Source organism: uncultured Porphyromonas sp., from assembly GCF_938039215.1.
GTDB lineage: Bacteria > Bacteroidota > Bacteroidia > Bacteroidales > Porphyromonadaceae > Porphyromonas.
Map to the genome: position 1 here is coordinate 1 of NZ_CALHVI010000025.1, position 41,203 is coordinate 41,203.

Genomic DNA, 41,203 nt, shown 5'->3' on the forward strand with positions numbered 1-41,203 from the left:
CTTCTGGAAGCACTGCTGCACAGTGCGGTCCTGCGCTTCCTCTGCAAATGCCGTTGCACTGAGCATCAGACAGCCAAGTGCCATTGCCGCTGCGATTTTCTTCATCTTCATCACAATCCCACCCTTAAACAGAAAAGAACTGTACGGAAAGTATAAACTCCCTTATGAGGCATCACAAGGGAGTTCACTTTTACAAATAAGGTTTGATGGGCTGACGCCTTACATCATGCCGCCCATACCGCCCATGCCGGGAGCCATGGCGGGCATAGCAGGAGTATCTTCCTTCTTCTCGGCGATGACGCATTCGGTCGTGAGGAACATACCAGCGATAGAAGCAGCATTCTCGAGGGCAACACGAGTGACCTTCGCTGGGTCGATGACACCAGAGACATAGAGGTTCTCGAACTGATCCAGACGTGCGTTGTAGCCGAAGTCGCCTTCACCATCCTTCACACGCTGTACGATGACGGCACCTTCCTTGCCAGCGTTGGCCACGATCTGACGGAGAGGCTCTTCGACAGCACGGCGGATGATCTCGATACCGGTCGTCTCATCGTCGTTCTCACCGACAAGGCCATCGAGGGCACGGACAGCACGCAGGAGTGCCGTACCACCACCAGGGACGGTACCTTCTTCGACAGCAGCACGCGTAGCGCTGAGAGCGTCATCGACACGATCCTTCTTCTCCTTCATCTCTACTTCGCTAGGCGCACCTACGTAGAGGACGGCTACCCCGCCAGAGAGCTTCGCCAGGCGTTCCTGGAGCTTCTCACGATCGTAGTCTGAGGTGGTGTTGGCGATCTGAGCCTTGATCTGAGCGGCACGCTCACGGATGGCTTCCTTGTCGCCAGCACCGCCGACGATGGTCGTGTTGTCCTTGTCTACGGTGATCTTCTCAGCCTTACCAAGCATGTCGAGGGTCACAGCGTCGATCTTCAGACCCGTCTCTTCGCTGATGACGACCCCATCGGTGAGGATAGCGATGTCCTGCAGCATAGCCTTACGGCGATCACCGAAGCCTGGAGCCTTGACGGCGCAGACCTTCAGACCACCACGCAGGCGGTTGACGACGAGGGTAGCCAGAGCTTCGCTGTCGATGTCCTCGGCGATGATCAGAAGGGGACGGCCCGTCTGGACGGTCTGCTCGAGGATAGGAAGGATCTCCTTGAGGGTAGAGATCTTCTTGTCGTAGATGAGGATATAGGGGTTCTCCAGCTGTGCCTCCATCTTCTCCGAGTTGGTCACGAAGTAAGGAGAGATATAGCCACGGTCGAACTGCATCCCTTCGACGACTTCGACGGTCGTCTCGATGCCCTTAGCTTCTTCGACGGTGATCACACCTTCCTTATTGACCTTGCGCATAGCTTCGGCGATGAGCTGACCGATCTGTTCGTCACCATTGGCCGAGATCTTTGCTACGTGTTCGATCTTCTCGAAGTTGTCACCGATCTCCTGAGCCATGGAGCGGATCTCAGCGACGATCTTAGCGACAGCCTTGTCGATACCACGCTTGAGATCCATAGGGTTAGCCCCAGCGGTGACGTTCTTCAGACCGACACCGATGATGCTCTGAGCGAGGATCGTTGCGGTGGTCGTACCGTCACCTGCGTCGTCGTTGGTCTTGGAGGCTACCTCCTTGACGAGCTGAGCGCCCATGTTCTCGAAGGGGTCTTCGAGCTCGATCTCCTTAGCGACAGATACACCGTCCTTAGTGATGTGGGGTGCTCCGTAGGTCTTGCCGAGGATGACATTGCGCCCCTTAGGACCGAGGGTGACCTTGACGGCGTTGGCTAGTGCATCTACGCCACGCTTGAGGCTATCACGTGCCTCTATATCGAACTTGATTTCTTTTGCCATGATGGATATGCTGTGTTACTTTTTACTTGGTGAAGAAGGATTATTGGTGCGACTCCCGCCACTGGGATTACCAGTGCGAGAGGGCCATCCAGAAGCAGGGTTGGTCGCCCCTGGTTTAGGTTGCGTTGCCATGATCGTTACGGATGAAGCTAGAGTGTCGCGAGTACGTCAGACTGACGCATGATGAGGTACTTCTCGCCTTCGTGCTCGATCTCTGTGCCAGCGTACTTACCGTAGAGGACGACATCGCCTGCCTTGAGGACCATCTCTTCGTCCTTGGTACCACCACCGACGGCGATGACTTCGCCACGTAGGGGCTTTTCCTTAGCTGAATCGGGGATGATGATCCCGCTCACAGTCTTCTCTTCTTGGGCAGCGGGGCGTACGAGGACGCGGTCTGCTAGAGGCTTGATACTCATGATCTGAATGTTTATTCTGTTGTTGATATGATCTTGTTTGAGGGTGTACAAGCTTAGGCGCAGTGCGCCTAGCCGACGCTGTTCTTTCTGCAAGGAGTGTGCCAAGGAGCAGGGAGCAGGCTTTTGGGATAAGTTCTGTCATTCTGTCACGTGGCAAGGGGCTTTTTATCCCCCTTCTGGGGAAGGTGCTTGGGGCACCCTTCAGACGACCCCAAATAAAACCTACGGTAGGTCGTCGATGCGACCCACGGTAGGTCGGTCGGACGACCCACAGTAGGTTTTTTCGGCGACCTACCGTAGGTTTCTTTTTGCCCCCTCAAGAGGGCGCTTTCTATCAGGGCTAGTGAAGGGTGGGGAGAGTGCCAAAGATTAGTCCCTCAGTGAGGGGGTGAAATGGAGGTTTGGGGAGGGGGAAGAAGGAGGCCGTCTGACAGGGTGGCTTGGCGGGATGCGCTCTACCTTATTATATACTTGCTCGGCTCGTGGCTTGGCTTTCGCCCAGTCTCTCCCCCGCTTTTCGTATCTTTGTGGCTCATGGTCTAGATATAAAGAACTTAATCATATATGGCAAAAGAACTCAAGGAACTTACCCCTCGCCACGTCGACTATTCGCAGTGGTATCAGGATCTCGTCATCAAGGCCGATCTAGCCGAAAGCGCAGCGGTGCGTGGCTGTATGGTCATCAAGCCCTATGGCTATGCGATCTGGGAGCGCATGCAGCGTCAGCTCGATGATATGTTTAAGGAGACAGGGCACTACAATGCATACTTCCCCCTCTTCATCCCCAAGAGCTTCCTCAGCAAGGAGGCCGACCACGTAGAGGGCTTCGCTAAGGAATGTGCTGTCGTCACGCACTACCGTCTCAAGACGAGCCCCGATGGCGGTGTCGTCGTAGACCCCGAGGCTAAGCTTGAGGAAGAGCTCATCGTCCGCCCGACCTCCGAGACCATCATCTGGAATACCTACCGTGGCTGGATCCAGTCCTACCGAGATCTGCCTATCCTCTGCAATCAGTGGGCGAACGTGGTCCGCTGGGAGATGCGTACCCGCCTCTTCCTCCGCACGGCAGAGTTCCTCTGGCAGGAAGGTCATACGGCTCACGCTACCCGTGAGGAGGCCGAAGAAGAAGCCGTTCGCATGGTGCATGTCTATGAGGACTTCGCTCGCAACTATATGGCCGTACCCGTACATGTCGGTGTGAAGAGTGCCAACGAGCGCTTCGCCGGCGCCGTAGAGACCTATACCATCGAGGCGCTGATGCAGGATGGTAAGGCGCTACAGAGTGGTACGTCTCACTTCCTCGGGCAGAACTTTGCCAAGGCCTTTGATGTCCTCTTTACCAACAAGGAGGGTCAGCAGGAATATGTTTGGGCTTCCTCTTGGGGGGTATCGACCCGTCTGATGGGTGCCCTCATCATGAGCCACTCCGATGACAACGGGCTTGTCCTGCCTCCTAAGCTCGCTCCTCATCAGGTCGTCATCATCCCCATCTACAAGAGCCTCGAGCAGCGTGACGAGATCACCCGCCACGTAGAGCCTCTCATCGCTGAGCTGAAGAAGCGTGGCATCCGTGTGTGCTATGACGATGCGGACAACAAGAAGCCCGGATGGAAGTTCTCCGAGTACGAACTCAAGGGTGTACCCGTCCGCCTAGGTCTCGGTGGCCGTGACCTAGAGAATGGCACCGTCGAAGTGGCCCGCCGTGATACGCTGACCAAGGAGACCCGCCCCTTCGAAGGCATCTGCGACTACCTCGTCGAGCTCCTCGATGAGATCCAGCAGAACATCTACCAGAAGGCGCTCGACTACCGTGCGGCACATACCATCGAGGTAGATACCTACGAGGAATTCAAGGAGAAGATCGAAGAAGGTGGCTTCATCCTCGCTCACTGGGATGGTACTCCCGAGACCGAAGAGAAGATCAAGGCGGAGACGAAGGCTACGATCCGCTGTATCCCCCTCGACGGCGACAAGACTCCAGGCAAGTGCATGGTCACGGGCAAGCCCTCGGCACAGCGTGTACTCTTCGCCCGTGCTTACTAATCACCCCTAGCAATAGATAGATATACCTATGGCCAGCATACGTGACGGAGAGGGCGAACTCTCCCTCCTCGGATCGAAGACCACCCAGTACAGTCAGGACTACGCTCCTGAGGTGCTGGAGGCCTTCACCAACAAGCATCAGGGCAATGACTACTGGGTGCGCTTCCACTGCCCCGAGTTCACCAGCCTCTGCCCCATCACCGCACAGCCCGACTATGCGACGATCTACATCAACTATATCCCTGATGTGCGCATGGTCGAGAGCAAGAGTCTCAAGCTCTATCTCTTCAGCTTCCGCAATCATGGTGCCTTCCACGAAGACTGCGTGAATATCATCATGAAGGACCTCATCGCCCTCATGGATCCTCGCTATATCGAGGTCGTGGGTGACTTCACTCCTCGAGGGGGGATCAGTATCCTGCCCTACGCTAACTACGGCCGTCCCGGCACTAAGTACGAAGAGCTCGCTGCTCAGCGTCTAGCTAACCATCCCGTACGATGAGCAAGGTCCTAGCCATCATCAATCCCATCTCGGGGACAGGCTCGAAGAAGAGCATCCCTGATCTCCTAGCTCAAGCCTATGCGCCCCTAGAGCATGAACTGCTACTGACCTATACCAAGGCAGCGGGACATGCCGAGGAGCTGGCCCGTCGAGCTGCGGACCAAGGCTATGACCATGTCATCGCCGTGGGAGGTGATGGTACGGTCAATGAGATCGCCCGTGGACTCGTGGGCAGTGAGACGGCTCTAGCTATCATCCCCAAGGGGTCGGGCAATGGGCTGGCACGGGCGCTTGGCCTATCGATGTCTACCGACCGAGTGATCAAGCAGCTTGCCTCGGGGCGTAGGATCACCATCGACAGCTGCCTGATGAATGGTCAGCCCTTCTTCTGCACCTGTGGGATGGGCTTCGATGCAGCTGTGAGCCGCACCTTCGCAGAGGCTTCTACTCGAGGACCTATGACCTATCTGCGTACGATGATCGATGAGTATCGAGCCTTCAAGCCCGAGACTTATCGGATCGTACTAGATGAAGGCGAGCGAGTCATCGAGACCGAAGCCTTCGTCCTCGTCGTGGCCAATGCTTCGCAGTACGGCAATAACGCCTACATCGCTCCCGAAGCAGACCTATCGGATGCGCTGCTGGATCTAGCTATCATACGCCCCTTCCCCGTCCTCGATGCCGCTGTCGTCCTCGGGGATCTGATGCGTGGAAAGCTAGCTGGAAACAAGTATTACTACACCAAGCGAGTACGTCACGTGCGTATCGAGCGCACCTCATCGGGCTCCGTGCACCTCGATGGCGAACCGCTGGTGATGGATAAGACCATCGAGGTCTCGCTCCGTCCTCGCTCCCTGCAGGTCATCGTACCCTAATCCCTTTCGCCCACCTAGCTCCCATCCCCTCCGTCCCCTCCATGACCAAGAAGAAGGCAAGCCCTCCATCCTCCTCTCGTCTCAAGCGTACGCACAGCCTACGCTTGACGCTCAATGAGCGGGAGTACAAGGCTATCCTAGAGCACTGTGAGTCATGTCGGATAGGCAATCGGACGGGCTGGATGCGCTCAGTCATCATGGCGGAGGTCATCCGAGAGCATGAGCTTCACTCGCCCCTGCTCTTTGACGAAGAAGAGATGCGCTGATGGAGCTACAGCCCTATTCAGAGACCTACTTCATGCGCCAAGCCCTAGAGGAGGCGCAGCTAGCCTTCGAGGAGGGAGAGATCCCCATCGGAGCTGTCGTCGTCTGTCGGGGACAGATCATCGCTCGAGCACACAACGAGGTCGAGCGACTCAAGGACCCTACTGCGCATGCCGAGCTCCTTGCCATCACGGCTGCTACAGAATATATGGGGGGGAAGTTCCTCTCCGACTGTCAGCTCTACGTGACCGTAGAGCCGTGCGTGATGTGTGCTGGGGCACTCTTCTGGGCACGACTAGGAGAGATCATCTACGGGGCAGGAGAGGAGAAATTTGGTTACCGCCACTATGCTCCAGACCTCTTCCCCCGCAGGGCAAAAGTTCGAGGAGGGATCCTCGCTGAGGAGGCGGCCGAACTGATGCGTCGCTTCTTCGCTACTCGCCGATAGCGCTGTATTCCTAGCATCTGATACTACCCAATCGCACCTTTGTACAAATCTGGCGTACTTTATCTATCTTTAGCGCGTCTTGAGAGAGGTAGTAAGGAGCTTTGCTTTAAGCCTTGAGTTACCTCCCCTCCTCCAGACACGAGTAACCTGATCACTAGACCCCATTACGTGATGACGATCAAGACACCACGAGCGACTCGACTCGCTAAACGCCTCCTGATGGCAGCTGCCTTGGGAGGACTTTCCTACACCTCTCTCTCTGCCCAAGTCTCCACCCTGCGTACAGGGCGACTACCCAATGGCTTGACCTACTACATCAGTCGTGATGCGGGAGCCTCCGAGGGTACGGCACACTTCTTCCTCCTACAGAATGTCGGGGCTATCCTCGAGGATGACCATCAGAACGGTCTGGCTCACTACCTTGAGCACATGGCCTTCGAAGCCACCGAGCACTTCCCTGGTGGCGTGATGAACTTCCTGCGTGCTCGTGGTCTCTACAGCTTCGATGCTCGTACCGGGACCGACGATACCCGCTACAGCATCATGGATGTACCTACGGCGGAGAAGGGACTTACAGACTCCGTGCTCCTCATCCTCAAGGACTGGTGCAGTGGCATCTCCATCACCGAGAAGGATACGGAGAAGCAGCGCGGCATCATCATCGAAGAGTGGCGCCAGCGTGGCGGCATCGACAAGCGTCTCAGCGATAGCATCGCTGGCGTCATCTACAATGGCTCGCAGTATGCTCTGCGCAATGTCATCGGTAGCCTCGACGTGCTGAAGACCTTCAAGTATCCCGATATCCAAGCCTTCTACAAGACGTGGTACCGCCCCGACCTGCAGTGCGTGATGATCGTCGGGGATATCGACCCCGCCGCCTATGAGCAGAAGGTGCAGAAGCTCTTCGCTTCGCTCCCTGCTCCCCGCAATGCCAAGGCTCGTCCTGCCTACACTATCGACGATAATAATAGCCCCCTCTACTATCGCTTCACCGACAAGGAGAACCGCTCACACTCCTATGGGATCTACCAGCGTGTAGCTACCCCCACGAACCGTCCTACGGCTGAGGCTACTCGGGACTACCTCTTCGGACAGCTCTTCAACGAACTTGCTCCACAGTACTTCGCTCGTCTGCGTAACCGTGGCGAGGAAGCCTATATCGCTGCCTCCGTGAGCTACTCTCCGCTGGTGCGTGGCTATGCTCAGTTCGCTTGGGACTTCGTGCCCTATGCAGGACAAGATCAGAAGGCGCTCCAGCAGATCCTCCTCGCTCGAGCTCAGATGCCCTATGGTTTCTTCAGCGATGATGCCTTCGAGGCAGAGAAGCAGAAGCTCTACGAGGGTATGAAGGAAGTACTGAGCGACGACAAGGGACTCGGCACGCCACAGAACTTCATCGACATCTACCGTAACAACTACCTCTACGGTACACCGATGCGTGAGTTCCGTCAGCAGCTCGAGGACAACCTCGAAGCCCTTGTTGAGCTGGAGGCGGATGATCTCCGTGCTTGGCTCAAGGAGCGTGCGATGGGTGACCGTAACCTCGCTTTCGTGGCCTACACCAACAGCCCCTCCGTGCAGGCGATCTCGGATCAGGAGTTCCTCAAGGAACTGGCTGCCTATAACAGCCCAGTACTCGCTACGAATGCGAATGAGCCCGCAGCGATCACGAAGCTCATCGACTTCAAGCTCCCTGCAGGTCGCATCGCTCGTGAGAAGAAGATCCCTTCTCTTGGTGCAACCGAATGGACCCTCTCCAATGGCATGAAGGTCCTCTACAAGCATCTGCCCAAGGACCTCAAGGGCGAAGTGCTCTTCCTAGCTTCGGCTAAGGGAGGACAGTCCATCGTCAAGCCTCAGGACCTTGCCTCCTTCTCCGCCATGCAGAGCCTCATCATGGCTTCGGGACTCTATAAGTATGACCGCAACCAGCTCGCCCAGTGGCTACGCTCCCGCCCCATGGAGGTCAACCTCTCCATCACGGAGTACCTTGACGGGATGCAGGCTCGTAGCAAGACGGATGGTGTAGATGATCTCTTCTCCTATCTCTATCTTGTGCTGGGCAAGCAGCGCTTCGACCAGCAGATCTTCGATAAGTGGCTCCAGCGTAAGCGCTACATCTACGCTTCACAGCCTCAGCAGGGTCGTGAAGCCGTAGACCGTGAGATCCGTGAGCTCCTCAGCCCCATTACCGAAGCTAATCCTCGTGAGGATGAAGCCTTCTATGACAAGATGAAGTTGAGTGATCTGCCTCGACTCTATGCTGAGCACTTCGGCGATGCCTCGCAGATGGCAGGCTGTCTCGTCGGGGATATCAGCGAGGCTGAAGCTAAGCGCATCGTCACAACCTATCTGGCAGCTCTGCCTGGCAACCCCAAGGCACCTCGTCGCACCTACACGATCCGTGATCATAGCTCCCGTGAGCGTGTCATCGAGCGTACCTTCGAGGTCGACACCGAGGGGGATCTAGGGGAAGTAGAGCTTTCCTTCCTTGGCGACAAGAAGCTCACTGAGCGTGAGCGCCTTGCCCTAGGTCTTCTGGAGCCTCTACTTCAGAATCGCCTCTTCGACGAACTTCGTGAGAAGGAGCAGGGTACCTACAGCATCGCTGTCAAGACCAACTATACCGACGATCCCGTCGCTAACTCCAGCCTCTCCATTCACTTCATCACCTCTCGTGCTAAGGCTGATCACCTCAAGGCTCGCACCTATGAGATCCTCCGCTCCATCGCTGCAGGACAGATTGACCGAGATGAGTATAAGAAGGTGCACATCCCTCAGGTCCTCGACGAAGAGGCTGAGGAGAAGGCCGCTGGTGACGAGATCGGCCTCGGTGTCTGGATCGCCCTTCTGAACAGCTACGCTGAGACGGGTAAGGCTCCAGATCTCTCCAAGAAGAGCCCTGCTCAGCCTGAGGTCAAGATCTCAGCTGTCACAGCCCAGGATCTCTCGGCTCTGCTGAAGAATCTCCTCGAAGAGGGTAAGCGCCGTGATATCGTCGTCAAGAGCATTGCTCCCGAAGCAAAGAGCTGGGAGCACTAGGTTCGCTCACGCACCATACACACATATTATATATCTGCTTGTATAGCTAGATGCCTCCACTAAGACTCACGGGGTCTTCCCCCAAGTAGATCCCGTGAGTCCCCGAGGAGCACCCTTACTCCTCCTGTATAATTCACCGAAATAGATAAGTCATACCTATACCTATTCTCCATGCGACAACCATCCAGAAGAATACGCCGGCGCTTAGCCCTCGGGCTCTGCTTGTGTGCACTGGGATTATCCATGCCCACAGAGAGCTGGAGCCAGAGCCCTACGCCGACCGTTTCGATCTCCTTCAAGGATAAGGAGATCGCCTCTATCCTCGATTTTATCGCCCAGAGCTCAGGCTACAAGATCGACTATGAGCCCGAGCTCCGCACTGCGGGCTACAAGGCCACCGTCTCCTTCGATGAGGTGAGCCCCGAGAAGGCCGTCGAAGGTCTACTCAAGGGTACACCCTTTGTCTTCGCTGTCGAGGGCAAGACGATCCGTATCTTCCGCCCACAGCAGCAGACTGCTGCTAAGGGCCAAGTCACGGGTGTCGTCAAGGATGCCCGAGGCGAAGCTGTCATCGGCGCTAACGTACGCATCAAGGGCACGAAGCTAGGTGCCCAGACTGATGTCGAAGGGCGCTTCACCATCCATACTGATAAGGAAGTAGGTGAGGTCCAAGTGAGCTTCGTCGGCTACTACGACGGTAGCGCTTCCTTCACCGCAGGCCAGCCCGTGACCATCATCCTCAAGGAGAATGTCAAGTCCCTCGATGGGGTCACCGTCATCGCCTATGGCCGACGCAATACCCGTGAGCTCGTCGGAGCAGTCAGCTCGATCAAGGCCGATCAGCTCAAGGATGCTCCCGCTCCTAGCCTGCAGTCCCTCCTTCAGGGGCAGATGTCGGGTCTCTCGGTGACGAATCAGTCCGGCTCTCCTGGTGGTAGCGGCACACGCATCAATATCCGTGGGATCAGTTCGCTCAATGACCAAGGGATCAACGATGGCTCGCCACTCTTCGTTGTCGACGGAGTGCCCCTCTCCAAGGTCTCTGCCGAAGCCACTGGGGGGATCAATGCACTAGCAGGTCTTGACCCCTCGACCATCGAGTCGGTTGAAGTCCTGAAGGATGCTGCTTCGGCTTCGCTCTATGGCTCTCGTTCGGGTAATGGGGTCGTCCTCATCACCACGAAGAAGGGGAAGTCGGGTAAGGCTGAGTTCGGGCTGAACTTCTCTCAGTCCATCTCCTTCCTCCCTGCTACACCTCTGCAGATGCGTGGGCATGGGGAGCGTCTGGTGCACAATCTCCTAGCACGTCATCAGCGTATCGGTCACAACAATTATACTACCAACCGCTACATCCTGCCTCGTAGCTACGGGCAGTCCTACGGCTGGGAGCCCACTCTTGATGGTGCCTACGACTACTTCTGGGGTAACGGGAATGTCCTCTCCAAGGACAACCAGCCCCCTGCCTCTACTCAAGACTCACTCAATAGCTTCTACAACAACGATACGAACTGGTGGAAGTACATCTTCCAGATCGGTCGTGTGAGCTCGGGTGACCTCTATGCGTCGGGTGGTAATGACAACGTGCGCTACCTTGTCAGCACAGGTCTCTACGATGAACGTGGGATCCAGATCAACTCAGGCTTTAAGCGTCTGAGCTTCCTCTCCAACCTTGACCTGCGCCTCACTCCGAAGGTCAATGCCTTCACCCGCCTCAACCTCGCCTACAACAAGCAGGATGCTATCAGTGGCTCCAATATCCAAGGGCTCGATGTAGACCCCAAGGAGACTCCGTCTGTCTATCCTGGTCGAGGCTCGATCGCTGAGAAGCTCACGCTCCAGAAGATCCGTGATGTACGTGCTCGCAATGGTATGTTCAATGCCCGCCTCTCTGTAGGGCTCGACTACTCGCCTATCTCTGGACTGAAGTTCGCCACCTCTGCTTCAGGGGATGCTTACTTCTCCAACAACCACGTCTTCCGCCCATCTTACCTTAATAATAACAACCTCTCCTCTGTCGAAGCCTCTCGCTCGATGGTCGCCATGCTGCAGTGGGAGAATATCCTCTCCTATCGCTTCAACCTGCGTGATCGCCACAACTTCGATGTCATGGCGGGTATCACCACGACCTACGACCTGATGGAGAACATCAAGGGTAAGGCAGCAGGTGGCCCTACCAACAAGATCTATGAGATCGGTGATGGCTGGCCACAGGCTCGCTCTGTAGAGGGTCGTGATGAGTACCTCCAGCGTGTGACGACTGACCGCCAGGAGCAGATCATGCTCAGCTATCTGGGTCGTGTCGCTTACAACTTCGACAAGCGTTATATGCTTGAGGCTTCGCTCCGCTATGATGGGTCGTCCGTCTTCGGTCGTGATGTCCGCTGGGCAGCCTTCCCCTCACTCGGTGCTGCATGGGCCTTCTCGAAGGAGCAGTTCATGAGAGACTTCTGGTTCCTCAGCTTCGGTAAGCTCCGTGCTTCATGGGGTAAGAGCGGTCAGAAGTTCCAGGAAGCTTACCTAGCCCATGGGCTGATGGAAGAGTCTAACTCCTTCCTTGGTCAGCCCGGTCTTCAGCCCAGTGCTATGGCGAATAGCCACCTCACGTGGGAGAAGAGTGACCAGTATGACCTTGGTCTCGACCTTGATCTCTTCAACTACCGCTTCAAGGTCAAGCTCGACTACTACTACAAGTACTCCTATGACCTCCTGATGCAGGTGCCTACCCCAGGGAACTTCTTCATCTCGAAGACAACCTGGACCAATGCTTCGGCTATCTCCAACGAAGGGCTTGAGCTCGACCTCTCGGCAGATGTCATGCGTCGCAAGGACTTCGCTTGGACCCTACGATTCAATATCGCTCGCAACTGGAACCGCTTCCTCGCCTCTTACGATGGCAAGGACCTTGGGGACAAGGTGCTTGGCCGTCCTATCTATGGTATCTACACCTACAAGGATGAGGGCCTCGTACAGCGTGAGTCTGATATCCCTTACTACTACGACCAGACGGGTCAGCGTGTGCCCCTCTCCTTCGGTTCGCTTGCCTATCCTCTACGTGTAGGTGCTCGTAAGATCAAGGACCAGAATGGCGATGGCTATATCAACAGCGAAGACCTCTACTATGCAGGTAGCGCCCTTCCTAAGGCCTATGGGGGGATCACGAATACCTTCACCTACAAGCGTCTTGCTCTGAATGTCCTCTTGACCTATACGATCGACCAGAGGATGATGAACATGGTGAAGAACGGAGCCTTCCTCTTCAATAAGAAGTTCGGTGTCGTGATGAACGACTTCTCCCGTGCTACCTTCTGGCAGAAGCCTGGTGATGAGACGCAGTATCCTTCTCTAGAGTTTGCGGATGATGGCTACACGGGTCAGTTCGATGGCGATATTGACTCCAATATCGAACGTGTGAGCTACCTCCGCCTCAAGCAGCTGAGCCTCTCTTACTCTCTCCCCGATAGCTGGACCAAGCGCCTCCGCATCAAGGATGTGCGTGTCTACCTTGCTGGTGAGAACCTCTTCCTCCTGACGAACTACTCTGGCCTCGATCCCGAGATCGTCGACCCTGCTACGGGTAAGGATACTGGGCGCATGTACCCTCTCAATCGTAAGCTTACTCTTGGTCTCAATCTGAAGTTCTGATGAAACGCTATATCCTACCCGCCCTAGCGATCAGTCTACTAGCTTCCTCGTGTAAGCTAGACCTGACGCCCGAGAATGCTATCACGTACAGCAATGCATTCTCCACTGAGGCTGAGCTCAACACCACGACGAGCTCCATACATTTCTACCTCGACAACTGCATGGATGCCTTTACTCCTCTGACGAAGATCGGTCTCCTAGCCGACGAGACGCAGGACGATGGGCAGCTCCGTGAGGGTAACCCCCGCAGTGTCATCGAGGCTGCAGCTGACTGGGAATATGTCTACCGTATGATCTTCGAGGCCAATCTGCTCTTGGATAATATTGACAAGACGCAGGGACTCTCTGAGGAGCGCTATGCTTACCATGCAGGGCAGGCTCACTTTGCTCTTGGCTTTGGTTACTTCATGCTCTCCCGTGCCTATGGTCAGGCTGTCGTCACAGCTAACGCTAAGGATCTGAAGCTCTATGGGCTCTCCACCCAGCAGCAGGTCATTGACGCAGGTATCGAGCATGCCCTCAAGGCCTTTGAACTCCTGCCTACCTACGATAAGCTCCGCACCGCATCGGGTAGCCTCGCTACCTTCAAGCAGTACGGTAGTAAGGGTAATTCTGCCACACTCCTAGCTCACCTCTATGCCTGGAAGGGGAGTATGGCTGAGCTCTATGCTGATACCTCGGTAGATGCTACGGCAGCCTACCGCAAGAGTGTCGAGTATGCATCGAAGGTCATCAATGGAGAGACGGGAGCTTATAGCCTTGTCTCTACTCCTGAGCAGCTCTGTCAGCTACTCTCTGACCCCAATGCAACGAACCCCGAAGAGATCTTCTCGCTTGTCTATGATAAGAGCCGTGGCAATGAGTCGACCTCCAAGAATGAAGTTGCCAATCTCTTTGCTACTTGGCCGGTCAATAGTACGCTCACGATGGGGGATCTGGCTCAAGCTTCTTTCCGTCTGACTAAGGAGACCATCAAGGAGCTCTATCCTGATGCGAATGATGCCCGTCGTACGGCTTTCTTCTATGAGTTCGATACCGACCACGAAGTCTCGGGCGTGAACTATGCCGTACCTTACAAGTTCCGTAATGCGGTCTTCACTGTCGACCAAAGTGCCGAGTCGGGCAAGAGCTTCCTCAGCATCAATGCCAACTATGTCTACTGGCGTCTGGCAGATGTCTACCTGCTACGTGCAGAATGCTCTGCTAAGCTAGGGGATACCTCTACCGCTACCTCTGACCTGAATAAGATCCGTACGCGTGCTGGTGCCACTACCTATCCTGCCTCAGGGGAGAGTGACCTGAAGAAGGCAATCTTCCATGAGCGTGAGCGTGAGTTCATCCTTGAGAATGATAGTCGCTACTACGACATCCTCCGCAATGGCTATCACAAGACTGAGCTCAAGGGTAAGTTCCCCTCGCTCACCACGGCTGATATTGCTGGCGGTGCCCTGTGCCTACCCATTCCTTCAAGTGCCCAGCGTGACAAGGATGGTAAGGTCATCAATGGTCTCATCCTCCAGCGTCCTTACTGGTTCCGCTACATGTAGTACCTATCTAAGCTTTAGATATTATGCGAACGATCAAGCATCCACTATACTTACTCGCATTCTTCGTCCTCTCGCTCCTCTCCTCCTGTACCAAGTATGACTTTGTCGAGACGGGGAAGGCTAAGGGCTACCACGATACGACGATGTGGGAGTACTTCCAGACCGATAGCTACAACTGGAGCTATCTGGTCTACATGGCCAAGCGTGCTGGTCTCGAAGATCTCTTCCAAGGGAAGAGCACGGCATATGGACCTAATATCACCTTCCTTGGGATCACTAACCATAGCATCCGTCGCTATCTCTACCGTACCTACGGCTCTGATACGGCTGCCGATCCTATTGATCCCAGCAAGCTCACAGAAGAGCAGACGATGAAGCTCATCGACCGTATGAGTGTAGCGACTTGTCGCAGTCTCATCCTCGACTGCGTCATCCCTAAGGAGAAGCTCCTTCTCGAGGACTTCCCTGCAGGGCGTAAGTCTGCTGATGGGAGCGCTGTCGGTACAGGTGGTAAGACCTTTACAATGGCCTCGGGCAAGCAGCTCTGGCTCTATACCTTCCGTGACACCTATGCAGGTGTGGCAGGTGCCGGAGCTAACCGCTTACACATCGTCTCTCCCACGACCAGCATCTCTCGTGATATCGCTTCACACAACATCCAGACACGCACGGGTGTAGTCCACTCCCTCCAGTACGACTTCACACCTACGGACTTCTAAACATTCTCCTTTCCGATGAAAGCAAGATCCATCTATAGCCTGCTCCTCGTGACCCTCTTGGCGCTTGCTCTGCCCTCTTGCCACAAGGTAGCTGTGGGCTATCTTGACACGGCGCATGCGACCTTCTCCTCCAAGGAGCTCAATGTCTACCGTACGGTAGCTGACGATGACCCCCATAGTCTTAAGCAGGAGTATCCTGCACCTTGGTCTTCGCAGCGTATCCAAGGTGTATCAGGCACTAATCCGGTGAACTACGAGTTCCTCAGCGTCGATGTCTCCAATGGAGGCGATGCGACTAAGTTCGCTGCTGCAGTAAAGGAGGGCAAGGTAACCGTCAATGGTGGTACGATCAACCTCTTCCCCTCTGCAGTGCAGAACCTCCCCAACGGGCGCTACACCGTCAACCTTCGGGTTTACAACGAAGGCTACAGCCGTGAGCTTCGTGGCCTCTTTACCTTCATCATCCAAGACGAAGAATAATCCTCGCTCCCTATGAGATACATCAAGTATATGACCTCTGTGGTCGTAGCACTCCTAGCCTTCACCTTTGCCTCCGCTCAGGAGGCTGCGGGCATCCGCTTCTTCAAGGGCACTTTCGCCGAAGCTCAGGCAGAGGCACAGCGTCAAGGCAAGCCCCTCTTTGTGGACTTCTACGCTACGTGGTGCGTCCCCTGTAAGAAGATGGAGAAGACGATCTTCACTCAGCCTGAGATCGGAGCTTTCTTCAATGCTAAGTTCATCAACCTCCAGCTCGATGCTGAGGCTCCTGAGAACGTCGAGATCGCCAAGAAATATAAGGTCGAGGCTTTCCCTACGCTCGGGATTATTGGTGCTGATGGCAAGGCTATCCAGATCAACGTGGGCTTCATGAAGGCCGACGAACTTCTTGAGATGGGTAAGACCGCCGTAGGCGATGTCAAGGGCTTCGATGAGCTGTACAAGGAGTACCGAGCTCAGCCCAACGATCTGAAGATCCAGCAGGAGCTTCTGACTATGGCTCCACGCTTCCTCACCACGCAGGATGGCATGGATGCCGAGAAGTGGGTGGTACGTGTACGTAAGCTCTACAAGGAGTACCTTGCTAAGAAGATGGCAGACAACAGCCTTATCAATAAGAAGGACTACCTGATCATCAGCAACCTCGGAGGGGATGATCCCGATGAGGTGGCCCGTGTCGTCGAGTACATCAACTCCAACCTCGATGCTTGGATTGCTGCTGTCGGAGAGCCTGCAGCGTACTATGTCATTGAGAAGAACGATGAGCGCATGCTTGAGCTCGTCAAGAAGGGCGATGAGTCCTACAAGACCTACTTGGAGAAGATCCGTACGGACTACAAGAAGGCCTATGATGTGATCAAGTTCAAGAAGGTAACGCCCTATCAGAAGTCTGTCGACTACTATGGTGCTCTCTATGCGATCTACAAGAGCAAGGATGTAGCTCGCTACATTCAGCTCATGTCTAGCTACCTCAATGGTCTTGGCGAAGATGCCAATGCTGCTGACTTTGGTATCGCTGCTCAGTCGCTCTACAACGCTGCAGGCAACAAACTTACCCCTGCTGATCACAAGCAGGCCATCGCTTGGCTCCAGAAGGCTATCCCCAGCGAGTCCGTCCTGATGAATAAGATCAACTTCCTCGTCATGGTCGGAGACTCTTACCGTGAGCTGAAGGACTACAAGCAGGCTCGTGAGTACTACAACCAAGCCTATGGTGAGTCTCTCCAGATGGGAGATGCAGAGCAAGCTCAGCAGATGATCCAGGCTTCGGTCGTCTACAAGCTCTCCACTCTCGAACTCCTCGAGAAGTAGTCACCCGCTGACTCCTCCCGACTGTATAGAAAAACCCCGAGCGTCTACAGGTAGACGCTCGGGGTTTTTCTATGCATTTTGCCTCCTTCTTCCCGCTTTCCCCTCGGAGATTCATAGAGCCATGCTCTTCTTTTACTGCCAACGTGGGGGTAGAATAAGCCCCTTCGCTACAGGAGTAACGAAGGGGCTTGTCGTTAGAATTCCATCATCTGTCCGTCGTATGCTTGTACGAGGCGCTTGCGAGAATTGTTGTACTGGCTTGAGAAGAAGTCAAGACGAGGATCATAGTACTTAGTCTTGATGCCGAGGAGGCCACAGATCGAGTTGGAGAGTAGGTCGGTCATGATCTTCCTATCCTTAGCAGCGACGATCTCTGCATAGATCTCGGGACGCTCCTGACGAAGCACGGGCGAGACATATACCATCAGTGGGATCGTCACCCCTGGGCGAGAGACCTCGTGCTCACAGTAGTCAGGACGCTGAGGATTCTCGAAGACAGCCTGTCCATGATCTGAAAGGTAGACGAGGATAGTAGGTGTCGAGCTGTAGCGCTGTATGATCTGTGAGATGATCTGGTCATTATAGTGGATGGAGTTCACATAGTCACAGATGACTCCACGACGCTTATCGTCCGTAGGTGTAGGCATTCCATTGGGGAGGTTCTTCGGAAGATCCTTCGTGCTGAATGTTGCCTTCTCGTGGATGTAGCGCTCAGTGAAGGGGCTGTGTGACCCCATCAAATGGATGACTTCACAGAACTCCGAGCGATCACTTCTCTGAGGGATCGTTGTGCGGTCCAATAGAAGAGGGAGGATATCGCTATCTAGCGAGGTATCCCAGTCACTAGCAGTGCGGTTGCGTACAAAGCGAGTACTGTCTGCGGTAGCGGCTATCGTAGGTATCATTTGCACGCCAGAGCCTTGCTTCTCCTGGTTACTGACCCAGTAAGTATAGTAGCCAGCCTTCGAGAGCATCAGAGGAAGTGTGGGGTACTTATACCATTCTTTCTCCTTTCCTTCACGAGAATAGAAGGTCATACTCTCTGAGATGGAGCTCGTAGTCCAAGCTGCAGAAGAGACGGCATCTGTGAAGAGCACCAGGTCTCCTGTCTTAGCGAGCGAGTCCTGATGCGGTGTATTAGGGAGCGGATAGCCATAGCAATGCATGTAGTCTCGTCGCATAGATTCGCCGAGTACTATGATGACATTGATCCCCTTCATATCACGAGTATGCTTGATGGTACCGACATTGATGAGGCGAGCTTCGGCACTATACTTCGCTAGTTCTTCGGCATCCTTCATACAAGTAGTCGTACCTCGGTAGATTCGTTCGACGGGAGCCATGTAGAGGTAGCTAGCGATCGAGCGCTGTGCTGGCTGTACGAAGAAGGCCGAGATCGGCAGAGTCACGAGGAGCGCTCCGAAGAAGAGGATGCGAACACGTGGAGCACCTACGCTCTTTCCCCAGCGACGGGCGCTCCAAAAGTAGACACCAAGGAGGGCAACGAGGGCAAGGAAAGGGAGGAAGAAGACCTTATAGTTGAGGTTCTCGAGGAAGGCTGATGCTTCTCCTGGATTGGTCGAAAGGATGTTGAGCGCAATGCTGTCCGTATAGACCGAATTATAAGAGAAGATCAGGAAGGATTCAAAGAGCAGGAGATACCCATAGACGAAGATCGTGATCCCCTGAAGTGCCCCACGCAGCCAGCGATAAGGGGAGAGTGCAACGATGAGTGTTGGCAGTGCTGACCATGCCAAGATACTCAGCGTCTGATAGACCAGTTCTCCGAAGTAGGGTAGTCGTCCTTGGTCTAAGTAATAGTCCCCCGCAGCCCACAGCTGGAGGAGGAAGAGCAGCAGGGCAAAGAAACGCTGCTGATACAAACGCTGCAGATAGCGCCCGAAGAAGGAATTATCCAGCGTGGAAGTATTGAATGACATAAGTCGTTGGGGTTTGTCTGGCTATATAGCTAATGTGGGTAACCAGCTAGAGGCGGACGTAGAGGGGATCGCCTGTAATTTCTTTGATGACCTCGATGAAGGGAGGGAACTTGATCTCCAGATCCGGAGCGCAAGAGATTTCGAGGATTTGGTAGTCACGACGAGGCTCTATGAAATCATCGACTTCAAAGTACTGCTTAGCCCAAACGAAGCTACGGCGAAGCTTATGCACAAGTACTTCGTCGAGCGAACCGATGGAGTTGAGGTAGGAGACGTATTCGTCGGGACCTATTTGTCGCTCGGTGATGATGGGTTGTGATTCGACGGGGCTCTTACGAGTCATGAAGTAGACGTAGTTCCCACGAAGTCCACGCTTACGGATTCGGATGCTGGAGCCATCTTCTTGGTCGAGGTAAGCTTGGTATAGGTCTGTCTCCACGCCGTAAGGGATCTCGCCGGTCACGTGGACGAGGAAGCGACGGCGGATATCACTGAAGGTCGCTGGGTCATCGCCAAGAGTTTCGTGGATGGCATCGAGGACTTGGCGGATCTTGACTTGGAAGTCGACATTGTTCTCTACGATATGTAGCTGGGGGTGTCCCGTCCAAGCTTTGAGGATACGAGCATCTAGGTCGCGAGCCTCTTCGATGGTCTCGCCTCGGAAGCTATTGGTCTCGAGGGTGTAGAATTCTTCTGCCCCTTGTGCGGCCGTGACCATGTGGATGACGGCATCATATCGGGCATCACGGACTTTGACTTCGGAGAGGCTCAGTTCGTCGAGCATTGCTTGCCACATGGTTCTCTCGACGTAGTTGGAGATATCCATTGTTCCTCGGTCGGAGATGATTAGGACGGGGTGCGAAGCGGCGTGTGCGAGCTCGAGGAAGGTATCTTCCATCTGGATCTGATACTTGAGGACGGCCTTCTCGATGTTGTAGAAGTACTGGCGATCGGGGGTAGCGAAGTTGATCGAAGCGTTGTTGAAGAGCGTCGGAGTCTCAGGCAAGGCGTAGACAAGGTAACCAAGGTCGCTGAAGTGCTCAATGATTTGCGCCAGAGCCGTAGTCTTGCCGGCGCAAGGACCGCCAGTGAGGGCGATGCGGGTAATATTCTTATTCATCTATAGTCTTTTAGGGGCGTTAAGGCCGTCACAAAGATACTCCTCTTCGGCCAAAGCATGAGTTTCTCCCTACTTCTAGCATCATATTGCCTCGGGCCAAACGTATGCAGGGCGGCCGAAAAGCATTCGCCCCCTCACTCCAGCGATAGGAGTAAGGGGGCGAAATCGTATCAGAACGTGCGTCCGAAGCCGTGACTAGTACTTCGGATTCTGACGAAGGTTCTCAGGATTGGCCTGAATGTCGTCGGCGGGGATGGGGTAGAGCTGACGGTAAGCATCCGAAGCCTTCCCTTCCTTTACTCCTGCCTTCCAAGGCCAGACATAGTCGCCGGAGATGAACTTCCCAAAACGAATGAGGTCCGTACGACGCTGTCCTTCCCAGTAGAACTCACGACCACGCTCGGCGAGGATCTCAGTGAGCTCGGGAAGTGCTCCGTAGTTGCCCACGGTCGAGCCGTAAGCACGAGCACGCACAAGGTTGAGGTAAGTCAAGCCCTTCGCTACGTCGGCCTTGCCACGAGCGGCTGCTTCGGCGAAGTTGAGGTACAGCTCAGCCAGACGGAAGAGTGGGAAGTCCGTGTCTGCATGGTCCCCGTTGCTGCCGTTAGCGCCAGTGCTGGTGACATTGCGGAACTTGTAGACGTAAACCCCTTCGTTGAACTCCGTCACCGACTTGATCTCGCCCGTACCTACAGCCGTGATGAGGGCACGCTTGTCGGTAGCAAGGTTAGCACCGAAGAGCTTGAGCAGGCCTGCCGTAGCACGGTTGCCGTTCCAGCCACCATTGACCCCCATGTTCACCCCCGTTGCCTTCTTAGCGTCAGCTCCGGTAGAGGAATTGATGAGGAAGGTCATACCGCCCCAGTTCTGCGAGCGCTGTCCGTCGTAGTTGATGGAGAGCAGGACCTCAGGATTATTGAGGTTGTTGTCCGCTAGGAAGAGACGAGCGTAGTCGGTGTGTAGGCTGTACTTGCCCGAAGCGATCACACGCTCAGCATACGCTGCTGCATCGGCGTAGCGCTCGGTACCAGTGTAGACCTCTGCATTGAGGTAAAGGCGGGAGAGCAGTGCCCAAGCTGCAGCCTGGTCAGCACGGCCGTAGACATTAGCCTTAGGAGCCTTGAGGTCGGACTCAATAGCCTTCAGCTCAGACTCGACGTAGGCAAAGAGCTCCTTACGGCTAATCTGACGAGGATAGACCTTACCCGTGGGGGTGGACTCGTCGATGAAGGGTGGATTGCCGAAGAGATCCATCAGCACCCAGTACTGATAAGCTCTCAGGAAGCGAGCCTCAGCACGGTAGGTGCGGACGGTAGCATCCGAGCTCTGATCCTCAGTGTTCTTGAGGAACTCCGAGGCGAGCTTGATCTGGTAGATCGAGCGGTAGTAGAAGCCTCGCAGGATCGGATTAGAAGCCGACCATGAGAAGGCATGGAAGTCGGGTACCCCGCCGTCACCCCAAGCACAGATAGCCGTCTCCGTTGGGAGTTCTTGGAGGTTAAACAGGCCACGAACGAAGTCGCTCGTACCTTCGTCGATCCCTGCAATATCGCCTCCGTCGCCATTCCCTGTGAGGCCGAAGGCACCGTAGACCTTAGCAAAAGCCTGAAGGGTCTTCTCTGGTGAGGAGTAGATCGTCTTATTAGTATCGCCGTTGGTGGGGAAGCGGTCAAGGTCCTTGACACAAGAGCTAAGGCCGAGCGCACCGATAAGCCCCAGCGCCGTGAAGCTACGGCGAAGCATGTTCTTATTTGTACTCATGATTAGCTAGCCATTAGAGTGAGAGAGAGAGGTTGAGCGTGTAGGTGCGTGGCACGGGGTAGAGGCTGAAGTCGATCGCCCGCTCAGGGTCAAGACCCTTGTAGGGAGAGAGGGTGAAGACGTTCTGCACCGTAGCCGAAGCACGGAGGTTAGCACGCCCAAGGATCCGTCCGAAGTCATAGGCCAGAGTGAGGTTGTCCATCTTGAGGAACGAAGCCTTGTGCAGGTAGTAGTCCGAGATGATCTGCTTGTCGCTGCTGTTCTTGAAGTCTGAGTTGTTGATCTCAGGCGTAGTATTGCGGAAGTACTGGCCAGAGTTCAGCACCGAGGTGTGCGTCGCCATGTAGGAGGAGACGTTGTCGTAGATGTAGTTCCCGAGGCTAGCACGGAGCGAGGTTGAGAGCGTCCAGCGGTCGAGCGAGAGGCTAGTAGAGAAGCCCATGATGACCTTAGGCTCTGGGTTATGCGTGCGGTACTTGTCGAGCTCGTTGATGACCCCGTCGTTATTGCGGTCGACGAACTGGCCTTCCAGAGGCTTGCCATTAGCGTCGTACTTCTGCTGGTAGACGAAGAAGGTACCTGGAGCGTAGCCTACGGAGTGGATCTGCACGTTAGTACCCGTACCACCGGTGACACCACCTGTGGGCACACCCTGATAGCCTGGGACTTCGACAGCGTTGAGCTTGGTGATCTTGGTGCTGTTGGAGCTGATGTTGTAGCCCACATCCCAAGAGAAACGCTTGGTCTGGATAGGTGTAGCGTTGATGCTCAGCTCGAAGCCCTTGCTGGTGATGTTCCCTACGTTCGTGAGGATACGATTTGAGAAATTAGCCCCTGCAGGAGTAGGGATCTCGTTCAAGAGGTCGCTGGTGTTCTTCTGGTAGAAGTCCAGTGTCCCTGAGAGACGACCCTTGATGAAGCTGTAGTCGAGACCCACGTTGTAGGTAGCGGTCTGCTCCCAGTGGATGTTGGCATCGTAGGCAGCTGGGCGAAGCATGTTGTAGTACGTATCGCCGAACTGGTAGCGAGCCGTGTTCGTGCTCAGCGAGTAGAAGGGCAGGTAGGTGTAGTTACCGATACCGTCCTGCTGACCCGTGACCCCGTAGCCGAGGCGGAGCTTGAGGTCATCGATCCAGTAGGTATCCTTGAGGAAGGACTCTTGATTGATACGCCAAGCTAGAGCCAGTGCAGGGAAGATACCCCAGCGGTTCTCCTTGCTGAAGCGAGAGGAGCCGTCGGCACGGACGGTAGCCGTGAGGAGGTAGCGATCGAGGAGGCTATAGTTCAGACGGCCGTAGAAGGATACGAGGGTATTCTGAGGATAGTCGTACTCGAAGGGAGGGGTAGAGACAAGCGTCTTGTCGAAGGTATAGTCAGGCGTATTGTGTACGTAGGTCTTCCAGTCCTGATAGGAATACCCTGCCATGACATCCAGACGGCTTTTGATGGAGGAGAACTCCTTGACATAGTTAGCGTAGAAGTCAAAGAGCAAGCTACGCTTACGCTGGTCGTAGGTGTTGTTCGTCCCGCTCTTCAGTTCGTCGGGCTTACCAGCCTGCTTGTAGGTGAAGCGCTGCCAGCCTAGCGAAGAGGCAGCGGGGATGACGACGCTCCCCTTACCGGAGGCATAGTCGTAGCCGAGGTTGACATTGAGCTTGAGCTCGGGGAGGAAGTGGAGCTTGTAGTCGAGCTTGAGGTTGCTGATGGTACGGAAGACATCGCTCACGTCTTCCTTCTGCTCGAGGAGAGCGACGGGGTTGCGAGGAGCGAGCGTCTGGAGGTTCGCTCCGTCCATCCAAGCCCAGTAGCCACCGAAGGGTGCAAACTTCGCATCGTTGTCACGGACAGGACGCGTGGGGTCAAACTGGACAGCGGCACCGATAGCGTCCTTATTGGCGAAGCGGTTGTGCGTGGCTGTGACCTTCACGCTAGCGTCGATGGCTAGATGACTGTCGAAGAGGCGAGGATTGATGCTGAAGTCACCGCTGACACGGTTCATCTTGTCCGTCTTCAGTACCCCTTCCTGATGGTAGAAGCCTGTAGAGACACGATAGGGGAGCTTGCCTGCAGCACCGCTGATGCTGACGTTGTAGTCACCACCGTAGGCGAGCTGATAGATCTCATCCTGCCAGTCGGTGTTGGCAGAGCCGAGCTTAGAGACAGAGGCGGGGGCGATACGCTGGATGAGGGCACGATATTCGTCTGCCGAGAGGACACGCACACGGCGAGCAGCTTCGGAGAGCGAGCTCTGCACGGAGACAGCGATCTGGGTCTTCTGCCCGACCTTACCACGCTTCGTGGTGATCATGATGACACCGTTGGAAGCACGGGACCCGTAGATAGCCGTAGCCGAAGCATCCTTCAGTACGTTCATCGAAGCGATGTCCTGTGGGTTGATGGAGCTGAGGATGCTAGGAGCACCAGCTACTGCGGTGTTCTCGATGGGCACCCCGTCGATGACGATCAGTGGGTCGTTGCTCGCGTTGAGCGAAGCACCGCCACGGATACGGATACGACCACCAGCACCAGGAGAGCCGTCAGGAGTGATCTGCACCCCAGCTACCTTCCCTACGAGGAGTTCGCTAGCGGTAGAGATAGCCCCCTTCTGGAAGTTCTTCTCGTTGATGGAGCTGATAGATCCGGTGAGGTCCTTCTTCTGCATCGAGCCGTAGCCGACGACTACGATCTCCTTGAGGCTCTGAGCGCTCTCTTCGAGGACGACCTTCAGAGGGAAGGTTGCAGAAGCTAGTTCGACGGTCTTCGTCGTATAGCCGATGCTGGAGATGATGAGGTGTCCACGCTTGGGAGCTCGTACGGTGAATCCCCCGTTGATATCGGTGATAGCACCCTGAGGTGTTTCCTTGACCTTGACGGAAGCTCCGATGACAGCTTCACCCTTGTCGTCTACGACCACGCCCTTGACCTGGATCTCCTGCGCCAGAGCAGGTGCCGCTAGTAGGAGGAGGGAGAGACAGAGGTAGGTAAGGCGTAAAATCTTCTTCATTTTACGTACTCTGTTTGTAATAGATTAGTAGATAGATCGGGCTACCCTCCTCGGCAGAATTTGCCTTGAGGAGAGTAGCCCGATACGTGTTATTTACCTGAATTAGGGATGATGGAGATGGCGAAGCCACCGCCAGGGGCAGACTTTAGGGAGAGCTTAGAGCCCTTCTTCACCTTCATCTTGCGGATGGTATAGACCTCTGGGTTGGTCTTGTAGTGCGCACCCTTGGCATCGGCATAGATCGTAGCCGTGTAGGTCTTACCAGCGTCGAGGAAGTCGAGCGAGAGGGTAGACTTGTGTCCGTCGTAGCCAGCGACATTGCCGACGAACCAGCTGTCGGAGTCCTTTGCCTTACGAGCGATCGTGATGTATTCGCCTGGCTCAGCCTCGATGATCTTGGTGTCGTCCCAGTCTACAGCGACATCCTTGATGAACTGGAAGGCATCCATGTGCTTCTCGTACACCTCGGGGAGGTCTGCTGCCATCTGCAGCGGGCTGTACATCGTGACGTAGCAAGCGAGCTGATTGCAGATGGTGGTATTGACGTGAGAGTTGTTGTCAGGATTATACTTGTTGATGTCCATCTGGAAGATACCAGGGGTATAGTCCATGGGGCCACCGATGAGGCGAGTGAAGGGCAGTACCGTCAGGTGGTTGGGCTTACTGCCGCCGAAGGCCTGGTACTCCTGACCGCGTGCCGACTCCTGTGCTATGAGGTTGGGGTAGGTACGACTGAGGCCTGTCATGTGGACAGACTCATGGGCATTGACCGAGATCTTGTGCTTAGCCGCTTCCTTCACTGCGTGGAGGTAGTGGTTGACCATACTCTGGCCGTAGTGGTATTCTCCTCGGGGGATGATGTTCCCTACATAGCCACTCTTGACGGCGGAATAACCGTTGTCGGTCATGAACTTGTACGCCTTCTCCATGTGACGCTCATAGTTCCATACCGAGCTGGAAGTCTCGTGGTGCATGATGAGCTTCACGCCCTTCGACTTGGCGTAATCATGGAGCTCAGCGACGTCGAAGTCGGGGTAAGGGGTGACAAAGTCAAATACTCGGTCCTTGCTGTTGCCGAACCAATCCTCCCAGCCGATATTCCATCCTTCGACCAGCACAGCATCGAAGCCGTGCTTGGCTGCGAAGTCGATGTACTCCTTGACGTGCTTCGTGTTGGCAGCGTGCTTCCCGTTGGGGCGCACCTTGGAGTAGTCGGTCTCACCGATCTTCACATAGGGTAGATCATCGGTGTAGGCCCAAGAGCTCTTACCAGTGATCATCTCCCACCAGACCCCTACATATTTAATAGGCTTGATCCAGTCGGTAGTCTCGTAGGCGCAAGGCTCGTTGAGGTTGTACGTCAGCTTAGAGGCAAGGATATCACGTGCATCACGGCTAACGATAGCGGTACGCCAAGGGGTGTTGAAGGGCGCTTCGATGTGCCCGCGGTTGCCCTGAGCGTCAGGCGTGAGCTCGACACGGAAGATCATGGTCTTGTCGTCCAGCTCGAGGTTGATCGCTGGGAAGTCGATAAGAGCAGCTTCGTGGAGGTTGATGTACACGCCCTTGTCACTCTTGAGCATCAGCGGGGTCTGCACGCCAGTCTTGGAGAAGGCTTTCTGGGAGCAGTTCTCCGTGAATGCCTTGTCAAAGAGTCCACGGATCTCGGAGAGACGGCTGTGCTGGTAGTCGTACTCCTCGGTGTCGTAGTCGCCTGGGATCCAGTGCGCCTTGTGATCGCCCGTCATAGCGAACTCGGTGAGCTCACGCTTGACGACGTAGAAGTTGCGGTCCTTGCCCCCAGGGAACTCATATCGGAACCCCAGCCCGTCATCGAAGAGACGGAAGCGGATAGCTATGGGATCGCCGTTGCTCTTCTTACGGAGCGTGACGAGGAGTTCGTTGTAGTGGTTGCGGATCGACTTGACTTCGCCCCAGACGGGCTTCCAAGTCTCATCGAAGGTGGATTCCTTCGTCCCCGTGACCTCGAGCCCCTTGTCGAAGGACTTCTTCGAGTCGGTCATCTCCAGACCCAGATAGCTGGGGCGGATGATCTCCTGCCCATCGGTGAAGGCGAGGCGGTACATAGGTGCACCCTCCGAACTCATCGAGAAGTGTAGCTGGAGGCTCTTGTTGGGAGAGCTGATGGTCTGCGCCAGAGCACTCCAGCCTGTAGCTAGGGCGAGTGCTAGGGCGAGAACCCATTGTCTTGCTTGCTTCATACGTAGATTATTACTTAGTATATGTATCAATTTTTGCAATCTCTTCTTCCTTTTTGTCCTATTCAAGGGCTCTTTAGAAAGCAACTCAAGGGGATACAAATATAATAAGAAAAAGGGACGGGAAAATGCTAGGTTTTATAAATTATTTTAGCAAGGAGGGGCTTCTTTCCGTTAAGATGACGAACTATGGGTATCGGGATGTAGGAAATGGGGTGCTATCTTCGTCCTCCTTCTAGGAGGTAAAGGAAGGAGGCTTAATAGATTAGCTAGCGGCGCTACTGTTGCCTCGGGGGAGGTAGCAGTAGTACCTCTCTCGAGGCGCTAGTAGTGCCTCTGAAGCTTTAAAAAGGGTGCAGGGAAGTGGACTTTTGTATGTGTTTAAGAAAGGGAAAAGTGCAAAATGGGGTAGAGAATCCTGCATAGAGCTGGTGGAGTCTTAGCTTCCTAAGCGGAGAGAAGCCAAGCCTTGTCCCTCACTGCTGGCCTCGTCTCCCGAAGGGAAGTACCCCCGCTATCGGGAGGAATGATCCTAGCGAATGAACTATCTTTGCACAGATGCACTTATGGATAAGCATCATATATCATACCTCATAGATAGACCGTATAATGGGAAGTATCCTAGTCATCTTCATCGCACTGACCGCCCTTGGCATTCTGGCCGCTCTCATAGGCTATGTGCAGGCACGCCTTCGGGCTCGTCGCATCGCCCGAGGCGAAGCTGTCGCACCCGAGCAAGAGTACACCCCGCCCTCGGGTGGCTGCTGTGGACAGCATCTGACCTGTGAGCACGACAGCCTGCTGGCAGCCGTGAGCGAGCGTATCGAGTACTACGACGACGAGGAGCTCGACCGCTATATCGGCACCCCCGCCTCAGGCTATCGGGAGGCGGCGGTGGAGGAGTTCCGTGAGATCCTCCTCACGCTTGATGCCGACGATGTGCCAGGCTGGGTGCGTAGCTTACAGCTCCGAGGGATCGAATTCCCCGAGAGCCTGCGCCCCGAGCTCTACCTCATCGTGTCGGAGCATAGAGATTACCACGCCATCGTCGGCCGTCACGAGGCTACGGCGATCGTCTAGGAAGCCCAGTCTATATCATCGGGATGCCAAGCATCTTCACCTATCAGTTCTTCCAGAATGCCCTCGGGGCTTCGCTTCTGACTGCCATCATCTGTGGCTTGGTGGGAGCGTATATCGTCGTGCGCCGCATCGTCTTCGTCAGCGGGGGGATCACGCATGCTTCTTTTGGGGGGATAGGTCTAGGGCTGTACCTTGGCATCAATCCCATCCTCTCGGCTGCGGGAGCAGCCGTACTAGCAGCCTTCTCCATCGGCAAGCTCAGCCGAAGCGAAGGCATCCGGGAGGACTCGGCCATCGCCAGCGTATGGGCGCTGGGTATGGCGCTGGGGGTGCTATTCATGACCTTGACCCCAGGCTATGCCACGAGCCTGCCCTCGTACCTTTTCGGGAATATCCTCCTAGTCACGACGGGCGACCTCATCGCCCTCGGGGCGCTGGCGCTGCTCCTCGTCCTGCTCTTCGTCCTCGGCTACCGACGCATCTTGTATATTGCCTTCGATGCGGACTTTGCTCGGGTGCGGGGATTGAAGGTCGAACTCTGGGAGCGTGTCCTCCTCCTGCTCGTGGCTGTGAGCCTCGTACTGACGATCCGATCGGTGGGCATCATGCTCCTGCTGAGCCTGCTCACGCTTCCCCAGACGACGGTAGGCCTCTTCACCTCGGACTTCCGACGGATCATCTTCGGCTCGATCCTCCTGTCTGCCCTTGCCAATATAGGGGGGCTTCTCCTGAGCTACTACGTCCTGAGCGTCCCCTCGGGTGTCCTCATCATCCTGCTCCTTTTCCTCTTCCTCGCTCTCGGCAAATGTCTCAGTGCTCTCCTCAGGAAAAGAAGCCTACGTCGCTGACGGTACACCTCGGGAGCCTCTGCCTGCTCCTCTGTGTCCTCGCCTTCGGCACTGCTTGCTCTCGGCAAGCCAATACCGCTGCCTCCCGAGGGTGGCAAGCCTTCATCACCCGCTACAACGTCCTTTATAATGCTTCGGAAGCCTACGAGGCCTCCTACCGAGCCTTCGTCGAGGCTACGCGTGAGGATTACTCGGAGCGTCTCTATCTGGATCCCTTAGCCCTCAGTCTGGAGCGAGGGGAGAAGGCTGGGAACTTCTCCCGTGCGATCGAGAAGGCCGAGAAGGCGATCCGTGAGCACAGCATCACCCGCAAGCCTCTGAAAGCCCCAGGCTGGCGGCGCGACCCCGTGGCTGTGCGCCTCGATCAGAAGAGCGAGTACAATCCCGCCCTCTCTGAGGCTTGGCTCCTCCTCGGACAAAGCTACTTCTACGAGGGTCGCCTTGCGGATGCTCGCTCCACCTTCGAGGATATCTCCCGTCGCTATGCTACTGAGCCCGAGGTGCGGGATGTAGCTCGGCTCTGGCTCGTGCGCCTCGCTACGCTCTCGGGGCGCTACCTAGAGGCCGAGGAGGAGCTTCGCCAGCTCCATGAAGGAGGCGATACGCCCGAGAAGCAAGCCCCTTACCTCTATCATCAAGCTCGCGCCGAACTCTCCCTCGCCCGAGGAAGAGATGCCGAAGCTCTGCCTCATCTCAGCTTCATCGCTGGGCGGGAGAAGCATCCGCTCCTTCGGGCTAGGCTTTTCTTCCTCCTAGGGCAAGTGGAGGAGGCTCTCGGACACCGAGCCGAGGCCGAGCATGCCTTTGCTCGTGCTGAGCGTACGGCTCCACTCCCTCCGCTAGAGCTTGCTGCCCACCTGCGTCGCCTTGCCCTCCAGAGCGAAGGGGCTAGGGGAAGCGCTCGCTTGAAGGCTCTGGCTACCAAGCGTCGCTATGCTCCCTACCAAGATGAGGTCTATCTGGCGCTCTCGGGGCGCTACCTCGCCCTTGGGCAGAGGGCAGAGGCGAAGCACAGCCTGCAGCTAGCTGTGAACTCCTCCCAGCAGAAGGGGCATGCTTGGGCTGCTGCTTGGGCTGAACTTGGACTGCTGGCGCTCGAGGAGCGTCGCTACCCCGAGGCGCATGATGCCTTCGCTCTCGCTCTACCCGCCCTCTCGCCCAAGCACCCCAAGTACCCTCGCCTCAAGGAGCTCCTCCCTGGGCTTCAGCTCCTTCGACCATCGGCTCTTCTTGTTCGGCGCTCCGATAGTCTCCTTCGTCTAGCCAACCTCCCCGAGTCCGCCCGCTTAGCTCATGTAGATAGCCTTATCCATCAGGTGCGCTCCCGTAGGCGAAGCTCCCTGCCTCTAGGTGCTCACCGAGGGGTACAGCTTCCTCCTAGTACTGAGGTGGGAGGAGGGAAGCGGGGCTTCTACTTCGATGATCCTAGGCAGATCGCCGAGGGTCGTCAGCGTTTCCTTGAGCTCTGGGGCGACCGTCCCCTCACAGACGACTGGAATAGATCCCGTCGTGCGCTTTCGCTGGATCCTTTGGCGGGAGAGCAGGGCTCCCCGCTCGCCAAGACCGAGCCTTCGGGGGAAGAGCTCCTAGAGGGCACAGACTCGCTCGACCGAGCCTTCTACCTCCGAGATCTCCCGCTGACGGCCGAGGCGAAGGACTCCCTCTCTACTCGCACCGCTACCGCCCTCTACGAGATGGCAGGCCTGCTCTCCGAGCGGCTGGAGCTCCTCTCCGATGCGGATGCCGTCTATAGTCGGCTCATCCGAGACTACCCGCTCTTTCCCCAGCGGGAGGAGGCTTGCTATAAGCATCTGCTCCTAGCCCTTCGACGAGGGCACGAGGTGGAGGCTGAGCGGCTCCGTAGGCACTTCCTCTCGGAGTTCCCGACTTCCCCCCGATCCACCCTCCTTGGGCAAGCGGATTATCTCGCTGAGCTTCGCCGTCTTGACACGCTCGCAGGGAGACTCTATGAGGAGGCTTGGACGAACTATCGGGCGGGTGAGCAAGCGGCGGTGCTCTCTGCTCTGGAGCGGCTCCACCAGCTCCCCATGATCCCCGAGGAGCTTCGCCCGAAGGCTCTTCTGCTCTCTGCCCTCTCTGAGGCAAGTCAAGGACGTGAAGCCCAGCTGGAGCTTCAGCTATCAGCCTTCGTGGAGCAGTACCCACGGGAGGAACTCTTGCCCTATGTCTCTTCGCTTCTGGAAGGCCTTCGGGTTGGACGCAAGCTGAAGGGCGGGACGCTACCCCCTTCCTCCGAAGGGAGCTCTACGGGTGACTCGGTCGTACCATCCTCCGCCCCCCTCTTCCTCCCTCCCACGCCCGAAGAAATTCCTAGCCTCCTTCTCCTCTATACCGAGGGCGAGATCCAGCCTCATGAGGTGTACTTTGCCCTCATGACCTTTGGCTATTCGACCTTCACGCAGTGGCCTCTACGTGCCGAAGCCTTGCTCCCGACGAGCGGGCTCTCGGGCTATCTCATTCAGGGCTTCCGCTCTCAGGATGAGGTCGCTACCTACCTAAGGAAGGCAGCAGCGACGGGTGGCCTTCGCTCCTTGCTCCCCCGAGGAGTGCAGCTTCTTCCCCTCACGGAGGCGAACCGCATGAGGCTCTCTCGGGAGACCTTAGAAGCCTATCTTAGCTTCCTCAAAACCCTCCCCTAGGAGGCACAACGGCCCGTCTCAGACTTCCCGAAGAGGCTCGGGTGCAGATAGACTGCTAGAAAAAGCTTATTTTTGTGTGCCTTAGTGGCTTAGCTTGGTTGCATCCTCAAGGGGCTTACCGAGCTAGGCGGGCTCCTATTTACATCACAATAAAGACTATACACGAGTTATTCATGGAGAAGGTAATACGTAGGGCACTCATCTCGGTGTACCACAAGGACGGACTAGCAGAGATCTTAGCGCTCCTTCATAAGGAGGGTGTGGAGTTTGTCTCGACTGGCGGGACAAGTGCGTTCATCGAGAGCTTGGGTTATCCTTGCGTTGCCGTCGAAGACTTGACCAAGTATCCCTCGATGCTTGGAGGCCGAGTCAAGACCTTGCACCCCGCTATCCAAGGGGGTATCCTCGCCCGACGTAGCCACGAAACAGACCAGAAGGAAGTCGCTGAGTACGGCCTCTCGCTTATTGATCTGGTCATCGTGGACCTCTATCCCTTCGAAGCTACCGTCGCCTCTGGTGCTAGCGAAGAAGACATCATCGAGAAGATCGACATAGGTGGTATCAGCCTCATCCGCGGTGCTGCTAAGAACTTCGAGGATGTAGTCATCGTGCCCTCGCAGGCCGACTATGCTACCCTCCACGAGATCCTTACGGCTCATGGAGCACGTACCACGCTCGCTGAGCGTCGCCACTTCGCTCGCCGTGCCTTCGCCGTCAGTTCGCACTACGACTCGGCGATCTTCCGCTACTTCGATGGGGAAGAGCACTCCGCCCTTCGCCTCACCGCTGACGGCGCTAAGCACCTACGCTATGGGGAGAATCCCCACCAGCAGGGAGTCTTCTACGGCGACCTTGAGCGCTACTTCGAGCAGCTACACGGCAAGGAGCTCTCCTACAACAATCTTCAGGACATCGAGGCAGCCGTCTCCCTCATCCAGGACTTCTCAGAGCCCACGTTTGCCATCCTCAAGCACAACAACGCTTGTGGCTGCGCTTCTCGCCCCACGATCCTAGAGGCTTGGCAGGCTGCACTGGCTGGTGACCCCGTCTCCGCCTTCGGAGGGGTGCTCGTAGCCAACCGCCCCGTGGACCTCGAGACCGCCGAAGAGATCAACAAGCTCTTCTTCGAGGTGCTCATCGCTCCAGACTTCACCGCCGAAGCCCTTCCCATCCTCGAGAGTAAGAAGAACCGCATCCTCCTGCGCCAGCGTGAGGCGATCCACAGCTCGTGGTCGTACCGCTCGATGCTCGGTGGAGTGCTCGCACAGGAGACCGACCGTGCTGTGGAGACTAGCGCCGAGATGAAGCCCGTTACTAAGGTAGCTCCCACGGACAAGGAACTCGTGGATCTCGTCTTCGCTACCAAGCTCGTCAAGCACAGCAAGAGCAACGCGATCGTCCTCAGTAAGGATGGTCAGCTCATCGCCTCGGGGGTCGGACAGACTTCGCGTGTCGATGCCCTCCAGCAAGCTATTGCGAAGGCTCGCCACTTTGGTTTTGACCTCCACGGAGCCGTCCTCTCAAGTGATGCCTTCTTCCCCTTCGACGACTGCGTCACGCTCGCTGCCGAAGCTGGGATCACAGCTATTGCTCAGCCTGGGGGATCTGTACGTGATGCCGATAGCATCGCCGCCGCTGACCGCCTTGGGGTAGCGATGGTGATGACAGGCGTGCGCCACTTCAAGCATTAGAATTAAGACAATACGACTAAGATAAGAATGGGACTTTTTTCCTTTAGGCAGGAGCTGGCGATGGACCTGGGTACTGCCAATACCATCATCATCAAGGATGACAAGATCGTCCTCGATGAGCCCTCTGTAGTAGCCTTCGACAACCGTACGGGCGAGATGATCGCCGTGGGCACCAAGGCCCGAGAGATGTACGAGAAGGGCAACGCTAATATCCGTACTATCCGCCCCCTCCGAGAAGGTGTGATCGCAGACTTCGACGCTGCTGAGCACATGATCCGAGGGATGATACGCATGATCAGCCGTCGTCGTGGGTGGTTCACCCCTTCGCTACGTATGGTCGTCTGTATCCCATCAGGGAGCACGGAGGTAGAGATCCGTGCTGTCCGTGACTCCAACGAGCATGCGGGTGGACGTGATGTCTACATGATCTACGAACCCATGGCTGCTGCTATCGGTGTCGGCATAGACGTACTTGCTCCTGAGGGGCACATGATCGTAGACATAGGTGGCGGTACTACCGAGATCGCTGTCATCTCCCTGGGTGGAATCGTCGAGGATCAGTCCATCGACACCGCAGGCGATGAGCTGACGCAAGACATCATGGACCACATGCGTGACCGACACCAAATCAAGGTCGGGGAGCGCACAGCAGAGCAGATCAAGATCCAGGTAGGTGCTGTCTATGCCGACCTAGACGATGCTCCTGCCGACTTCACCGTATGGGGTGCGAACATGATGGACACCATGCCCCGCAAGGTCGATGTCAACTATCGTGAGATCTGCGAATGCCTAGATAATTCGATCGGGAAGATCGAGAGCGCCATCCTGCGTACCCTAGAGGCTACTCCTCCTGAGCTCTATGCCGACATCGTGGCTAACGGGGTCGTGCTGACGGGTGGTGGAGCACTCCTGCGTGGGCTCGACAAGCGCCTCAGTGAGCGCTTCGGTCTGCAGTTCAAGATCGCAGAGAACCCTCTTCACTCCGTCGCTATCGGTACCGGTATCGCGCTGAAGAACGTGCATAACTTCAACTTCCTCTTCCGCTAAGCTCTTTGTCCTAGCTCCGTCTCCGTGGATAAGCTCCTTGAGTTCCTCCAGAAGTATCGGCACTGGTTCGTCTTCATCCTTTTGGAGGCGATCGCCCTTGGCACGCTCTTCAATGGGACGCTCTATTCACGGAGCCTCGGTTGGTATGCCACGAGTACCGTCTTCGGGCGGGTAGGCGAACTGATGACAGAGGCGTGGAGCTACATCGACCTAAGACCCAAGAACGAAGAGCTCCTTCGGGAGAACGCACGGCTTCGAGCAGCCTATACGCTCCTCTCTCGGCAGATGCAGGATGCGGAGGCACATGGTCGCCTCCCTCACCTGCATGCTACCGACAGTCTCCCCGTAGACCCTTCATCGGTGATCATCGCTCGGGTGGTCAATCGCATTGCCCCTACGGGTGAGATCTACTACACGATCAACAAAGGACGGCTCGATGGTGTCGAGCCCGATATGGGTGTGATGAGTGCTTCGGGGGTCGTCGGGGCGGTGATGACCGTCTCCGACCACTATGCGCTAGTGATCCCTGTACTCAATCCCAAGATCCGCCTCTCCTGCACTCTCCTCGGGCAGGAAGTGAGCGGGACACTCACCGCCACCTCCAATCCCAACGCTAACCATGCGATGCTGAGCAACGTACCTCCACATGCTCAACCACATCTGGGGGATACGATCACCACGAGTGGCTACTCCTACCTCTTCCCCGAAGGGATGATGGTGGGCACGGTCTCTGATACCATCCCCGTCAGGGTCAAGGGCAGTGCAGGGACCTTCGCCAACTATCAGGTGCGCCTAGCGACGGACTTCCAGAGTCTGCGCTATGTCTACATCATCCGAGAGAAGCCCGCACGGGAGGTGCGAGCCCTCGAAGACTCGATAAGCCCCAAAGATGAATAGTCCCTATCTGCGCTTTGCTCTCTTCTCGGTGCTCTTCGTAGCGCTGCAGGTGTGGGTCTTGAGTCCCATCGCCCTCTTCCGTGTAGCCACACCTTACCTCTATCCTTTTCTCCTCTTGCTACTCCCCGTAGGCACGAGTAGGAGCACGCTCTGTATCGTGGGCTTTGTCTTAGGCTTCTTGATCGACTTCTTTGGCCTAACGCCTGGCTTGCATGCCTCAGCATTCACGCTGACGGCCTTCCTGCGTCAGCCCATCCTCTACCTACTTACGGAGAAGAATACGCCCGAGCATCTCCTGCCACTCTTCCCCACGCTGCGGGGTGGGGCGGTACTGCTACTCACCCTCCTTCTGCTCATACATCATGTGCTCCTCTATAGCCTAGAGGCGGGTATGGGGCTAGCGAGCTGGCATCTCCTGATGAGCTTCGTGGCGGGCTATGCTTTCTCTTGGGTACTTTCGGTGATGACGCTCTTCTTCTTCGGGACAGGAGAAGGGGCACGTGCCAAGTAATCACTCCCTATGGTCAACGACGAGCTCTTCCGTAGACGCTGGCTGATCATCGGGCTCACCTTCGCCATCGTCGGTATCTTCATCGCTCGACTCTTCTCCCTGCAGATCGTCAGCAATGACTACAAGCGGCGAGCGGAGAACAATGCCTATTACATCCTCACCACCATACCTGCCCGTGGGGTCATCTTCGACCGCAAGGGCGAGCTCCTCGTAGCTAATCGTCCCATCTACGATCTGATGATCGTCAATCATGAGGCTAAGGGCAAGCTCGACACCACGCTACTAGCCTCGACGCTGGGCCTTCCCCGTGAGGAGATCGTCCAGAAGCTCGAAGCCGTCCGTGACCGAAGGGTCAATCGTGGTTACAATCCCTATACCCCGCAAGTCTTCCTCTCCCAGCTCGAGCCTGAGGAAGTAGGGCGCTTCGAGGAGCAGTTGTATAAGTTCCCCGGCTTCTCGGTACGCTCTCGCACGATCCGTCAGTACAACTACCATCATGCTGCCCATCTGCTAGGCTACCTCTCCGAGGCGAGCACCACGGATCTCGAGCGGGATAGCACGATCATGCGAGGCGACTTCGTCGGGCGAAGTGGTGTCGAGCGTACCTATGAGGAAGTGCTGCGAGGAGAGAAGGGGGAAGAGATCTTCTACCGTGATGCCCGTGGACGCATTCAGGGGCGCTTCGATGCTGGAGCGCATGACCGAGCTCCCGTGGCAGGACGAGACCTTACCCTCTCGATCGATGCGGGTCTGCAGGAGCTAGGCGAGCGCATGATGCGGGGCAAGCGTGGTGCCATCGTGGCTATCGAGCCTGAGACGGGTGAGATCCTAGCCCTTGTCACGGCACCCAACTATGATCCCGAGCTCCTAGCGGGTAAGAGTAAGGGGGAGAACCACCGCATGCTCGAAGAGACCTTCGGTAAGCCGCTCCTCAACCGTGCGATCCAAGGGAACTATCCTCCAGGCTCTACCTTCAAGCCCGCCCAAGGAGCGATCTTCCTCGCCGAAGGCTCCATCAATCCCTCGATGGCTCTCTCGTGCTACCACGGCTATCCACCCCTAGGGAATCGCCCGAAGTGTCACAGCCATCCCAGCCCTATCTCCCTTGTCCCAGCCCTTGCCACCTCGTGTAATGCTTACTTCTGCTGGGGCCTACACTTCATGCTCGATGACCGCAAGCGCTACCCCTCAGCAGCCGTCGCCCTCGAGCACTGGAAGCAACGTATTGTGTCCCTCGGCTACGGCTACCGCCTCGGTGTCGACCTCGTCGGCGAGAAGCGTGGCTACATCCCGAATAGTGGGGTCTATGACAAGGTCTATAAGGGACGCTGGAATGCTAGCTCCATCATCTCGATCGCCATCGGGCAGGGGGAAGTCCTCGCTACTCCTCTACAGATAGCGAACCTCGCAGCCCTCATCGCCAACCGAGGCTACTACATCCGTCCGCACGTCGTCCATTCGATCAAGGGCATGCCCATAGATACGATGTACCGCAATCACCAGCCCACGGGGATCTCTCGGGAGCACTGGGAGTACATCGTCGCAGGTATGGCTGGGGCGGTCACCGGGGGTACGTGTCGAGGGGCGAACTTCGCCCCAGGCGAGATCGAAGTATGTGGGAAGACGGGTACGGCGGAGAATCCCCATGGTAAGGACCACTCAGCCTTCATCGGCTTTGCCCCACGCTCCCAGCCCAAGATCGCCGTATCGGTCTATGTCGAGAACGGGGGCTTCGGGGCACAGTTCGGCGTGCCCATTGGTCGGGTGATGATGGAGTACTACCTGCGTGGCGGTAAGCTCTCGGGCTCAGGCGAAGCGATCGCCTCTTCGATGGAGCATCGGACGATCTCCTATATCAATGATATCTAACTACCCCTAGCCGTCCTCAAGCATGCGACAGTCCTCTTCCTCCCCCTCCTTCATTAGGAACATTGACTGGGTGACGATCCTGATGTATCTGCTCCTTGTCTTCTTCGGATGGCTCTCCATCTGCGGGGCTTCGTACAACTTCGAGACGGAGGAGCTTCTTAGTCCTGGGGGTCGTCCTATGATGCAGCTGCTTTGGATCGGGCTCGGTGTACTCATCGGCTTCGCTGTCCTCTCGCTCAATACCGACATCTACGAGGTGGGGGCACCGCTCTTCTATGGGGCGATGATGCTCCTGCTGATGGTGACCATCGTCATCGCCCCCGATATCAAGGGCTCCCGCTCGTGGCTCGTGCTGGGGCCTGTGCGCCTACAGCCAGCAGAGTTCGCTAAGGTAGCTACGGCCCTTACCCTGGCCTGGCTATGCAATCAGTACGAGTTCAAGATCGACTCCATCCGTAGCTACCTCAAGATCTTCGGGATTATCTTCTTCCCCATCCTGCTGATCCTACTCCAGCAGGAGACGGGTTCCGCCCTTGTCTTCCTAGCCCTCTTCCTAGCCCTCTACCGAGAAGGCTTCTCGGGGCTCTTCATGGGGCTAAGTGCTTCGGCAGCGGTCTACTTCATCTCGGCACTCGTGCTGGAGGATACTCTGTGGTGGGAGCGTACAGATGCAGACTTCTTCTTCGTCTGCAATGCTATCCTCGTCTTCTCCGCAGCCCTCTTCGGCGTCTATACCCATGATTGGCGCAATCGCTGGCGCTACCTCTTCTCCGGAGCGGGCATTGTCGCTGGGGTCTACCTCATCGCAGGGATTGTGAACTTCTTCGTGAGCTTCAACCTCGTCTATGTAGCCCTCGGTCTGGTCCTCCTCCTCGTCGGCTACTTCGCCTACCTAGCACTGAGGGAATACCTCCTTCGCTACCTCCTCTTGGCGGTCTTTGCCCTAGGTTCGCTGGGCTTCTTCTTCTCGGTGAACTATGTCTTCAATGATATTCTCCAGCCTCACCAGCAGGTGCGTATCAAGATCGCCCTCGGCATCGAGAGTGACCTCAAGGGCAAGGGGTACAACGTCGACCAGTCGAAGATCGCCATTGGCTCGGGGGGCTTGACGGGGAAGGGCTTCCTCAAGGGGACGCAGACCAAGCTGAACTATGTCCCCGAGCAAGAGACGGACTTCATCTTCTGCACCGTAGGCGAAGAATCGGGCTTCATCGGCTCCTCTGCTCTCCTCATCGCCTACGCTATCTTCATCCTACGCATCGTCGCACTCGCCGAGCGCCAAGTGACGAAGTTCGGGCGGGTCTATGGCTATTGTGTGGCCTCGATCTTCCTCTTCCATCTCTTCATCAATGTCGGGATGGTGCTGGGGCTCGTCCCCGTGATTGGGATCCCCTTGCCCTTCTTCAGTTACGGGGGCTCTTCGCTCTGGGGCTTCACCTTCCTCCTCTTCATCTTCCTCGGCATCGACGCCCGTCGCAAGCAGTACACCGGCCACTAGGCACACGGCTACGGCTCCGTAGCTAAGGGGAGATACCTTACTAGACTTCATAGCATCTTATCACCTTACGCAATCAAACATACAAGACTATGGGAATAGAGAAACTTACCACTTTAGCTTTTTCAATGTACTTCAATAAAGGAGCCTATGCGCTACTGCTAGGCTCTGGTATCTCTCGCTCTGCGGGTATTCCTTCAGGCTGGGAAGTAGAGGAGAAACTGATCCAGATGCTAGGAGATTTACAAAAGGTCTATGGGGTCAAGGATTGGCATCAATGGTATAAAGAAAGGTATGGTGGGCCTGCCTCTTATTCTTCTCTCCTTGGTGAGCTTGCCACGACCCCCACAGAGCGGGAATCGCTAATGAAACCTTTCTTCGAGCCAACGGAGGAAGAACGGGAATCGGGGAAGAAGGAACCCACCAAAGCGCACCGAGCGATCGCTCAGCTAGCCAAGGAGGGTTATATCCGTGTGATCTTGACGACGAACTTTGACCGCCTCCTCGAGATGGCTCTTGAAGCCGAAGGGGTTACTCCACAAGTGATCACTCATGAAGGGGATATAGCGCAGAGGACACCCTTAGTACATAGCGATAGGCCAACAATCGTCAAGATCAATGGGGACTATATGGACTGTAAGTTCAGAAATACGACGGAGGAGCTGGATGAATATCCAGAGGAAATGAAGCACTACCTACAGCGAGTATTCGAGGACTATGGTTTAGTGACCTGTGGCTGGTCGGGAGACTGGGATAAGGGACTTATTCGGATAATGGAAGGTGCACCACGCTCTCGGTATAGCTCTTTCTTTACTTCCGTAGGAGAAGCGGGGGCAGGCTTGAAGTCGCTGTCCCTAAGTCGGGAGGGAGAGACTATGCTGATCAAGGGCGCTGATGAGCTATTCTCCGAGCTCTGTGAGCAAGTTATGGCATTGAAAGAGCTCGCTGTGAGGACTAACATGAGCCAAGAGGTGAGGATCGCACGAGTGAAGAAGTACCTCTCTTCAGAGCAACATGCCATCGACTTTGCGGATACGATAGAGCAATGGTGCACCGAGGCTTATAAGCAGATCTCGGAAGTGGCTCGTTATGATTTCCAACTTACCCGAGAGGCATTTGACCGCTATTTGAAGATCCATCTTTCTGCAGTCACTCCTCTGCTGGAGGCAGCTGTACTTACTGCAAGGTGGGGGAAAGAGTGGCAGATCCAACTCTTTGGAGACGTATTGATCAAGTTATGTACAAAGGAATGGAGGTATGGAGAAAGCTATAGAGGTGATACGATCTATTTACATGGGTTAGCTCCGATGCTACTGCTTAATGCCTTAGGTGTCGCATGTGTGAAGTATCAACGGTTTAAAGAGTTGAATATCATCTTGAGTAGTACTGTTTCTCAGGAGAACTTTAGGTATAATCAGAGGCGCTTCCAATTGATAGCGATACTTGGTGATGTATATTGGGGATCTGATATGTGGAATACACTAATGGGAGGATGCGATGATTACCCCTTCAGTATGTTCTTCTTGGGGCATTTAAGGTCTCTATTTAAAGATTGCTTCACTGCTGGATCGGAGTATGACAATGTGTTTTATATCTGGGAACATCTGAAATCCCTTATCTTCGGTTATAATAGGCCGCCTGAGCTGAATTTTCGTCTGCTTCTGGGGAACTTCCTTCATCAAAGGGAGGAGTATAGGAGGGCATCTCAAAAGGGAGTTCAAGAACCTTATATCCTATTCTTTGAAGGGGCTGATAGATTGAAGGATGACTGGGAGCCTATCAAGCAAGGAATGTTTGGAGGTAGCTATGATAATTATAAGCAGATTTATGCTCAGGCAGAGGAGTATTACCAGCAATGGATAAGACACTAGTTGCGTCCAATAGACATCTTTCA

General features: G+C 55.7%; 28 protein-coding genes. 21 read left to right on the forward strand and 7 right to left on the reverse strand.

Features of this window, described 5'->3' with window-relative positions:
- Nucleotides 1-219: 219 nt before the first annotated feature.
- On the reverse strand, nt 220-1,857 hold the full coding sequence (groL, locus tag Q0336_RS03285) for a chaperonin GroEL (RefSeq protein ID WP_298525668.1): 1,638 nt from the start codon (nt 1,855-1,857) through the stop codon (nt 220-222).
- Between the two features lie 149 nt (nt 1,858-2,006).
- Nucleotides 2,007-2,276: a co-chaperone GroES gene (locus Q0336_RS03290; protein WP_298525670.1), complete on the reverse strand. Its 270-nt coding sequence runs from the start codon at nt 2,274-2,276 to the stop codon at nt 2,007-2,009.
- 564 nt (nt 2,277-2,840) lie between these two features.
- On the opposite strand from Q0336_RS03290, the gene proS reads away from it, so the two are divergent.
- The 11 genes from proS (at nt 2,841) to Q0336_RS03345 (ending at nt 17,167) form a co-directional block, all read left to right on the forward strand.
- A complete protein-coding gene (gene proS, locus Q0336_RS03295; RefSeq protein ID WP_298525672.1) occupies nt 2,841-4,319 on the forward strand; it encodes a proline--tRNA ligase in 1,479 nt (492 codons plus the stop codon).
- Nucleotides 4,320-4,347: 28 nt separating this feature from the next.
- Nucleotides 4,348-4,821 carry a preQ(1) synthase gene (gene queF / locus Q0336_RS03300; RefSeq protein WP_298525674.1) on the forward strand — a complete coding sequence of 158 codons (474 nt, stop codon included), beginning with the start codon at nt 4,348-4,350 and terminating at the stop codon, nt 4,819-4,821.
- Nucleotides 4,818-5,696 carry a diacylglycerol kinase family protein gene (locus Q0336_RS03305; protein ID WP_298525676.1) on the forward strand — a complete coding sequence of 293 codons (879 nt, stop codon included), beginning with the start codon at nt 4,818-4,820 and terminating at the stop codon, nt 5,694-5,696. The genes queF and Q0336_RS03305 overlap by 4 nt, the downstream gene beginning before the upstream one ends.
- Before the next feature lie 41 nt (nt 5,697-5,737).
- A complete protein-coding gene (locus Q0336_RS03310; protein WP_298525679.1) occupies nt 5,738-5,962 on the forward strand; it encodes a hypothetical protein in 225 nt (74 codons plus the stop codon).
- Nucleotides 5,962-6,408, forward strand: coding sequence for a nucleoside deaminase (locus tag Q0336_RS03315; RefSeq protein WP_298525681.1), 447 nt, complete (start codon nt 5,962-5,964; stop codon nt 6,406-6,408). The genes Q0336_RS03310 and Q0336_RS03315 overlap by 1 nt, the downstream gene beginning before the upstream one ends.
- A gap of 171 nt (nt 6,409-6,579) precedes the next feature.
- Nucleotides 6,580-9,450 carry an insulinase family protein gene (locus Q0336_RS03320; protein WP_298525683.1) on the forward strand — a complete coding sequence of 957 codons (2,871 nt, stop codon included), beginning with the start codon at nt 6,580-6,582 and terminating at the stop codon, nt 9,448-9,450.
- A 243-nt stretch (nt 9,451-9,693) separates the two neighbouring features.
- Nucleotides 9,694-13,092, forward strand: a complete 3,399-nt coding sequence (locus tag Q0336_RS03325) for a SusC/RagA family TonB-linked outer membrane protein (protein ID WP_298525687.1) — start codon at nt 9,694-9,696, stop codon at nt 13,090-13,092.
- Nucleotides 13,092-14,639 carry a RagB/SusD family nutrient uptake outer membrane protein gene (locus Q0336_RS03330; protein WP_298525690.1) on the forward strand — a complete coding sequence of 516 codons (1,548 nt, stop codon included), beginning with the start codon at nt 13,092-13,094 and terminating at the stop codon, nt 14,637-14,639. The genes Q0336_RS03325 and Q0336_RS03330 overlap by 1 nt, the downstream gene beginning before the upstream one ends.
- Before the next feature lie 23 nt (nt 14,640-14,662).
- Nucleotides 14,663-15,358, forward strand: coding sequence for a fasciclin (locus Q0336_RS03335; protein WP_298525693.1), 696 nt, complete (start codon nt 14,663-14,665; stop codon nt 15,356-15,358).
- A 15-nt stretch (nt 15,359-15,373) separates the two neighbouring features.
- Nucleotides 15,374-15,838, forward strand: a complete 465-nt coding sequence (locus tag Q0336_RS03340; protein ID WP_298525696.1) for a hypothetical protein — start codon at nt 15,374-15,376, stop codon at nt 15,836-15,838.
- A gap of 12 nt (nt 15,839-15,850) precedes the next feature.
- Nucleotides 15,851-17,167, forward strand: coding sequence for a thioredoxin family protein (locus Q0336_RS03345; RefSeq protein WP_298525699.1), 1,317 nt, complete (start codon nt 15,851-15,853; stop codon nt 17,165-17,167).
- Nucleotides 17,168-17,361: 194 nt separating this feature from the next.
- Here the strand turns inward: Q0336_RS03345 and Q0336_RS03350 are convergent, their stop codons facing one another.
- From Q0336_RS03350 to Q0336_RS03370, 5 genes are all read right to left on the reverse strand, one after another.
- Nucleotides 17,362-19,107, reverse strand: coding sequence for a phosphoethanolamine transferase (locus Q0336_RS03350; protein WP_298525702.1), 1,746 nt, complete (start codon nt 19,105-19,107; stop codon nt 17,362-17,364).
- A gap of 46 nt (nt 19,108-19,153) precedes the next feature.
- Nucleotides 19,154-20,227, reverse strand: a complete 1,074-nt coding sequence (locus Q0336_RS03355; RefSeq protein ID WP_298525705.1) for an AAA family ATPase — start codon at nt 20,225-20,227, stop codon at nt 19,154-19,156.
- Nucleotides 20,228-20,422: 195 nt separating this feature from the next.
- The gene (locus tag Q0336_RS03360) at nt 20,423-21,988 is read right to left on the reverse strand and encodes a RagB/SusD family nutrient uptake outer membrane protein (RefSeq protein WP_298525707.1); all 1,566 of its coding nucleotides are present in this window, start codon (nt 21,986-21,988) and stop codon (nt 20,423-20,425) included.
- Between the two features lie 13 nt (nt 21,989-22,001).
- Nucleotides 22,002-24,992: a TonB-dependent receptor gene (locus Q0336_RS03365; protein WP_298525709.1), complete on the reverse strand. Its 2,991-nt coding sequence runs from the start codon at nt 24,990-24,992 to the stop codon at nt 22,002-22,004.
- A gap of 89 nt (nt 24,993-25,081) precedes the next feature.
- A complete protein-coding gene (locus Q0336_RS03370; protein WP_298525711.1) occupies nt 25,082-27,214 on the reverse strand; it encodes a glycoside hydrolase family 97 protein in 2,133 nt (710 codons plus the stop codon).
- Nucleotides 27,215-27,820: 606 nt separating this feature from the next.
- On the opposite strand from Q0336_RS03370, the gene Q0336_RS03375 reads away from it, so the two are divergent.
- The 10 genes from Q0336_RS03375 to Q0336_RS03420 all read left to right on the forward strand — a co-directional run bounded on the left by Q0336_RS03375 (nt 27,821) and on the right by Q0336_RS03420 (nt 41,180).
- Entirely contained in the window at nt 27,821-28,291 is a 471-nt protein-coding gene (locus Q0336_RS03375; protein ID WP_298525713.1) for a phospholipase, read from the forward strand.
- Between the two features lie 23 nt (nt 28,292-28,314).
- Nucleotides 28,315-29,139 carry a metal ABC transporter permease gene (locus tag Q0336_RS03380; protein ID WP_298525716.1) on the forward strand — a complete coding sequence of 275 codons (825 nt, stop codon included), beginning with the start codon at nt 28,315-28,317 and terminating at the stop codon, nt 29,137-29,139.
- Entirely contained in the window at nt 29,097-31,799 is a 2,703-nt protein-coding gene (locus Q0336_RS03385) for a hypothetical protein (protein ID WP_298525718.1), read from the forward strand. The genes Q0336_RS03380 and Q0336_RS03385 overlap by 43 nt, the downstream gene beginning before the upstream one ends.
- A 173-nt stretch (nt 31,800-31,972) precedes the next feature.
- Nucleotides 31,973-33,490 carry a bifunctional phosphoribosylaminoimidazolecarboxamide formyltransferase/IMP cyclohydrolase gene (purH, locus tag Q0336_RS03390; protein ID WP_298525721.1) on the forward strand — a complete coding sequence of 506 codons (1,518 nt, stop codon included), beginning with the start codon at nt 31,973-31,975 and terminating at the stop codon, nt 33,488-33,490.
- 27 nt (nt 33,491-33,517) lie between these two features.
- The gene (locus Q0336_RS03395; protein ID WP_298525724.1) at nt 33,518-34,537 is read left to right on the forward strand and encodes a rod shape-determining protein; all 1,020 of its coding nucleotides are present in this window, start codon (nt 33,518-33,520) and stop codon (nt 34,535-34,537) included.
- Nucleotides 34,538-34,561: 24 nt separating this feature from the next.
- Nucleotides 34,562-35,434, forward strand: a complete 873-nt coding sequence (gene mreC / locus Q0336_RS03400; RefSeq protein WP_298525727.1) for a rod shape-determining protein MreC — start codon at nt 34,562-34,564, stop codon at nt 35,432-35,434.
- A complete protein-coding gene (locus Q0336_RS03405) occupies nt 35,427-35,945 on the forward strand; it encodes a rod shape-determining protein MreD (RefSeq protein ID WP_298525730.1) in 519 nt (172 codons plus the stop codon). The genes mreC and Q0336_RS03405 overlap by 8 nt, the downstream gene beginning before the upstream one ends.
- Nucleotides 35,946-35,954: 9 nt before the next feature.
- Entirely contained in the window at nt 35,955-37,814 is a 1,860-nt protein-coding gene (gene mrdA / locus Q0336_RS03410) for a penicillin-binding protein 2 (protein WP_298525733.1), read from the forward strand.
- 22 nt (nt 37,815-37,836) lie between these two features.
- Nucleotides 37,837-39,312 (forward strand): rod shape-determining protein RodA, encoded by a 1,476-nt coding sequence (gene rodA / locus Q0336_RS03415; protein WP_298525736.1) that lies wholly within the window; start codon nt 37,837-37,839, stop codon nt 39,310-39,312.
- A gap of 89 nt (nt 39,313-39,401) precedes the next feature.
- Entirely contained in the window at nt 39,402-41,180 is a 1,779-nt protein-coding gene (locus Q0336_RS03420; protein WP_298525739.1) for an SIR2 family protein, read from the forward strand.
- Nucleotides 41,181-41,203 lie beyond the last annotated feature (23 nt).

What these genes read in the sequence shown, in the direction of transcription:
- groL (WP_298525668.1), bottom strand. Translation starts at nt 1,857, where the DNA reads ATGGCAAAAGAAATCAAGTTCGATATAGAGGCACGTGATAGCCTCAAG.
- Q0336_RS03290 (WP_298525670.1), bottom strand. Translation starts at nt 2,276, where the DNA reads ATGAGTATCAAGCCTCTAGCAGACCGCGTCCTCGTACGCCCCGCTGCC.
- proS (WP_298525672.1), top strand. Translation starts at nt 2,841, where the DNA reads ATGGCAAAAGAACTCAAGGAACTTACCCCTCGCCACGTCGACTATTCG.
- queF (WP_298525674.1), top strand. Translation starts at nt 4,348, where the DNA reads ATGGCCAGCATACGTGACGGAGAGGGCGAACTCTCCCTCCTCGGATCG.
- Q0336_RS03305 (WP_298525676.1), top strand. Translation starts at nt 4,818, where the DNA reads ATGAGCAAGGTCCTAGCCATCATCAATCCCATCTCGGGGACAGGCTCG.
- Q0336_RS03310 (WP_298525679.1), top strand. Translation starts at nt 5,738, where the DNA reads ATGACCAAGAAGAAGGCAAGCCCTCCATCCTCCTCTCGTCTCAAGCGT.
- Q0336_RS03315 (WP_298525681.1), top strand. Translation starts at nt 5,962, where the DNA reads ATGGAGCTACAGCCCTATTCAGAGACCTACTTCATGCGCCAAGCCCTA.
- Q0336_RS03320 (WP_298525683.1), top strand. Translation starts at nt 6,580, where the DNA reads ATGACGATCAAGACACCACGAGCGACTCGACTCGCTAAACGCCTCCTG.
- Q0336_RS03325 (WP_298525687.1), top strand. Translation starts at nt 9,694, where the DNA reads ATGCCCACAGAGAGCTGGAGCCAGAGCCCTACGCCGACCGTTTCGATC.
- Q0336_RS03330 (WP_298525690.1), top strand. Translation starts at nt 13,092, where the DNA reads ATGAAACGCTATATCCTACCCGCCCTAGCGATCAGTCTACTAGCTTCC.
- Q0336_RS03335 (WP_298525693.1), top strand. Translation starts at nt 14,663, where the DNA reads ATGCGAACGATCAAGCATCCACTATACTTACTCGCATTCTTCGTCCTC.
- Q0336_RS03340 (WP_298525696.1), top strand. Translation starts at nt 15,374, where the DNA reads ATGAAAGCAAGATCCATCTATAGCCTGCTCCTCGTGACCCTCTTGGCG.
- Q0336_RS03345 (WP_298525699.1), top strand. Translation starts at nt 15,851, where the DNA reads ATGAGATACATCAAGTATATGACCTCTGTGGTCGTAGCACTCCTAGCC.
- Q0336_RS03350 (WP_298525702.1), bottom strand. Translation starts at nt 19,107, where the DNA reads ATGTCATTCAATACTTCCACGCTGGATAATTCCTTCTTCGGGCGCTAT.
- Q0336_RS03355 (WP_298525705.1), bottom strand. Translation starts at nt 20,227, where the DNA reads ATGAATAAGAATATTACCCGCATCGCCCTCACTGGCGGTCCTTGCGCC.
- Q0336_RS03360 (WP_298525707.1), bottom strand. Translation starts at nt 21,988, where the DNA reads ATGAGTACAAATAAGAACATGCTTCGCCGTAGCTTCACGGCGCTGGGG.
- Q0336_RS03365 (WP_298525709.1), bottom strand. Translation starts at nt 24,992, where the DNA reads ATGAAGAAGATTTTACGCCTTACCTACCTCTGTCTCTCCCTCCTCCTA.
- Q0336_RS03370 (WP_298525711.1), bottom strand. Translation starts at nt 27,214, where the DNA reads ATGAAGCAAGCAAGACAATGGGTTCTCGCCCTAGCACTCGCCCTAGCT.
- Q0336_RS03375 (WP_298525713.1), top strand. Translation starts at nt 27,821, where the DNA reads ATGGGAAGTATCCTAGTCATCTTCATCGCACTGACCGCCCTTGGCATT.
- Q0336_RS03380 (WP_298525716.1), top strand. Translation starts at nt 28,315, where the DNA reads ATGCCAAGCATCTTCACCTATCAGTTCTTCCAGAATGCCCTCGGGGCT.
- Q0336_RS03385 (WP_298525718.1), top strand. Translation starts at nt 29,097, where the DNA reads ATGTCTCAGTGCTCTCCTCAGGAAAAGAAGCCTACGTCGCTGACGGTA.
- purH (WP_298525721.1), top strand. Translation starts at nt 31,973, where the DNA reads ATGGAGAAGGTAATACGTAGGGCACTCATCTCGGTGTACCACAAGGAC.
- Q0336_RS03395 (WP_298525724.1), top strand. Translation starts at nt 33,518, where the DNA reads ATGGGACTTTTTTCCTTTAGGCAGGAGCTGGCGATGGACCTGGGTACT.
- Q0336_RS03405 (WP_298525730.1), top strand. Translation starts at nt 35,427, where the DNA reads ATGAATAGTCCCTATCTGCGCTTTGCTCTCTTCTCGGTGCTCTTCGTA.
- mrdA (WP_298525733.1), top strand. Translation starts at nt 35,955, where the DNA reads ATGGTCAACGACGAGCTCTTCCGTAGACGCTGGCTGATCATCGGGCTC.
- rodA (WP_298525736.1), top strand. Translation starts at nt 37,837, where the DNA reads ATGCGACAGTCCTCTTCCTCCCCCTCCTTCATTAGGAACATTGACTGG.
- Q0336_RS03420 (WP_298525739.1), top strand. Translation starts at nt 39,402, where the DNA reads ATGGGAATAGAGAAACTTACCACTTTAGCTTTTTCAATGTACTTCAAT.